Genomic DNA, 56,569 nt, shown 5'->3' on the forward strand with positions numbered 1-56,569 from the left:
GCGAGCAGGCTCGCTCCCACATTTGGAATGCATTTCCCTGTGGGAGCGAGCCTGCTCGCGAATGGGGCGATGCGGTCCCGGATCAGACTGAGAAGGTCTTGCCTGTATGGTTATTCAGCGAAATAACCTTGGTCTTGCCAATCCGGTGACGGTAAATCTCGCGCAGGTATTTGATCGACTTCTTCACACAATCACGCGACAGGCGAATGTCATTGATCGAGACAAATTTCTCTTTGTCGTTGATCAGTTCGCGGTACTTCTTCTCGTACATCGGCTTGATCGCGTACCAGTTGGTGTCGAGGATCTTCGCCGGGTTCTCGAACTCGTTGAGCAGGTCGTCGATGCGGTCTTCGTCGAATTCTTCATTGATGATGAAGTCGAGGATCGAGTTGTCCAGGGTCTCGTCGAAACGGTACGGGTTCTTCGCGAAGCAGCGCTTGATAAACGCCACGATCAGGGTCAGGAAGTCATCCGACAGGCACGGACTCTTGGCGATCAGTGTGGTCAGCGAGAGGTTGGCCGAGGCGCCGATGACCAGCGCGTAACGTTTGAGCGTGGTATTGGGGAACAGGCTGTTGAGGTGAGTCTTCAACCGGTTCAGGTCCATGTACGACAGCTTGTAGTCTTTCGGCAACGAGACAATCGAGACCACCGACGAGCAGTTCTTGAAGAAGTGCAGGTCGTGCAACGCGGCGGCGTCGTAGCCGGAATTCTTGTATTGCTCAAGCGAGGCGCGATAACGCTTGGACTCGATCGGCAACAGGCTGATGCCTTCGATCGCCTGGGTGACTTTGTTGAAGTGCGGCAGGTCGATCGAGCGGAAGAACAGGTCGTCGATGTTCAGGCGCTGCGGCTCTTTGTCGAACACCTTGAATTTGTCGCTGCTCGGCGGCGGCGTTTCCGGCACCACCGATTCGGCGTAGGCGATTGCCACCGGGCCGGCCAGACTCATGAACAGGTCGTTGGCGTCGAGGCGAATGGTCTCGCCGATGTCGATGCCGGCGCGCCGGAAGTAGTTCTGGTCGTAGTCAGTGGTGACTGCCTGCGCCGTCAGAATGTTGAAGATCTGCTGCGAGATGTACTGGTTGGCGTGCTTCTCCATCGCATTGACATCAATGTTCTGGATGTTGCCGTCATCGCTCTCTTCGGCGTAACGCATGATGTCGTTGGAGATCAGCATCATCGCGTTCCAGGGGCGGATACGCCCCATGACGCTGGCTTCGCTGCTGTCTTCGTTGGCGAAGTTGTAGGAGAAGTCCCACTCCTCCGACAGATACTTGCACAGCAGGCGTCCGGCGTTGATGTGCAGCGCCTCGGACATTTCGCTGCGGTGGTCGGAAATGTTCGGCAGCACGCAAATGCCGCTGGTGAAGATCGGCTCGAACACGAACGAATGACCGCTCTTGCCGTCATGCTCGTCCATTGGCTTGGTGTCGAACGTCTTGTTCATGTACGAGTGCTGCTGGGCCAGACCGAATTCCGAGGCCATGCCGGAACCGGTACCGCCGCCGGCACTGAAGATCGAGAAGTACAGGCGCGACTGGTTGGCCTTGATGCCGCAGCTGTCGATCAGGTACGAGTGGATCATTTTCCAGTCAGGGCTGGAGAAGCGCTGGGTGTCCTTGTTAAGGATGATCTTCGCCAGGTATTGGCCAAGGATCGGCGCGTTACCGGCGCCACCGGCGTGGACTTCGGATAAGTCCATGATCTTCATTTTGCTGTAGTCGCGCAGGAAGCCGCTTTTCTCACCCTTGCGCGAGAAACGGATGCGTCCGGCGATGTCTTTGTCGAGGTCGCCGAGCATCACCAGCGGTTCGACCAGAAACACCGGTTTGGTCGATTTGTTCGGGCCGATCCGCAGGTTTTGCTTGATCCACTGGGCCGGGCTGTAACCCTTGTCCGCCAGACGACGATCCGCCGCGCGGTCTTCGTTGTTGAATTCGTTGAGGTAGAACTTGCGCGCGTTGTACACCAGCTCCGCGACATCGAGGGCGATGTTGGAGCCGCAGCGACCGAGGCCGATCAGGCACACCGAGGGGAATTCCTGGTCGTTGTGCTGTTCGTTGTCGCCTTCCAGGTGCGGCGGGCGCGGGAACACCAGATCACGCAGGCCGTCGAGGTTGTCGAGGATGCGGTCGGTATTGGTTTCGGTGAAGTACAGGTATTGCTGAGTCGACAGCGGGCGCGACGGGACCAATGGCTTCGACGATGAAGGGCTGTTGGCAGCGGGGCTTAACGTCAGATCGGATACCGCAGTGGCGGGATTGTTTTTAGAAGTCATTGTGCGCCATATACCTGGACTGGGTTGGCTCGCCGGCCAGTTGCCGGCGAACCTCACGGAATAAGATCTCGCGTCTTTTATGTGCGCGAATTGAGCCCGAGCGTCAGGGACTTGGCCTGACTGTCGCTGGGGGGAATCCTTTCCTGATCGTTGTTGAATCGGCCATTATTCGGCGATCTTTAATCGAAAAGAGGCAAAATGATGTCAACGCTACCTTCGTTGGGGTTCGCCGGAATCGGTCTGATGGGCTTGCCCATGTGCCGGCGTCTGTTGGCCGCCGGTTATCCGCTGACCGTGTGGAATCGCAACCCGGCCAAGTGCGCGCCACTGGTCGAGGCCGGTGCCCGGCAAGTCGCAAGCCCTGCTGAACTGTGCGAACACGCCGACGTGGTGATGTTGTGTCTGGCCGATACGGCGGTGGTGCGCGAAGTCGTGTTTGGCGCGGCCGGCGTCTCCGAAGGCGCGCAAAAAGGCCAGTTGCTGGTGGATTTTTCCAGCCTTGAACCGACCGCCACCCGCGAAATGGCCGCCGAATTGGCGGCGAAAACCGGCATGTCCTGGCTCGACTCGCCGGTGTCCGGCGGTGTGGTCGGCGCCGAGGCAGGCAGCCTGGCGATCATGGTCGGTGGCGAAGCGGCGGATCTTCAACGCGTGCGCCCGGTGCTGCTCAACCTCGGTCAGCGCGTCACGCACATGGGCGGCGTCGGTGCCGGGCAGGTGACCAAGGCCTGCAACCAGATGATCGTTGCCTGCAATGCACTGGTGATTGCCGAAGTGGTGGCGCTGGCCGAGCAGGCGGGTGTCGATGCGAGCCTGATTGCCGAGGCACTGGCCGGTGGTTTTGCCGATTCGAAACCGTTGCAGATCCTCGCCCCGCAAATGGCCGAAAGCCGTTTCGAACCGATCAAATGGCATGTGCGCACACTGCTCAAGGATCTCGACACCGCCGTCAAATTCTCCCGCGAACAGGGCTCGGCGACGCCGATCAGCGGATTGGCCGCACAACTGATGCGCCTGCATGGGGCGCAAGGTTATTTGGCGCAGGATCCAGCGACACTGGTGCAAATGTACCGCGCGCCAGAATCAGCGGATTGACCGCGTGTGAATGCTTGCGCTGGTTGATTTCTTCCAGCACCGGACGCAACTCATCCAGTGGCACCGGGCGGCTGAGCAGATAGCCCTGAATAAAGTCGCAGCCCGAGCGTTCAAGGAATTCGTACTGCTCCAGGCTTTCGACGCCTTCGGTGACCACCTGAAGATGCAGGGTGTGCGCCATGACGATGATCGCCTGGACGATCTCCATGTCCGCCGTGGCCTTGGGGATGTCGAGGATGAACGAGCGGTCGATTTTCAACGTGTTGAGCGGCAGACGTTTGAGGTACGCGAGCGACGAATAGCCGGTGCCGAAGTCGTCGATCGACAGCGACACACCGAGCGCACGGATCTGCCGCAGCAGCACCAGGGTGTTGGCGATATTGCCCATCAATGCGTTTTCGGTGACCTCCAGTTCCAGCCGTTCCGGCGCGACACCTGCGCTGCGCAACGCATTTTCGATTTCAGTGGCCAGTTCTTCCCGGGCGAGGTTGAGCGGTGAGCAGTTCCAGGCGATTTTCAGTTCTTCGCAGCCATGGCGCGACAGTTCACCCAGATCCTTGCACGCGCGGCGCAGCACCCAGTTGTCCAGTTCGGCGATCAAGCCGTTGTTTTCGGCAATCGAGATAAAACGATCCGGGGTCAGCAAGCCATGCAGCGGATGCTGCCAGCGAATCAGCGCTTCAAGCTTGGTGACGCGGCCGGTTTTCAGTTCGAAGATCGGTTGGTAATACAGCATCAAACCGTTTTCTTCGCGCAGGGCATGGCGCAGTTCTTCTTCCAGTTGCAGTTCGAAGCTGGCGCGGGTCTTGAGGTTGGAACTGAAGAAATGCAGGCCATTGCGTCCTGCGCCCTTGGATTGATACAACGCCAGATCGGCGTGCTTGAGCAGTTCCTCGCAAGTGGTGCCATCCTCCGGAAACAGACTGATGCCGATGCTGGTGGTCATCACCATGCGGCGTCCGGCCAGCTCGATCGGCTCCTTCATTTTGAGCATGATGCGCTGGGCCATATTGCGGGCCTCTTCGCGGTCACGCAGGCTGATGAGGATGCAGAACTCGTCGCCGCCGAAACGCGCGACCACGTCTTCATGGCTGCGCACCGATCCTTTGATGTGATTGGCGATGACCTTGAGCAACTCGTCACCGGCGTCATGGCCAAGGCTGTCGTTGATTCGTTTGAAGTGATCAATGTCGAGAAACATCACCGCCAGCTTGCCGCCTTCGCTGGTTTTCTGACTGAGCTTCTCGGCGAATATCTGGTTGAAACCGCGACGGTTGATCAGGTTGGTCAGCGCGTCATAGTTGGCCACTTGCTGCAGTGACATCCGGGCTTGATCGAGTTGGCTGAGCAGCGCGTTGACCCGCCGCAAATCGTGTTCCTTGTTCTGCAGTTTCTTGTCAGCCAGCGCGGCGCTGATCGCGCTGCCAAGGATCAGCAAAGTGATCAGCGCGACCGTGAGCCCCAATTGCAGATGGCTGGTTTCGGCTGCTATCGACGGCAAGCTGTTTGCCGGCAAGACCAGATTCAGCGCCGCCATGCCGGTGAAATGCATACTGAAAATACCGGCGCCGAGAATCAGTGCGGCGCTGTATTTGAGCATCTGATGAAACAGGCCACTGCCTTCACGCAAATAGCCGGCCACCCACAACGCGGCGAAACTGGCACCGATGGCGATGGCGATCGACAGGACGAACAGCGTCGGTTGGTAATAAGCGGTAGCGCTCGATTCCATCGCCGCCATGCCGACGTAATGCATGCCGGCAATGCCCAGACCGATGACGATGGCGGTTTTCAGGTATTGCACAAAACTGGGCTGCGCTTCACTCAGCGTGTGCATGGCCAGCCACGAGGCGAGCAGGGCGATCAGCAGGGAAAACAGGGTGACGGGCAGGTTGTACTGGATTTCAATCGGTGCCTGGAACGCCAGCATGCCGATGAAGTGCATGGCCCAGATGCCGCCGGCCAGGCACGTCGCACCGATCCAGCGCCAAAGCCTTTGCGAGCGCGGGTCTTCGGCGTGGCCAACCCGCTCGGCCATATCGAGGGTGGCAAAACTGGCAGCGCAGGCAACCAGATAGGCCACCAGCACCAGCAAGGGATTATGTGTGCAATCTAAAATGACCTGCCCGCTCTCCGGCAGCTCGGTAACAAACTGCAAACCAAGCCACTCCATAGCATGCCCCATTTCTGAAGTCGTCCTAACTGCGCGGTCAACGCAGGCGAATGACTGGAGTATAGAGGCGGTTTTTGCTGTGGAAGGGGTAGTGGCACATTGGCGCTAATGATTTCGGCATTAGCGTCATAGCGATTGGCGCTAAACGCTTACGCGATCTGTTCGAAAGGGATCTGCGCCCAGTCCGGTTGCAGGGGCGGCAAGCCGAAACGCGCACGGGCCTTGTCACAATCGACATTCTGTTCGCCGTTTTCCCATGACGACTCGAATTCGCGGCACGGGCTGGAGCGCAATTCATAAATCGAGCACTTCACCTCGCTGCCGACTTCGCCGACCAACGCCGTGCAACGCGGGGATTTGCAGTCGGTGCCGTTCATCGCCACCCGGCTCGGACTGATCTGTGTAACCAGTTCATCGGGCACCGTGCCACCGGAGGAAGCGCACTCACCCCAAAAGAAAGACACGCGAAAATGGGAACAGCAGGCACCGCAATTCAGACACGGACTGACTTCGGACATGGGCGAGGGTATCAAAGGGATTGATCGGGAGATCCGGGCGGATCCGGCGGCCATTCTAGGCTTTGCCGCAGACTTGGGAAGGGGGGCGCGAAACTATTTTTTTGTGGCAAGGTTTTGCCGCAAAAGCCCCGGTTCCCGGGGGATTGCAGACTTATCAAAGGCTTACGTTTCGTTACAGTGCCATGGCCCGATATCAGGCAGACGAATGATCACAGACAGCCTTGGCGCGGCTCACTAGATTGCAGGTTCCGGGCTCGGATGCGTCGGCAGTGAAGCCCTATAACAATAAAGAGACGGACCCATGCAGAACTCGACCCAAGCGGCGAATGCCTGGCGCATTCTGTTCCTGCTGTTCCTCGCCAACCTGTTCAACTTCTTCGACCGCACCATCCCGGCGATCATCATCGAGCCGATCCGCATGGAATGGCACCTCAGCGACTTCCAGTTGGGGATCGTCGGTACCGCATTCACCATTGTTTACGCCATTGCCGGCCTGCCCCTGGGGCGGATGGCCGACACCGGTTCGCGCAGCAAACTGATGGGCTGGGGCCTGGCGACGTGGAGTGCGCTGACGGCGGTCAACGGCCTGGTCGGCAGTTTCTGGAGTTTCCTGATCGTGCGCATGGGCATCGGCATCGGCGAGGCGAGTTATGCACCGGCGGCCAATTCGCTGATTGGCGATCTGTTTCCGGCCCATCGTCGGGCGCGGGCCATGGGTATTTTCATGCTGGGCTTGCCGCTGGGGCTGTTGCTGGCGTTCTTCACCATCGGCGCGATGGTCAAGGCGTTCGATAGCTGGCGCGCGCCATTCTTTATCGCCGCCGTGCCGGGGCTGATCCTGGCGATCTTCATGTTCTTCATCAAGGAGCCAAAGCGCGGCGCGGCGGAAACCGTGCAAGTGTCTCAAGAGAAAGTCGACAGACCGATCCGCCGGATTCTGGCGGTGCCGACCTTTCTCTGGCTGGTGATGGCCGGGTTGTGCTTCAACTTCGCGACGTATGCCTGTAACTCGTTTCTGGTGCCGATGCTGCAGCGCTATTTCCTGATGCCGTTGCAGGAAGCGGCGGTGGCGACCGGGATGATTGTCGGCGTGACCGGGCTGGTCGGTTTGACCCTGGGCGGCTGGATTGCCGACAAGATTCACCAGCGAGTGGCCAATGGGCGGCTGCTGTTTGCCGCGTTCAGTCTGATTATTTCAACGTTGTGCACAGCGTGGGCGCTGCATGCCGGGCGTATCGAGATTGGTGTGTTTGTCGCGCTGTTCAGTGTCGGTTGGCTGTTTGCCTACAACTTCTACACTTGCGTTTACACGGCGATTCAGGACGTGGTCGAACCGCGCTTACGGGCGACGGCGATGGCGTTGTTTTTTGCCGGGTTGTATTTGCTCGGCGGTGGGTTGGGGCCGGTGGTGGTAGGTGGGCTGTCGGATCATTTCGCCCATACCGCGATGTTGTCGGCGGGCGCTGAGCAGATGACCGAGGCGTTCAAGGCGGTCGGGTTGCATGACGCGATGTACCTGATTCCGGTGGCGTTGTTCCTGACGATGGTGTTTCTGTTTCTCGCGGCGCGGTGTTTTGTGCGGGATGCGCAGCGGATGAAGGAGGGGTTGGTGGCGGTGGTTGAACCAGAGGTTGCAGTAGCGACTGCTTAAGATCAAAAGATCGCAGCCTTCGGCAGCTCCTACATGGGAATGCGGTTCCCTGAGGAGCTGCCGAAGGCTGCGATCTTTGCTTGATCGTTCCCACGCTCTGCGTGGGAATGCAGCCCGGGACGCTCCGCGTCCCTTTTCGGAACTGGAACGCGGAGCGTCCCTTGAGGCATTCCCACGCGGAGCGTCGGAACGATCGGCCCGCATCGCTGCGGGCCTTCTTGTTTTCAGTGGTGGAGCAGGGCGGTTTAGCCCGCTACCAATACCCGAATCGCTTCCAGTCGCAACGCTGCTTTATCCAGCATCGCCAGACCCTGCTCACGCTGTTCACGCAGTGCCACCAGTTCGCTGTCACGCACGGTCGGGTTGACCGCTTGCAACGCGGTCAGGCGCGCCAGTTCTTCGTCGGTGTCGGCCGCCAGACGGCGACGGGCCTCGGCCACGCGCTCGGCGTGACGCGGGGCGATCTTGTCTTCACCGGCGTTGATCCGTGGCGTCAGTTGATCGCGCTGGGCCTGGATGAACTTGTTGGCGCTGGCACGTGGCACGCTTTCCAGCTGATCGTTCAGGGTTTCGAACGAGACGCGAGCCGACAGGTCGTTGCCGTTGGCATCAAGCAGGCAGCGCAGGGCGGCCGGCGGCAGGTAACGGCCCAGTTGCAGCGAACGCGGGGCAACCACTTCGCTGACGTAGAGCAGTTCGAGCAGCACGGTGCCAGGCTTCAACGCTTTGTTCTTGATCAGCGCGACGGCAGTGTTGCCCATCGAACCGGACAGCACCAGATCCATGCCGCCCTGCACCATCGGGTGTTCCCAGGTGATGAACTGCATGTCTTCGCGCGACAGTGCCTGGTTGCGGTCGTAGGTGATGGTCACACCTTCGTCGTCGCCCAACGGGAAGCTGGCGTCGAGCATTTTCTCGCTCGGCTTGAGGATCAGGGCGTTTTCCGAATGGTCTTCGCTGTCGATGCCGAACGCGTCGAACAGGGTTTCCATGTAGATCGGCAGGGCGAACTGATCGTCTTGCTCAAGGATGTCTTCGACCAGCGCTTCACCTTCGCCAGCACCGCCGGAGTTGAGTTCCAGCAGACGGTCGCGACCGGTGTGCAGCTCGGCTTCCAGGCGCTCGCGCTCGGTGCGCGCTTCGTCGATCAGCGCTTGCCACTCGCTGTCGTCGGCTTCTTCGAGCAGCGGCAGCAGGCGCGGACCGAACTGATGCTGCAAGGCGTTGCCGGTCGGGCAAGTGTTGAGGAACGCATTCAGCGCTTCGTGGTACCACTGGAACAGGCGCTCTTGCGGGCTGGTTTCCAGGTACGGCACGTGCAGCTCGATGATGTGTTTCTGGCCGATCCGGTCGAGACGACCGATCCGCTGCTCGAGCAGGTCCGGGTGCGACGGCAGATCGAACAACACCAGGTGGTGAGCGAACTGGAAGTTGCGACCTTCACTGCCGATTTCCGAGCAGATCAGCACTTGCGCGCCGAACTCTTCATCGGCGAAGTAAGCGGCGGCGCGGTCACGCTCAAGGATGTTCATGCCTTCATGGAACACCGTGGCCGGGATGCCGGAGCGCACGCGCAGGGCGTCTTCCAGGTCCATCGCGGTTTCGGCGTGGGCGCAGATCACCAGCACTTTGGTGCGCTTGAGCATTTTCAGCTGATCGATCAGCCACTCGACACGCGGGTCGAATTTCCACCAGCGCTCTTCTTCGCTGGCGTCCGGTTGCGCCTGGAAGCTGACTTCCGGATACAGCTCGGCGTGCTCGCCCAGCGGCAGTTCCAGATATTCGTCCGGGCATGGCAGCGGGTACGGGTGCAGTTTGCGCTCCGGGAAACCCTGTACGGCGGCGCGGGTGTTACGGAACAGCACGCGGCCTGTGCCGTGGCGATCGAGCAGTTCGCGCACGAGGCGGGCGCTGGCTTCAGTGTCGCCATCGTTGACCGCGGTCAGCAGCGCTTCGCCTTCGTTGCCGAGGAAGCCGTGAATGGTTTTGTGCGCTTCGGCCGAGAGACGGCCCTTGTCGAGCAGTTCCTGAACGGCTTCGGCCACCGGACGATAGTTGTCGCTCTCGGCGCGGAAGGCGGCCAGGTCATGGAAACGGTTCGGGTCGAGCAGGCGCAGACGGGCGAAGTGGCTGTCCTGACCCAGTTGTTCCGGGGTGGCGGTGAGCAGCAGCACGCCCGGAATGACTTCGGCGAGTTGTTCGACCAGCGAGTATTCCGCGCTGGCTTTTTCTTCGTGCCAAACCAAGTGGTGCGCTTCGTCGACCACCAGCAGATCCCAACCGGCAGCAAACAGCGCGTCCTGCGCCTTCTCGTCGTCGACCAGCCATTCCAAGGCTACCAGGGCAAGCTGGGTGTCTTCGAACGGGTTGGTGGCATCGCTTTCGATGAAGCGTTCTTCGTCGAACAGCGCGACCTGCAGGTTGAAGCGGCGGCGCATCTCCACCAGCCACTGGTGCTGGAGGTTTTCCGGGACGAGGATCAGCACGCGGTTGGCGCGGCCCGAGAGCAGTTGGCGATGAATCACCAGACCGGCTTCGATGGTTTTACCCAGACCCACTTCGTCCGCCAGCAGAACGCGCGGCGCGATGCGGTCGGCGACTTCACGGGCAATGTGCAATTGGTGCGCGATGGGCTGCGCGCGAACGCCGCCCAGGCCCCAGAGCGACGATTGCAACTGGCGGCTGGTGTGTTCGAGGGTGTTGTAGCGCAGCGAGAACCACGCCAGCGGGTCGATCTGGCCGGCGAACAGACGGTCGCTGGCCAGACGGAACTGGATGAAGTTCGACAGCTGGGTTTCCGGCAGGGTAACGGCTTCGTTCTGCCCATTGAGACCGTGATAGACCATCAGTCCGTCGACGTCGTCGACTTGCTGCACGGTCATCTTCCAGCCCTCGAAGTGGGTGATGCTGTCACCCGGCGAGAATCGCACGCGAGTGAGGGGCGCATTCCGTAGCGCGTACTGGCGGGTTTCGCCAGTGGCCGGGTAAAGCACGGTCAACAAGCGGCCGTCCTGTGCCAGAACGGTGCCTAAACCAAGCTCTGCTTCGCTGTCACTGATCCAGCGTTGCCCCGGTTGATACTGCTGCGCCATGCTGCCTGACTCCCACCTTGAAAAAGCGGGCTATCTTAACGGAATGCGACCCTCAGGCCAAAGGATTACTGGGGTAGGAGCTGCCGAAGGCGGCGATCTTTTGATCTTGGGAAACACTTGGAATCCGTGTTGTCCCATTAAAAGATCGCAGCCTGCGGCAGCTCCTACAGGTGCCAAGTGCGTCACAGATTTGCGACGGATGGCTCAAGGCGCCTTTGCCGCAGCCGATAGCCTGCTGACAGGAGACCCTTTATATGTTGCCACCGATGCTCCCCCTGAGCGCTGTGCCGATCACTTCCCAGCAGGATCCGATCCGCCAGCGGCCGGACATTCCTCCGGTGGTGCCGGTGCAGGAAAGCTCCAACGAAAGCACGATCGATCTGCAAAAGCGTGATCCGGAAGAGGATCGCCTGCTGGCGCGCGAAGAACAGCGCCGCCAGCAGGAGCGTGATCGCCGCCGCCGCGAGGCTGACGAAGACCCGGAAGAACACCTGGCCGTGCCCGGCACCGAGCTGAACGCCGACAACACCGTGCCGGTGGTGCCGCTGATGGAAGATCAGCCGCGTCAGGGTTTGTGGGTCGATATCGAGATCTGAGGCTGGGCGGCCAGTTCGCTCAGCGCTGCCAGTAATACGTCGATTTCTGCCGCAGTGTTCAGGTAGCTCAGAGATATCCGCGCAATGTTCTCAAGCCCTCGCGCCTGCATGTCCAGCGGGGTGTAGGCCACACCATTGGCGCCAATGTTGATCCCTCGCATGGCCAGCGCCTGTTTCAACGCCACGCAGTCCCAGCCCTCAAGCGTAAAGGCGATCAGTCCGGATTGCTGATGCTCGCGGCCGAGATCCTGCAATGACAATCCGCGAATATCCTGCAAGCGTTGGCGCAGCGCGCGGCTCATCTGCTCGATTCGCCGGTGCATGGCCTGCGCACCGATGCGGTTGTGCTCTTCCAGCGCATTGGCCAGTCCGGCCAGTAGCGCCAATGACACTTCACTGGTTTCGAAGCGCCGGGCATCCTCGCGCAAGGTAAACCGCTGGCCGTCCCACGGCGCCGAAAGCACGTCGCGCTGCAATGGCAGCAAACGCTGCATGAAGCCCGGCCGCACATAGAGCAAAGCGGTGCCGCGCGGGCCTCGAAGGTATTTGCGTCCCGCGCCTTTGAGCACATCGCAATGCAAGGTCTGGACATCGCAAGGCAACTGCCCCAAGGCCTGACCGGCATCGACGAAGTAGGGGATGCCGTGTCGTTGCGCGACCTGACCAATCTGCGCGGCGGGATTGATCAGGCCGCCGTTGGCGGGCAACCAGGTCAACGCGATCAGCCGCACGTTACGGTCAATCATCTGCGCCAGTGCCTGCGGATCGACCGCACCGTGGGCATCACAGGGAATGACGTCCAGACGTGCCCCGGCCTTCACCGCTTCAGCGATGCACGCCAGATTGCCGGCCCACTCATGGCGCCCGACCAGAATCCGCTCACCCGCTTGCCACGGCCCCAGCGCATTGAATGCCTGACTCCATGCTGCCGAGCCGCTGCTGGCGAAGGCGATGCTCTCGGGTTCGGCATTGAGCATTTGCGCGGCTGCGTTGCGCGCCCGTTGCTGAATCTGCAGATCGGCGGCCTCCATCGGCCCGCCCAGTGCTTCGCGTTGCAACTGCTCGATTATCGCATCGAGGGTGGCCTGACTGGGCAGTGAAGAGCCCGCGTGGTTGAAGTGAATGATCCGCGCGCAGCCGGGTGTGGCGGCCCGTTGGCGTTCGACGTCCTCGCTGTTCACGGCTTGAGCTCGAAAATCGCGTCGAGTTCTACCGCGACGCCACTGGGCAGGCTGGCGACGCCGACGGCGGTGCGGACATGACGGCCCTTGTCGCCCAACGCGTTGACCAGCAGGTTGGAAGCGCCATTGGCGACCGCACCCTGGCGCTGGAATTGGGGAGTGGCAGCGATGAAGACTCCGAGGCGGATAATTCTTACCAGTTTCGCCAGGTCATCGCCCAGGGCATCGCTCAGTTGCGCAAGCAAACCCAGTGCGGCGAGTTCTGCAGCGTTGATCCCCTCTGCTTCGCTGATGGCTTCACCGAGCCGCCCGATGAATGCAGGTTTGCCATCGAGCAACGGAATCTGTCCTGAGATGAACAACTGATTCTGACTGACAACGTGGTTGATGTAGTTGGCGATGGGCTGGCTCGGTGTTGGCAGGCGCAGGCCAAGTTGTTCGATCCGCTCGCGCAGAGATTCGCTCATGTTGAGACCTCCTGAATGAAGGGCCTCAGCATGTTGAAACGCGGGGAGGGCGACAAACGGATAGATTTAATCCGATGAATCGAAATGGCTCATGCGTCGGCGGCTTCATCCAGCCATTGGCTGAAACACGCGGCCGGCGCGGACAAGAGACGATCCGGCGTCACCAGCCAATAGCCGATTTCACCCCGTAAAGGCGCGGTATCAAAGGCCGGCACCAAAGAGCCTTCCTCGAGGCGGCGAGCGATCAGGCATTGCCGGCCCATGGCGATGCCCTGACCGGCGACGGCTGATTCGACCACGATGTTGTAGTCATGCAGCATGACGCTCGGTACGTGAGTCAGGTCGATGCCGCTGTGTTGGCTCCAGTCAGTCCATTCGAACGGTTGCAGCGATTTGGCCATCAACAGGGGACCGTTTTGCACACCCATTCGCTTGAAGTCCGGGCTGCACACCGGTGTCAGCGTTTCGGTCATGAAGCGTCGGGCCTGCACGTCCGGCCAATGGCCCTTGCCGTAACGAATGGCCAGATCGACTTCGCCACCCTTGACGTCGGCCAACTGCACGGCGGGGATCAGTTCGACATGGATGTCGGGGTGTTGTGCGCGGAAATCGCTGAGTCGTGATGCCAGCCACAAGGTGGCAAACGACGCCAGCAGGCCGATTCGCAAGGTCGTGCGTTGATTGCCGCGCAACTCGCGGCTGGCGGCGGCGATGGCGGCCAGTGCCGGTTCGATCTGGCGATAGTAGGCCTCGCCGGCGGGCGTCAGGTCGATCGCTCGGGTGCGCCGGACAAACAACCGCTGCTCCAGAAACGCTTCGAGCTTTTGCACCTGATGGCTGATCGCACTTTGCGTCACCGACAACTCATCGGCAGCCTTGATGAAACTCAAGTGGCGGGCCACGGCTTCAAAGACGCGCAAGGCCATTAACGGTGGCAGATCCTGGTGCAAGGGCACGGCAAACATCCTCGGGTTTGGCGCAAAGCGCAGATTCTGCGGGCAAAACTGTTGTTCGGTACATCAATTGTTGCCTGTCGTCGCTGGCAATGACTGGTCAGTGCCAGCGTCAGGCGGCATTATTGGCGCAGTCCTGCCGGTGATGTGGCAGTTGTGATTCTTTCAAGTGATGTACTGACGCCATGAGCCAAGATGACAAACTGATTGACCTCGGCACTGAACGCGCCAAGCGCGTGCATGACCTCAACGAGAAGCGGCTGAACGAAGTGCGCCAGGCGTTCGAGCAGGCCATGCCGTTGGGAAAGACCAAGAAAAAGTCGAAAAACAAGCCGAAAAAGCGTTGATCTTCCCCCTGCATCTTTTGATGCAGGTCATTTAATTTCCCTCCTTTGTCTCCCTTCGTTGCTGGTATTGATCCCGGTCAATTTGTGCGCCTGTGTGTTTGGTAACTTAGTTCCATCGCAGCAGAGCAGGGGCCAGGAGGCCAGTCATGTTTTTCGATAACGTGGTGTTTGCCGGGGTCCTGACTGTGGGGCTGATGGTTCTGTTTTTTGCAGGGTTTGGATTTTTTATCTGGAAGGATGCGAATAAGCGCAAGAAGTGATTCTTCTGGATTGATGGGCACGCAAGGCATTTTGGGGCGACTTCGGTTGCCCCTTTTTTTTTGTGTCTTGGCGGCCTTTGGGCCGACCATGCTTTGGGTGTGCTTTGTGAATATCCGTTGCTGCGGTAACGGCGGCTTAGGGTTCCGCCCTTACGGCGGGTCACCTTTTCCAAACGCCGAAAAGGTAACCCAAAAGGCTTGCTCCTACGTGCGGCCCGCTCGCTGGGGCTCGGGGTTCCTTCGCTGCGGGATCGATCCGGGCGCAGCGCCTACGGTTTGCTTCGCTGCACCTCCTCTCGCTGTGTTTGGCTGCGCCAAACGGTCGCTGCGCTCCCACGCCCGGATCAATCCCTCCACTCAGCCTTCCGACGTCGCCCTACAGATCAAAAGCTGCAGCCGAGCTAACGCTCATCCTGTTGAGTGGTGAAGAGCGGGGCGTGGTCGGCTTTGGATTTGTGTTGGATTCGCCCCTCATCGGAACGCCGCCCGCCCAGCCCTCTCCCGAGGGAGAGGGAGCCGATTTGTGGGCTTTTCAAGATCTGAGTTCAACGCGGTATTGCACGTCGGCGTACCTTCCCCAAACACCTCGGTCAAGTCCCCTCTCCCTCCGGGAGAGGGCTAGGGTGAGGGGCTCTTGATCTGGCTTTTGATCTTGCTTTGGCTATTGATTTTTTGCCCCTTCGGCAGGCCGAGCGGAGGTGTTCATCCGGGGTTAGGCGCGCAGCGCCGTGCGGCGTAGCCGCATTCATCGAGAGGAGGTGCAGCGAAGCAAACCGTAGGCGATGCCCCCGGATGGACACCGTAGCGAGGGAACACTGAGCCTCAGCGAAGTGCCGTACGCCGGGGCAAAGCCTTTTGGGTTACCTTTTCGGCGTTTGGAAAAGGTGACTCGCTGTAAGAGCGAAACCGCCTGCGGCAACACCCGCAGCAACGGATATGCCCCCAATCCCCAAACACAAAAAAAGGCGCGATCCTCTCGAATCGCGCCTTTCTCATGTACCGCTATCTATCAGCTACCCAGCGCCTTCGACGCCAGCCAGAACAAACCAGCCGACAGCGCAACCGTCGCCGGCAAGGTCAATACCCAAGCCAACAGAATGGTCCGAACCGTGCCACCCTGCAGTCCGCTCTTGTTGGCCACCATCGTACCAGCCACACCCGAAGACAAAACGTGAGTGGTCGACACCGGCAGGCTGAAAATGTTGGCCATGCCGATCAAACTGGCGGTGGTGATCTGCGCGGACATGCCCTGGGAATAGGTCATGCCTTGCTTGCCGATCTTCTCGCCAATGGTCAATACAACGCGTTTCCAGCCAACCATGGTGCCCAGGCCCAAGGCCAGTGCAACCGCCAGAATCACCCAGAACGGGGCGTATTCGGTGGTGGTGGTCAGGTCTTTGCGCAGCTTGTCGAGGTCAGCCTTTTCACGGGCTTCCAGGCCAGGCAGTTTGCCAACCTTCTTCGCGGTGTCGTCCAGGCAGAGCAGGTAACGACGCACTTCGATGCGGCTATCGGACGACAGCGAGTGGTAGTCCGCTACGCCTTTAAGCGTGTGCAACAGGGCGCTGATGGTCGGTTCGGTCTGCTGCGGGTTGCAGCGGAATTTTTCCGGCAGGTCGCCTTCCACGCTCTTGCCCAGGGCCAGGAATTCACCCAGCGAATCGGCGTTGCGCTGGTAGAACTGGCTCAGGTGCAGGGTCGCGTCGCGGGTGCGTTCGATCTGATAAGTGGTGCTGTTCAGGTCGAGAACGAACTGCGCAGGCACGATACCGATCAACACCAGCATGATCAGGCCGATGCCTTTCTGGCCATCGTTGGAGCCGTGCACGAAGCTCACGGCCATGGCCGAGATCACCAGGACCAGACGGTTCCAGAACGGTGGATGCTTCTTGTCGTCGATCTTGCGGCGCTGCTCCGGTGTCTTGTGCATCTTCGACAGCGGACGCCACCATTTCAGGCCGATCAGGATCAGCGCGGCGATCAGGAAGCCGGCCATTGGCGAGAACACCAGCGAGGCGCCGATGTCGATCGCTTTCTGCCAGTTCACGCCGTCGGCCAACGGAATGTCGTTGATCAGAGCGTTGGCCAGGCCGACACCGAGGATCGAGCCGATCAGGGTGTGCGAGCTGGAAGCCGGGATACCGAAGTACCAGGTGCCCAGGTTCCAGGCGATTGCCGCGGCGAGCAACGAGAACACCATCGCCAGGCCATGGCCGGTGTTCACATTGATCAGCAGTTCAACCGGGAGCAAATGGACAATGGCATACGCCACGCCAACGCCGCCCAGCAGCACGCCGAGGAAATTGAACACACCGGAAAAGAACACCGCCAGGTGGGGCGGCATGGCTTTGGTGTAGATAACAGTGGCTACCGCGTTAGCGGTGTCATGAAATCCATTGATGAACTCGAAGGCGAGGACAAACGTCAGGGCGAGCAAGAGGCTCACAAGCACCCAAGCATCCAGTCCGCTGAATAAATCGATCATGAAGGTTTTCTGACCCGGTCGTAAGGGGGCGCGATTATGCCAGAAAAGACTGGAAATCGATCCCCTACCTGCTCATCGGTTACACACTTCTTCGAATTAATTTGTTGCAGCGCATGAAAACCCAGCGCAGCGCAGGGTTTTTCAAGTCATTGATTTACTTGGTAAAAGGTTCATTTCGCAGGCGATTTCATCGTCGCGGAGAGGGCTCGAACGCTTGTCTGAAATATCTGTGAAACCTGTAGGACGCCCGTCCTCAGTCTGCCAGACCGGATGATGGCCGCTGCCCGCGGGTAGCGGGCGCGCAAGGCATCGTCGTTCCACCGCGCTTGTAACCGGTGTGGACGTAAAACCTTCAACGATCCAAAAACCGTGGCTCAAGGCTCTTCGGCTTTGAGTTCCTTTTCGATCTTTTCGATTTCTTGCTTGAAGACCTGATCCTGAACGGTCGGGCGTTTACGCCACGCTTTGCGTTCCGGTTCGGGCTGAGCGGCGTAGGTGGTGACTTCCCCGCCGTAAACTTCCTTGTAACGTTGTTCCTGGCGCTCAAGTTCCGCGCGCAGTTCGTCTTTCGTCACAGTGCTACCTGTATGAGTTGAGTTAAGTGTCTGGTGAAACGCACTGCAACGAATCGATTGAACGAAGCCACCGAGCATCCAGCACCCGGACAGGCATTGGTGTAATCGGTGGGGCGATCAAGACTTCCGTGTTACAGGCGGCTACGGCACCAGATAAAAACTGACGCAGCATCAGTTTCCTGTTTCGGCGAGCGCAGGCATTGCATGAGTGATGCGCGTCAGGCGCTGGCCGGGCTGTTGGCGATGGACATCGCCGCAGCGGGTGACGACCTCGACGTGCAAAAACGAGGTGCCACTGAGGTGCATTATAGCGGTCGATTCAGGAATGACTATCTTTGCCAAGTTAAAAACGGTTCTGGATGTGTGATTGTTTTATGACTCGCAACTTTTGTCGCTAGTTGAAGTGCGTGGTGGCCGTTATTGGCCGAGCGATCGGTTTCTGGCGCCATTTAGTCGAACAACTAAGGCGGTGATTCGGATAACCAGAGAAGTTGAGTAAACCCAGTAAAGGGCTTGAGACGAGAGCAACAGTTGGTTGCGATTATCGGTCGGCGGTTCGATAATCGCCCAATCTTGCAGGTCCGACGCTTGTGCATTTGTCGGCGAGCCGCTTGTATAGCCCATTGATCCGTGCCGGATAAAAGGACAAGAAATGAACGATCAAATGCGCAACTCTTTCACCTCCGTGGCGCCGCCGATCGTCGCCTCGCCGGCCAAACGCATCCAGGCGCTGACCGGTGATCCGGACTTCATGACCTCGCTGGCCCGTGGTCTGGCGGTGGTGCAGGCGTTTCAGGAGCGCAAGCGTCATCTGACCATCGCGCAGATCAGCCACCGTACGGAAATTCCTCGCGCCGCCGTGCGCCGTTGTCTGCATACCTTGATCAAACTCGGCTACGCCACCACCGACGGGCGCACCTATTCGTTGCTGCCCAAAGTGCTGACCCTCGGTCACGCGTATCTGTCGTCGACGCCGTTGGCGGTGTCCGCCCAGCCCTACCTCGACCGCATGAGCGAGCAGCTGCACGAAGCCTGCAACATGGCCACGCTCGAAGGCGATGACATTCTCTACATCGCGCGCTCGGCGACCACCCAGCGGCTGATATCGGTGGACTTGTCGGTGGGCGGTCGGTTGCCGGCGTACTGCACATCGATGGGCCGGATTCTGCTGGCAGCACTCGACGATACGTCATTGCGTGAATACCTCGACCACGCCGAACTGGTCGCCAAGACCAGCCGCACGATCCATACACCTGATGCGTTGCTCGAATGCCTGCAGGAAGTGCGGCAGCAGGGCTGGTGCATTGTCGATCAGGAATTGGAACAGGGCCTGCGTTCGATTGCCGTGCCGGTCTACGACGCTTCCGGCCAGGTTGTCGCGGCGCTCAACGTCAGCACCCACGCCGGTCGCGTCAGCCGTACCGAGCTTGAGCAACGCTTCCTGCCGGGGCTGCTCAGCGCCAGCCGCGACCTCAGTGCGCAATTGTTCGCCTGATGAAGCTGTTCGATAAACGCACAGTGTTGCGTTTATCGAATTGACGCTAAAACCCCCGGATCATTAATGTCGCGGCAGCGTCATCCGGCGCTGATGTGAATGAGCCCGCCGGACTGCCGACTCCCATAATAAAGACAAGAGGCAACTCACCATGCGCATGCTCCCCGACTGTCTCCGCCCAATACCCTGTTGCCGGGTTCACCGCAACGCCTGATCCAGACCTTCTATTCTTGTGACCGAGCCGCTCTCTGGCCGGCCGCCGTTCGACTGCGTTTTTTGCGTGGAATAAAAATAATGAACCAGCCTCAGTCCGCTGTGGGTAACTGCCTCGACGTGCAGACCTTCATCAATGCCCAACCGATCTCGCGCTATCAGTGGCGCGTGGTGATTCTGTGTTTCCTGATTGTCTTCCTCGATGGCCTCGACACCGCCGCGATGGGTTTTATTGCCCCGGCGTTGTCGCAGGACTGGGGCATCGACCGCGCCAGCCTTGGCCCGGTGATGAGCGCGGCGTTGATCGGCATGGTCTTCGGTGCACTCGGTTCCGGCCCGTTGGCTGACCGCTTCGGGCGAAAAGTCGTACTGGTGGGCGCTGTGGTTCTGTTCGGTGCCTTCAGCCTGGCGTCGGCGTACAGCAGCAACGTTGAGCAATTGCTGGTGCTGCGTTTCCTGACGGGCCTGGGTCTTGGCGCCGGGATGCCGAACGCCACCACGTTGCTCTCGGAATACACCCCGGAGCGCAAGAAATCGCTGCTGGTGACCAGCATGTTCTGCGGTTTCAACCTCGGTATGGCCGGTGGCGGCTTTATTTCCGCCAAGCTGATTCCGGCATTCGGCTGGCACAGCCTGCTGCTGATCGGCGGGATCTTGCCCCTGATCCTCGCTGTGGTGCTGCTGTTCTGGCTGCCGGAATCGGCGCGTTACCTTGTAGTCCGTAACCGTGGCACCGACAAAATCCGCAAGACTCTGGCGCCGATTGATCCGGTCACTGTGGCTCAGGCTTCCATCTTCAGCGTGCCGGAACAAAAAACCGTCAAGGCGCGCAATGTGTTCGCGGTGATCTTCTCCGGCACTTACAGCACCGGCACCTTGCTGCTGTGGCTGACCTACTTCATGGGCCTGGTGATCGTTTACCTGCTGACCAGTTGGCTGCCGACGCTGATGCGAGACAGCGGCGCGAGCATGGAACAGGCCGCGTTCATCGGTGCGTTGTTCCAGTTTGGCGGTGTATTGAGCGCGGTCGCTGTGGGATGGGCGATGGACCGCTTCAATCCGCACAAGGTCATCGGCACGTTCTATCTGCTGGCCGGGGTGTTTGCCTACGCGGTGGGGCAGAGCCTGGGCAACATCACCTTGCTGGCGACCCTGGTATTGGTGGCCGGGATGTGTGTGAACGGTGCGCAATCGGCGATGCCGTCACTGGCGGCGCGGTTTTATCCGACCCAAGGGCGGGCGACCGGGGTGTCGTGGATGCTGGGGATTGGCCGCTTTGGCGCGATTCTCGGGGCGTGGATGGGCGCGACGTTACTGGGGCTGGGCTGGAATTTCGAACAGGTGTTGACGGCGTTGGTGATTCCGGCGGCGTTGGCCACTACGGCGGTGGTGATCAAAGGCATGGTCAGTCATGCGGATGCGACCTGAATTTCAGCGCCTGATCGTTCCCACGCTCTGCGTGGGAATGCCTCAATAGACGCTCTGCGTCTGCTTTTGGACGCGGAGCGTCCCGGGCTGCATTCCCACGCGGAGCGTGGGAACGATCAAAATACGAAACGATAGGTTGATAACAATCTGTTCGATAAACGAACACTCAGTCGATTATCGGATTGTTTGGTGATTTTCCCAGGCTTAATCTTCAGTGACTCCGGCGCTGAACCTCGCGCCTTTTTATTACTGGCGATTCATTACAAAAACAGGAGCCCGCTCCATGGCTGAGATCCTTTCGCTGCACGACGCGGTGAAGCAATTCGTCAACGACGGCGACACCGTCGCACTTGAAGGCTTCACTCACCTGATCCCTACGGCTGCGGGTCATGAAATCATTCGTCAGGGCAAGAAAGATCTGACGCTGGTGCGGATGACGCCTGACCTGATCTACGATCAACTGATCGGCGCCGGTTGCGCACGCAAACTGATTTTCTCTTGGGGCGGCAACCCTGGCGTGGGTTCGCTGCACCGTCTGCGTGATGCGGTCGAGAAGCAATGGCCACAGCCGCTGGAAATCGAAGAGCACAGCCACGCCGACCTGGCCAATGCCTACGTTGCCGGCGCTTCTGGCCTACCGTTCGCAGTGCTGCGAGCCTACGCCGGTTCCGACCTGCCGAAGGTCAACCCGCTGATCAAAACCGTGACCTGCCCGTTCACCGGTGAAGTGCTGGCGGCGGTGCCGTCGGTGCGTCCGGACGTGACCGTGATCCACGCCCAGAAAGCCGATCGCCAGGGCAACGTGCTGCTGTGGGGCATTCTTGGTGTGCAGAAAGAGGCCGCACTGGCCGCCAAGCGCTGCATCGTCACTGTTGAAGAAATCGTCGATGACCTCAACGCGCCGATGAATTCTTGCGTATTGCCCACCTGGGCCTTGAGCGCGGTCTGCCATGTTCCCGGCGGCGCACATCCTTCCTACGCCCACGGTTACAACGAGCGCGACAATCGTTTCTATCAGGCGTGGGATCCGATCGCCCGTGACCGTGAGACGTTTACCGCGTGGATCAACGAATACATCCATGGCTGCGCTGACTTCAGCGCGTTCCAGGCCAAGTTGGCCGCAGCTTCGGAGGCCAAGTAATGACTTACACCACCAATGAAATGATGACCGTCGCCGCAGCCCGTCGCCTGAAGAACGGCTCGGTGTGCTTCGTCGGCATCGGCCTGCCGTCGAAAGCCGCCAACCTGGCACGCCTGACCTCGTCGCCCGATGTGGTACTGATCTACGAGTCCGGTCCGATTGGCGCCAAACCAAGCGTATTGCCGCTGTCGATCGGTGATGGCGAGTTGGCGGAAACCGCCGACACCGTCGTACCGACCGGTGAGATTTTTCGCTACTGGTTGCAGGGTGGGCGCATCGACGTCGGTTTTCTTGGAGCCGCGCAGGTCGACCGTTTCGGCAACATCAACACTACCGTGGTCGGAGATTACTTCTCGCCGAAAGTGCGCCTGCCGGGTGCCGGTGGCGCGCCGGAAATTGCCGGTTCGGCAAAAAGTGTGTTGATCATCCTTAAACAGTCGGCACGCTCGTTTGTCGACAAGCTCGATTTCATCACCTCGGTCGGTCACGGCGAGGGCGGCGATTCGCGTAAACGTCTGGGCCTGCCGGGCGCCGGGCCGGTCGGCATCATCACCGACCTGTGCATCATGGAGCCGGAGGAGGGCACCCACGAGTTCGTGGTCACCGCATTGCATCCGGGCGTGACCCGCGAGCAAGTGGTCGCGGCGACCGGTTGGGCGATTCGTTTTGCTGACAACGTCGACACCACCGCTGAACCGACCGACGTCGAACTGACGGCGCTGCGCGATCTCGAAGCGCGTACCGCCGCCGCCCACGGTCAGGCACCGGGAGAAGCATGATGCGCGATGTTTATATCTGCGACGCGATTCGCACCCCGATCGGCCGTTTCGGCGGCGGTTTGTCTGCCGTTCGCGCCGACGACTTGGCCGCGGTGCCGATCAAGGCCCTGATGGAGCGCAATCCATCGGTGGACTGGAGCGCCATCGACGAAGTATTTCTCGGCTGCGCCAATCAGGCCGGTGAAGACAACCGTAACGTCGCGCGCATGGCGCTGCTGCTGGCCGGCCTGCCGGACAGCGTGCCGGGTGTGACCCTCAATCGTCTTTGCGCTTCGGGCATGGACGCGATCGGCACGGCATTCCGCGCGATTGCCAGCGGCGAGATGGAGCTGGCGATTGCCGGTGGCGTCGAGTCGATGTCCCGTGCGCCGTTCGTGATGGGCAAGGCTGACGCAGCGTTTTCGCGCAACATGAAACTGGAAGACACCACCATCGGCTGGCGTTTCATCAACCCGTTGATGAAGGCGCAGTATGGCGTCGACGCGATGCCGCAGACCGCCGACAACGTCGCCGACGACTATAAAGTGTCGCGCGCCGATCAAGACGCTTTCGCCCTGCGCAGTCAGCAACGTACCGCCGCCGCGCAGGCTGCCGGCTACTTCGCTGAAGAAATCGTCGAAGTGCGGATTGCCCACAAGAAGGGCGAAACCGTGGTCAGCCAGGATGAACACCCGCGCGCCGACACCACCCTCGAAGCGCTGACCAAGCTGAAACCGGTCAACGGCCCAGACAAAACCGTCACCGCCGGCAATGCCTCCGGCGTCAACGACGGTGCCGCCGCACTGATTCTCGCGTCCGCCGAAGCGGTGAAAAAACATGGCCTGACCGCCCGCGCCAAAGTGCTCGGCATGGCCAGCGCCGGTGTGGCGCCGCGAGTGATGGGCATCGGCCCGGTGCCGGCGGTGCGTAAATTGATCGAGCGCCTGGGCGTTGCGGTCAGCGATTTTGATGTGATCGAACTCAACGAAGCATTTGCCAGCCAAGGTTTGGCGGTGCTGCGTGAACTGGGTCTGGCCGATGACGCCGCGCAGGTCAACCCGAACGGCGGCGCCATTGCCTTGGGCCACCCGTTGGGCATGAGCGGTGCACGTCTGGTGCTGACCGCGCTGCATCAGTTGGAAAAGACTGGCGGCAAGAAAGGTCTGGCGACCATGTGCGTCGGTGTCGGCCAAGGTCTGGCCTTGGCCATCGAACGCGTCTGACGCAAGCCGTGACGAAAAAGAACAGAGGAAAGCGAAATGTCTGACAAGCCTGGTTACCGTCGTCCGCAGGAAGGCACTCAGCCTGAGTACCTGCACCCGACGTATCAATCCACCAACCTGCGCTCGCCGTCGAAGCCATTGGTGTTTCTGCCGCACTCGCTGTCGGAAATTACCGGACCGACCATTGGCGCTGAACGCGTGGGCGACACCGATAACGATCTGACCGCCCAGCACGAAGGCGAGCCGCACGGCGAGCGCATCATCATTCACGGCCGTGTGCTCGACGAAAACGGTCTGCCGGTGCCGGGCATTCTGGTGGAGATCTGGCAGGCCAACGCCGCCGGCCGCTACAACCACAAGCGCGACCTGCACGACGCGCCGCTGGACCCGAACTTCTCCGGCACCGGCCGCACCGTGACCGACGCCGACGGCTGGTATCAGTTCCAGACCATCAAACCCGGCGCGTATCCGTGGGGCAACCACCACAATGCCTGGCGCCCGGCGCACATCCATTTTTCGCTGTTCGGGCCGAGCATCCTTACCCGTTTGGTCACGCAAATGTATTTCCCGGGCGATCCGCTGCTGGCGTATGACCCGATCTACAACTGCGTGCCGGACACCTCGGCCAAGGAACGCCTGATCGCCCGTTTCGATCTGGAAAAAACCATTCCGTCCTACGCCCTCGGTTACCGCTGGGACATCGTGCTGCGCGGGCGTGAAGCCACGCCGATGGAGAAATAAGATGACGCTGACTGCGACCACGTCCCACACCGTCGGGCCGTATTACCACATCGGCCTGACCTGGCTGAACCGCGAAGACCTCGCCAATGAGCAAACCCTTGGCGAGCGCGTGGCGATCACCGGGCAGGTGGTGGATGGCAACGGCGATGTCGTCAACGACGCCATGCTCGAAGTCTGGCAGGCCAACGCCGCCGGCAAATACGACCACCCGGAAGACGAGCAGGCCAAACCGCTCGACCCGAACTTTGAAGGCTTCGGCCGCGTGCCGGTGGATGCTGAAGGGCGGTTTCGGTTTACCACGATCAAACCGGGTACGGTTGAGGGCCTGAAAGGCTCGACCCAGGCGCCGCATCTGGTGGTGTTGGTGTTTGCCCGTGGCTTGGTCAAGCACTTGCTGACGCGGATTTACTTTGAAGGCGAGCCGGCGAATGTTGATGATCCGTTGCTGGAGTGTGTGCCGGCAGAGCGTCGCAGCACGTTGCTGGCCAAGCAGGACGCCTCCGGTGTTTACCAGTGGAATGTGATTCTGCAGGGCACTGATGCCGAGACCGTGTTCTTCGATTATTAAAGAGCACCACCAATCCCCTGTGGGAGCGAGCCTGCTCGCGAAGAGGGAGTGTCAGACGACATTTATGTTGGCTGACCCACCGCATTCGCGAGCAGGCTCGCTCCCACAGGGGAGAACTGTGTTGCAGATGGAACTGTGGAACGGGACTGTTGCAAAGTATGTCTAGACTCTCACTGTCCCTATCGAGTGAAAAACAATGACAACCACCACCTCCCATTACACCGGTGAAGAGCGCAGCAAGCGCATCTTTGCCATTGTCGGCGCCTCGTCCGGCAACCTCGTCGAATGGTTCGACTTCTACGTCTACGCCTTTTGCGCGATCTATTTTGCCCCGGCGTTTTTTCCTTCCGACAACCCGACGGTGCAACTGGTCAACACCGCTGGCGTGTTCGCTGCCGGTTTCCTGATGCGCCCGATTGGTGGCTGGATTTTTGGCCGGGTCGCCGACAAGCACGGGCGCAAGAACTCGATGCTCATCTCGATTCTGATGATGTGCTTCGGCTCGTTGCTGATCGCCTGCTTGCCAACCTATAAGGACATCGGCGTCTGGGCACCGATCCTGCTGTTGTTCGCACGCTTGCTGCAAGGCCTGTCGGTCGGTGGCGAGTACGGCACCACCGCGACCTACATGAGCGAAGTCGCCCTCAAGGGCCAGCGCGGATTTTTCGCCTCGTTCCAGTACGTGACGTTGATTGGCGGCCAACTGCTGGCCGTGTCGCTGGTGGTCGTGCTGCAGCAATTTCTCACTGAAGACGATCTGCGCGCCTACGGCTGGCGGATTCCGTTTGTGGTCGGTGCGGTGGCGGCGTTGATTTCGCTGTTCCTGCGTCGTTCGCTGAAAGAAACCACCAACGAGGAAACCCGCGCGCACAAAGACGCCGGCAGCATCGCCGCGCTGTTCCGCGACCACAAAGCCGCGTTCATCACCGTGCTCGGGTACACCGCCGGTGGTTCGCTGATTTTCTACACCTTCACCACCTACATGCAGAAGTATCTGGTGAACACCGCCGGCATGCACGCCAAGACCGCCAGCTACATCATGACCGGCGCGCTGTTCCTTTATATGTGCATGCAGCCGCTGTTCGGCATGCTCGCCGACAAGATTGGCCGCCGTAATTCAATGCTCTGGTTCGGCGCGCTCGGTACGCTGTTCACCGTGCCAATTCTGTTGAGCCTGAAAAGCGTCAGCAGCCCGTTCCTCGCGTTTGTGCTGATCACCGTGGCACTGGCGATCGTCAGTTTTTACACCTCGATCAGTGGCCTGGTAAAAGCCGAAATGTTCCCGCCGGAAGTTCGCGCCCTCGGCGTCGGCCTGGCTTACGCGGTGGCGAATGCGATCTTCGGCGGTTCGGCGGAATTCGTCGCCCTGAGCCTGAAGAACATCGGTATGGAAAACGCCTTCTACTGGTACGTGACGGTGATGATGGCGATCGCGTTCCTGTTCAGCCTGCGCCTGCCGAAACAGGCGGCGTATTTGCACCACGATCTCTAACCCCAAGCGCGCGGGCCTTGATGGCCCGCGCCGGCAAGGACTGTTTATGACTCAGCGACCGGGCAATCAATTGTTCGATGCCTATTTCACTGCCGGCGATATGCGCGAAGTGTTCTGTGATCAGGGCCGCGTGCAGGCCATGCTCGACTTCGAAGCGGCGCTGGCCCGGGCCGAGGCGCGGGTTGGATTGATTCCGGCGTCTGCCGTGGCACCGATTGCGGCGGCGTGCGATGCCGGACTGTATGACTTCGCGGCGCTGGGCGAGGCGATTGCCACGGCCGGCAATTCGGCGATTCCGCTGGTCAAGGCGTTGGGCAAGCAGATTGCTGCCAACGATGCCGAAGCCGAGCGTTATGTGCATTTGGGGGCGACCAGTCAGGACGTGATGGATTCCGGGCTGGTGCTGCAATTGCGTCAGGCGCTGGAACTGATTGAAAGCGATCTGGCACACCTGGCCGATTCCCTCTCCATCCAGGCGCAACGTCATGCAGCGACGCCGCTGGCCGGACGCACCTGGCTGCAACACGCGACGCCGGTCACCCTCGGCATGAAAATCGCCGGATGGCTGGGCGCTGTGACGCGCAGCCGTCAACGCTTGCGCGAACTCAAGCCGCGTCTGCTGGTGCTGCAATTTGGCGGTGCGTCCGGGACGCTCGCAGCCTTGGGCGAACAAGCCTTGCCGATCGCCGAAGCCCTCGCCGAAGAGCTGCAACTGACCTTGCCCGAACAGCCGTGGCACACCCAGCGTGATCGCGTGGTCGAGTTCGGCGCGGTGCTCGGTCTGATCGCCGGCAGCCTCGGCAAATTCGGCCGCGACATCAGCCTGTTGATGCAGACCGAAGCGGCCGAGGTGTTCGAGCCGTCGGCGCCGGGCAAGGGCGGTTCGTCGACCATGCCGCACAAGCGCAATCCGGTTGGCGCGGCGGTATTGATTGGCGCGGCGACGCGGGTGCCGGGGCTGGTCTCGACACTGTTCAGCGCGATGCCGCAAGAGCATGAACGCAGCCTCGGTTTGTGGCATGCCGAATGGGAAACCTTGCCGGAGATTTGCTGCCTGGTTTCCGGTTCGTTGCAACAGGCACGCTTACTGGCCGACGGCTTGCAAGTCGATGCCGAGCGCATGGCGCGCAACCTCGAACTGACCCAAGGGCTGGTGCTGGCCGAAGCGGTGAGCATCGTTCTTGCGCAACGGGTTGGCCGTGACAGCGCGCATCATCTGCTTGAGCAATGCTGCAAACGCGCGGTGGCCGAGCAGCGCCATTTGCGCGCCGTGCTCGGTGACGAACCCAAGGTCACCGCCGAGTTGAGCAGCGCTGAACTCGATCATCTTTTGAACCCCGCCCATTACCTCGGTCAGGCGCAAGTCTGGGTCGAGCGCGCGGTGGCCGAACACAACGCATTGTCTGTCTGAAAGGAGAGGGCTGTGGCTTTCGTTCAACTCGCCGATGGCGAACTGCACTATGAAATAGAGGGCCCGGTCGATGCGCCGGTGCTGGTACTGTCCAACTCGCTGGGCACTGACCTGCACATGTGGGACGCACAGATGCCGGCGTTTACCGAGCACTTTCGCGTGCTGCGTTTCGACACCCGTGGCCATGGCCAATCGCTGGTAACGCCGGGGCCTTACAGCATCGAGCAACTGGGTTATGACGTGCTTGGTTTGCTGGATGCATTGCACATTGAGCGCGCGCATTTCTGCGGGTTGTCGATGGGGGGCTTGATCGGTCAGTGGCTGGGCATCAATGCAGGTCATCGTCTGGACAAGCTGATCGTGTGCAACACCGCGGCAAAAATCGGCGATCCGTCGGTGTGGAATCCACGTATCGAAACCGTGTTGCGTGACGGCGCGGCGGCGATGGTTGCCCTGCGTGATGCATCGATTGCCCGCTGGTTTACCCCGGACTTCTCGGCAGCACACCCGGCGGCGGCCAAGCAGATTACTGACATGCTCGCGGCCACGTCGCCTGAAGGTTACGCGGCCAACTGCGCGGCGGTGCGTGATGCCGATTTCCGTGAGCAACTGGCGTCGATCAATGTGCCGTTGCTGGTGATCGCCGGCACTGAAGATGCGGTGACGCCGCCGTCCGGTGGGCATTTCATACAGGAACACGTGCGCGGTGCCCAGTACGCCGAGTTCTATGCGGCGCACCTGTCCAATGTGCAGGCTGGCGCGGATTTCAGTGATCGTGTTCTGGCGTTTCTGAACGCCTGATAAGGGGATTTTCGTGGACGAGAAACAACGTTACGACGACGGCATGCAAGTGCGCCGCGCGGTGCTCGGTGATGCGCATGTCGATCGCAGCCTGACCACGCTGACCGAGTTCAACTCGGAGTTTCAGGAGATGATCACCCGGCATGCCTGGGGCGATATCTGGACGCGTCCGGGCTTGCCTCGGCACACGCGCAGTTTGATCACCATCGCCATGCTGATTGGCATGAACCGTGAGGGTGAGCTGAAACTGCACCTGCGCGCGGCGGCCAATAACGGCGTGAGCCGGGGCGAGATCAAGGAAGTGATCATGCAGAGCGCGATTTATTGCGGGATCCCGGCGGCGAATGCTACGTTTCATCTGGCCGAATCGGTGTGGGATGAGCTTGGGGTTGAATCCCGAGAATAGTCGTTGGCCGGGCTGACGCCATCGCGAGCAGGCTCACTCCTACATTTGGAATGCGTTCCCCTGTAGGAGTGAGCCTGCTCGCGATAGCGGTAGCGGCCGTACCAATCACACCGTGGCGACAATAAATATCCGCTTGAACGCAAACAACGTATGCCCATCCCCCTCTTGCGGATAATGCTCATGCACCCGCATCAGGTAGTGATAGATAAACCGCGTCTGTTCCTCTGAACTCAGTGCCTGCATCACCGGCCGCAGCGCCGAGACCTTCACCCAGTCATACACTGGCGACTTGCCGTCAACCACCTGCAACTGCTCGGTCTCCCAGATATCCAGCGCCGAGGTCATCGGCGCGAGCAACCGGTAGTAATCCTCCAGTGACAACAACGGCCGCGCTGCCATGCGCTGGCGCAGTTCAGGTGTGCCCATTGGCGTGCCGCCGGGGCCGCCGTCTTCGAGGGTGTCGAGCATCAGCCGATACCACAGCGCATCCCGCCAGTCCGGCATGTGCGCCGCCAGACAACCACCGGGATTGAGATAGCCCAGCAGCTGCGGCAGCAACGTTTCATGGCCTTCGATAAAGTGCAGCACGGCGGCCGCGAGCAGCAGGTCCGCCGGCTGCTCCGGTTGCCAATCGAGTAGATCGCAGTGTTTCCACGAGGCCCTGAACGGCAGGCAGCGCGCTTCAGTGAGCATTTTCGCGGAGCTGTCGACGCCCTGCAACTGCGCGCGCGGCCAGCGTTTGGCCAACAACTGCGTGGCAATGCCGGTGCCGCAGCCGAGGTCGTAAATGCGTTGCGGGTTTTGCAGTTCGACGCGGTCGAGCAGTTCATTGACCGGTCGTTGCCTGAGACGAAAGAACTGCTGGTACGCCTTGGCGTCCCAGTCGGGTGTTGCGAGACGAGGGATCATTGAGGTGGTCCTCTGGTGATCGTTGGTGTCTTCCGATGACAACCTGGCTCCCAGCTTGAGGACCGACTACGACGACGGAAGCGGAAAGGTGTAGCACCTGAGTCCTTCAGGTTTGGTTACTTTACCTGCCGGCCGGCAAAGTGCCACTTGTCCTGACGGATGGCGAGAATTCCAATGTAGGAGCTGCCGCAGGCTGCGATCTGTTGATCTTAAAAACAAGATCAAGAGATCGCAGCCTGCGGCAGCTCCTACAGGGTTCGGTCGGTGTTTAGAGGAGGCTGATCGGGTAGCTGACGATCAAGCGGTTCTCATCGAACTCGTTATTGCTGAAATCCCGGCGCATGGTCGAGTTGCGCCATCTGACGTTCAGATCCTTCAGCGCGCCGCTCTGCACGGTGTAGCCCAGTTCCGATTCGCGGCCCCATTCCTTGCCGTCGGTGATGGTGCCGGTGTGCACGTTGTCGCCGCTGATGTAGCGGTTCATCAACGTCAGGCCGGGCACGCCCATGGCAGCGAAGTTGTAGTCGTGGCGCAGTTGCCAGGAGCGTTCCTGCGCATTGTCGTAACTGGCGTTGTAACTGTCGTTGGCCAGGGTGCCGCCGCTGGTGCCGTTGACGCGCATCCAGGCGCTGTCGCCGGTGAGTTTCTGCAGGCCGACGTAGAAGGTGTTGCCGCCGTATTTCGCCGAGAACATGCCCGACCAGGTCTTGTTGTCGAGGTCGCCCGCGCGAGCGCTGCCGTCGTCCTTGCCGTAGAAAAAGCCGAGGTTGGCGCCCAGCGTCCAGTCGCCGAGCGGCTGGCTGTGGATCAGATTGACGTATTGCTGGCTGTAGATGTCCTTGAGTTCGGCGTTCCACAGGGCAATCTGTGTGCGTTTTTCGTTGAAAACGTATTCACCGCCCTGGAAGTTGAAGCGATCAGAGGTGAACGCCGCTTTGCCGGTCATCGACATGTCGCTCATGCTGCTGTCGTCGCGCGGGCTGTTGGCGCGGAACTGGCCGCCGTAGAGGGTCAGACCGTCGATTTCCTTCGAGGTGATCTGGCCGCCGCGGAAGGTTTGCGGCAGTGAGCGGCCGTCGTCCGAACGCAGGATCGGCAGCACAGGCATCCACTCGCCGACTTTCACTTCGGTCTGCGAAAGTTTGGCTTTGAAGGCGACGTTGGTCCGGCCGAAGTTGTCGGCCGGGCGACCGTCGTGATCCAGCGGCAACAACTGCGTGCCCCCCGTGCCTTTGCCGCCATCGAGCTTCACCGAATACAGGCCGAGCACGTCCAGGCCGAAACCGACGGTGCCCTGGGTGAAGCCGGATTTGGCGTCGAGGATGAAGTTCTGCGTCCACTCTTCAGCCTTGCCCTGAGCCTTGGTCGGGTTGGTGAAGTTGCGGTTGATGTAGAAGTTGCGCAGGTTCAGGTTGACCTTGGCCCCTTCGATAAAACCGGCCTCTTCAGCCACAGCGGGCAGGGCTGCGCCGGCCAGGGCCAGGGCGATCAGACCGGGAAATGCGTAGGGCGCAGGGGAGGTTGTCATGGGCTCGGGTCTCTCTTGTTTTTTTAAGGCGAACGGGGGCGCTGCCACCGGTTTTCGGGGTGCAGACGTGAAAAGTGTTCAGGGGTGAAACGACAGCGATCAGCCGGACGGGACAGGGCGCGGGAGCATGGTATCGAACCTGTTGTTATTGGTTTTGTGGATCGAATGGTGCGGGGGGCGGATGTTTTGATTCAATTGGTAAAAGCGGGTTTTGGGCGATTATCGAACAGCATTGAAGATCAAAAGATCGCAGCCTTCGGCAGCTCCTACAGGGGAACGCATTTCAAAAGTTAGGAGCTGCCGAAGGCTGCGATCTTTTGATTCTCAGACAACAAAAAGCCCACCAATCGGTGGGCTCTTTGTGTTCACCGGATGATCAGAACAACTTCATCTTCGGTGCTTCTTCTTTCAGCGGTTCGTTCTGCGCGGTTTGCGCATTCCAGCCACCGCCCAAGGCCTTGTACAGGTTGACCGCACTGTTCAGCTGCGCGAGGCGGTCGGTGATCAGCGCTTGTTGCGCGCTGAACAGCTGACGCTGGGCATCGAGGAAGGTCAGGTTGCTGTCGACACCGATGCGGTAGCGACGCTCGGCCAGGCGGTAGTAATCCTGGTTCGCCTGAACGAAGTCACGCTGCGCCTGCAACTGCTCGGTGTAGGTCTGGCGCGCCGCCAAGCCGTCGGCGACTTCCTGGAAAGCCGTCTGGATGGACTTCTCGTAGTTCGCCACGCCAATGTCCTTCTGGATCTTGGCGTAGTCGAGGCTGGCGCGCAGGCTGCCGGCGTTGAAGATCGGCAGGTTGATCTGCGGCTGGAACAGCCACGTCCCCGAACCACCCTTGAACAGGCCGGACAGGTCCGGGCTCAGGCTGCCCGCGTTGGCGGTCAGGCTGATGCTCGGGAAGAACGCGGCACGGGCCGCGCCAATGTTGGCGTTGGCCGCTTTCAGGTTGTACTCGGCCTGAAGGATGTCCGGACGACGTTGCAGCAGGTCCGAAGGCAGACCGGCCGGCACGTCGCTGAGCAGATCATCCGACAGCGGTTTGGCCGCTTGCAGATTGGCCGGGATACCGGTGCCGAGCAGCAGGGTCAGGCTGTTTTCGTCCTGCGCCACCTGGCGGGTGTACTTGGCCAGTTGTGCACGGGCGTTTTCCACCGAGGTACGCGACTGCGCCAGGTCCAGTGCCGAAGCGACACCGACTTCGTTGCTGCGGCTGGTCAGCTTGTAGCTTTCTTCGAAGGCACCGAGGGTGTCCTGGGTCAGCTTGAGCAGTTCCTTGTCCGCCTGCCAGGTGAGGTAGGCGTTGGCAACGCTGGCAACCAGACTGATCTGCGTGCTGCGACGTGCTTCTTCAGTCGCGAAGTACTGTTGCAGCGCTTGTTCGCTCAGGCTGCGCACTCGACCGAACAGGTCGAGTTCGTAGGCACTGATGCCGACAGTGGCGGAGTAGGAGCTGGTGATGCCCGCTTCACCGGTCTGCGAGGCACGGGCCGGAACCCGCTGACGGCTGCCGCTGGCATTGGCCGAAACCGCTGGGAACAGATCGGCACGCTGGATGCGGTATTGAGCCGCGTAAGCGTCGATGTTCAGCGCCGCGACACGCAGGTCGCGGTTATTTTCCAGCGAGACCTGGATCAGTTGCTGCAGGGCCGGGTCATGGAAAAACTGCTTCCAGCCCTGCTCGGCAGCCGCCTGCGCCGGAGCCCGGGCCGGCGAGTACGCCGGCCCTTGCGGGTATTGGCCTGCGACCGGAGCCTCAGGCTGCTGATAGTCGGGTATCAGCGAGCAACCGCTCAGCACGAAGGCGGCGACTGCGATGGAGAGTAGCGACTTGCTCATTGGCCAGCCTCTTTAGGAGTTTCAGTCGTTTCATTCTCGTCAGCGATTTTACGCTGGCCCAGGGACGAAACCGTAACGAAGAACAGTGGGACCCAGAAGATCGCCAGGATCGTGGCCGTGAGCATACCGCCAATCACGCCCGTACCGATCGCATGCTGACTGCCTGAACCGGCGCCGGTGGAGATCGCCAACGGTACAACACCGAGGACGAAGGCCAGCGAGGTCATGATGATCGGTCGCAGACGCATGCGGCAGGCTTCAATCGCCGCGTCACGCAGGCTGCGTCCCTGTTCATGCAGTTCCTTGGCGAACTCGACGATCAGAATGGCGTTTTTAGCCGCCAGACCGATGGTCGTCAACAGCCCCACCTGGAAGTACACGTCGTTGGACAGACCGCGCAGGCTGGTGGCCAGCAGCGCACCGATGATCCCCAGTGGCACCACGAGCATAACCGCGATCGGAATCGACCAGCTCTCGTACAACGCCGCCAGACACAGGAACACCATCAGCAGCGACAGGGCGTACAGCGCAGGCGCTTGCGAGCCCGACAGACGTTCCTCGTAGGACAGACCGGTCCAGGAGATACCGACACCGGCCGGCAGCTTCTTGGCAATCGCTTCGACTTCGGCCATCGCTTCACCGGTGGAGTAACCCGGCGCAGGAGCACCCAGCACTTCGACCGCTTCCACGCCGTTGTAACGCGCCAGTTTCGGCGAACCGTAGACCCACTCGCCCTTGGCGAATGCCGAGAATGGAACCATGGTGCCGGCGGCGTTCCGTACGTACCACTTCTTCAGGTCTTCCGGACTCATGCGCGAATCCGGCTGGCCTTGCACGTACACTTTCTTCACGCGACCACGGTCGATGAAGTCGTTGACGTAGCTACTGCCCAAGGCAATCGACAGGGTGTTGTTGATGTCACTGATGGTAATGCCCAGGGCACTGGCCTTCTCGTCATCGATTTCCAGCTGGAACTGCGGCTCGTCGTTCAGGCCGTTCGGACGCACTTGCGTCAGGACTTTGCTCTGCGCCGCCATGCCGAGGAACTGGTTGCGCGCTTCCATCAGTTTTTCGTGGCCGATACCGGCACGGTCCTGCAGGAATACGTCGAAACCAGTGGCGTTACCCAGCTCCAGTACCGCTGGCGGGGCAAAGGCAAACACCATCGCATCGCGGAAGCTGAAGAAGTGCTGCTGGGCACGGGCAGCGAGGCTGAACACGCTGTTGTCGGCGTTACGTTCACCCCACGGCTTGAGCATGATGAACGCCATACCCGAACTCTGACCACGACCGGCGAAGTTGAAGCCGGTGATGGTGAATACCGAAGCCACCGCGTCTGCCTCGCCGCCGTCCTTGTTCGGACGTAACAGGTATTCACGCATTTCATCCACGACCACCTGAGTACGCTGGGCACTCGAGCCGGCCGGAGTCTGTACCTGAGCGAACAGAACGCCCTGGTCCTCTTCCGGCAGGAACGCGGTCGGAATGCGGGTGAACAGCCAGATCATGCCGACGACGATCAGCAGGTAGGCCAGCAGGTACGGCGCTTTGCGCGACAGCATGTTGCCGACACCGCGCTCGTAGCTCTGCACGCCGCGGTCGAAGTTGCGGTTGAACCAGCCGAAGAAGCCTTTTTTCGGCGTGCCATGCTCGCCTTTAGGAATCGGCTTGAGCATGGTGGCGCACAGCGCCGGGGTGAAGATCAGGGCAACCAGTACCGACAGGGCCATCGCCGAGACGATGGTGATCGAGAACTGCTTGTAGATCACCCCGGTGGAGCCGCTGAAGAAGGCCATTGGCAGCAATACCGCCGAGAGCACGAGGGCGATACCGACCAGTGCACCCTGGATCTGGCCCATGGACTTCTTGGTCGCCTCTTTCGGTGACAAGCCTTCTTCGCTCATCACCCGCTCGACGTTTTCCACCACGACGATGGCGTCGTCCACCAGCAAACCGATGGCCAGCACCATGCCGAACATGGTCAATGTGTTGATGCTGAACCCGGCGGCGGCGAGGATGCCGAACGTACCGAGCAGTACAACCGGCACGGTCATCGTGGTGATGACGGTGGCGCGGAAGTTTTGCAGGAACAGGAACATCACCAGGAACACCAGCGCGATCGCTTCGACCAGGGTGTGAACCACACCTTTGATCGACTCGGTCACCACGGGGGTGGTGTCGTACGGGAACACCACTTCCATGCCTTGCGGGAAGAACGGCTTGAGGTCATCAATCGTCTTGCGCAGGGCCTTGGCGGTGTCGAGGGCGTTGGCGCCGTTGGCCAGTTTCACCGCCAGACCGGAAGCCGGGCTGCCGTTGAACTGGGCGCTGATCGCGTAGTTCTCGCCACCCAGGCCAACGTCGGCGACGTCCTTGAGGCGGACCTGCGAGCCGTCCTTGTTAACCTTGAGCAGAATCTCTTTGAACTGCTCGGCAGTCTGCAGACGGGTCTTGCCGATGATGGTCGCGTTGAGTTGCTGGCCCTGCACGGCAGGCAAGCCACCGAGCTGACCGGACGAGACCTGAACGTTCTGCGCGGCGATGGCGGTTTTCACGTCAACCGGCGTCAGGTTGAAGTTGTTCAACTTGGCCGGGTCGAGCCAGATGCGCATCGCGTACTGGGCACCGAAGACCTGGAAGTCACCGACACCGGCGGTGCGCGAGATCGGGTCTTGCATGTTCGACACGATGTAGTTGGACAGGTCGTCCTTGCTCATGCTGCCGTCACGCGAGACCACGCCGATCACCAGCAGGAAGTTTTTCACTGCCTTGGTCACACGGATACCTTGTTGCTGCACTTCCTGCGGCAACAGCGGGGTGGCCAGGTTCAGCTTGTTCTGAACCTGTACCTGCGCGGTGTCGGAGTTGGTGCCTTGCTCGAAGGTCGCGGTGATGGTCATGCTGCCGTCGGAGTTACTTTCCGAGGACACATAACGCAGGTTGTCGATACCGTTGAGTTGCTGCTCGATCACCTGGACCACGGTGTCCTGCACGGTTTGCGCCGAAGCACCCGGGTAGGTCACGGAGATTGCAATGGCCGGTGGCGCAATGCTCGGGTACTGGTTGATCGGCAATTTCAGGATCGAAAGTGCCCCGACCAGCATGATCACCAGGGCGATTACCCAGGCGAAAATCGGACGGTCGATGAAGAATTTTGACATGGGTTACTCCCCTTTGCCGCCGGCGGCTTTGTCAGCTGCCTGTGCGGGGGCCGGGTTCTTTGCGTGAACGTTCGTCGCTTCAGTAGCTTTGACTTCAACACCCGGTTTGACGTACTGCAGACCTTCGGTGATCAGGCGATCGCCAGCCTTCAGGCCATCTTCGATCAGCCACTGGCTGCCCACGGTGCGGCTGGCCTTGAGCTGACGCAGTTCAACCTTGTTGTCCGCACCCACGACCAGCGCGGTCGGCGTGCCTTTGAGGTCACGGGTCACGCCTTGCTGTGGCGCGAGGATCGCGGCGCTGTTCACACCGGCCTGCAACTGTGCGTGGACGAACATGCCTGGCAACAGGGTGTGATCCGGGTTTGGGAACACGGCGCGCAGGGTGACCGAACCGGTGGTCTGATCGACCGACACTTCGGAGAATTCCAGCTTACCGTCGAGCTTGTACTGGCTGCCGTCTTCAAGGGTCAGCTTGACTGCGGCGGCGTTGTCGCCGGCCTTTTGCAGACGACCGCTTTCCAGCTCGCGGCGCAGCTCCAGCAATTCAACCGAAGACTGGGTCACGTCGACGTAGATCGGATCCAGCTGCTGGATCACGGCCATGGCATCGGTCTGGCCATTGCTGACCAGCGCACCTTCGGTCACCGAGGAGCGGCCGATACGCCCGGAGATCGGCGCGTAGACCTTGGTGTAGCGCACGTTGATCTGTGCAGACTGCAACGACGCTTCCGATTGCAGGCGGTTCGACAGCGCTGTGTCGTATTCCTGACGGCTCACGGCCTGCTCATCTACGAGCTGCTTGTAGCGGTCGGAGATCGACTTGGTCGAACGCAGGTTGGCTTCGGCGCTTTTCAGGGTCGCTTCATAGACCGCCGGATCAATCTGATACAGCTGCTGGCCGGCTTTGACATCGCCGCCTTCCTTGAACAGACGCTTGAGAATGATGCCGTTGACCTGCGGTCGAACTTCAGCGATGCGGAACGCACTGGTGCGGCCCGGCAGTTCGGACGTGAGGGTAAACGCTTGTGGTTGCAGGGTAACGACGCCGACCTGAGGCGGTGGAGCGGCCGGTGCCGCCTCTTCCTTTTTACATCCGCTGAGCAGCGATGCCAGGGCGACGGCAGTGACCAGAGCGGTAACAGCTGGCTTGAATTGCATGAAAATCCTCGGGTCAGGCGCGCGAAAAGCGCACAAGAAGTGTGGAAGGGTAAAAAAAGGTTACCGGGTGGATAAGTAGCTTGCTAAGTAATATACTTACGTTCATGGTTGTTTGTAAATACCTTTGCCTCGTACCCAAGCCCAAAAGGCGTCGCAAGGTTTGAAATTGTAGGCCGGGGGAGTCGATCCGCGAGAGATCGCCCCCTCTTTATTCAGCGGATATTCAGCCATCCCTGAAACATCCTGTTTGAGGTTTTACTGTCATGGTCCGTCGTACCAAAGAGGAAGCTCAAGAAACCCGTAGCCAGATTCTGGAAGCGGCGGAGAAAGCCTTTTATGAAAGGGGCGTCGCCCGCACGACGCTGGCCGACATCGCGACAATGGCCGGGGTCACGCGCGGCGCCATCTACTGGCATTTCAGTAATAAGGCGGATCTGGTCCAGGCCATGCTTGACAGCCTGCATGAGCCGCTGGATGAGTTGGCCAAGGCCAGCGAGAGCGAAGACGAACTCGATCCACTGGGCTGCATGCGCAAATTGCTGATTCATTTGTTTCATCAAGTTGCGCTGGACCCGAAAACCCGGCGTATCAACGAAATTCTGTTTCATAAGTGCGAGTTCACCGATGAAATGTGCGATTTGCGCCAGCAGCGCCGGGTGGCCAGCCTCGATTGCAATGAGCGCATCGGGCTGACCCTGCGTAATGCAGTGAATCGCGGCCAGTTGCCAGAAGATCTCGACACTGCCCGCGCGGCCATCAGCATTCACGCTTACATCGATGGCCTTCTGTATGGATGGCTTCTGGCGCCGGACAGCTTTGAGCTGCATGCCGAAGCCGAGCGCTGGGTCGATACCGGGTTGGATATGCTGCGCCTGAGCCCCAGCCTGCGCAAATGAACAATGTGTAATTAGCAGAGCTTATGTCAATTGGCCTGCTTTTATATACGTTCGCGGCGGGGAGTTTATACGTAGCGAGCTACGCATTTTGTAGGGAATTTGTGTCGTCTGTGTGAATGAGTGTGAGCCGCCTGCTTGGCACTCAGCCAACAAAAAGCCCCCGACTCTCACAAGTCGGGGGCTTTTGCATTTCTGCGTGATGCCTTACAGCGTCGGGTAGTCAATGTAGCCGACCGGGCCCTTGGCGTAGAACAACTCCGGGCGCGCTTCATTCAACGGCGCATCCGCCTTCAGGCGCGCCGGCAGATCCGGGTTGGCAATGAACGGCACGCCAAACGCCACGGCATCAGCCTTGCCGCTGGCCAGCCACGCGTTGGCGCTGTCCTTGGTGAAACGTTCGTTGGCGATATACGGGCCGCCGAAAGCTTCTTTCAATTGCGGGCCGAGGCTATCGGCACCTTCTTTCTCACGGGAGCAGATGAACGCGATGCCGCGCTTACCCAGTTCACGTGCGACGTAGGTGAAGGTTTCCGCCAGGTTATCGTCGCCCATGTCATGGGAGTCAGCGCGCGGTGCCAGGTGCACACCAACGCGACCCGCGCCCCAGACTTCGATTGCCGCATCAGTCACTTCCAGCAGCAGGCGCGCACGGTTTTCCAGGGAGCCGCCGTAGTTGTCGGTGCGCTGGTTGGTGCTGCTTTGCAGGAACTGGTCGAGCAGGTAACCGTTGGCGCCGTGGATTTCCACGCCGTCGAAACCGGCGGCTTTGGCGTTCTCGGCACCGGTGCGGTAGGCGTCGACGATGTCGGCGATTTCAGCGGTTTCCAGTGCACGCGGGGTTGGGTAGTCGGCCAATGGGCGCACCAGGCTGACGTGGCCTTTTGGCTGGATCGCGCTTGGTGCCACCGGCGCTTCGCCGTTGAGGTACGACGGGTGGGAAACCCGGCCGACGTGCCACAGTTGCAGGAAGATCTTGCCGCCGGCAGCGTGAATGGCTTTGGTCACGTTGGCCCAGCCGCGCACTTGATCGTTGGACCAGATGCCCGGGGTGTCCGGGTAGCCAACGCCCATCGGCGTCACCGACGTGGCTTCGCTGAGGATCAGGCCAGCGGAGGCGCGTTGCACGTAGTATTCGGCCATCAGCGCGTTCGGTACGCGGCCTTCGTCGGCGCGGCAGCGGGTCAGCGGCGCCATGATGATGCGGTTGGCCAGCTCGATGTCGCCCAGTTTGATCGGATCAAAAATAGTTGCCATGTCTACAACCCTCGTAAGTGGAAAGTAATCAGTTGGTTGCCGGGGCCAGATCGGCATTGCCGCTCTGACGGAAAGTAATCAGGGTCACCAGCAGGGCGAGCACTGCCAGCGCGGCGGCTGCCAGCGGTACGCTGGTCAGGCCGTAGCCGTGGGCAATGACGCTGCCGCCAACCCAGGCGCCAAGGGCGTTGCCGACGTTGAAGGCGCCGATGTTCAGGGTCGACACCAGGTTCGGTGCGGCTTTGCCGAAGGTCACCACGTTGACTTGCAGCGCCGGTACGGCGGCGAAACACGCGGTGGCCCAGAGGAACAGGGTGATTTCGGTCGGGATCAGCGCGACGCTGGTCCAGGTCAGCACAGTGGAGACCACGGCCATGGCGATGAACACGCCGATCAGCGTGGCGGCCATGCCTTTGTCGGCGAGTTTGCCGCCGATGATGTTGCCGACAGTCAGGCCCAGGCCGATCAGCATCAGCGTCCAGGTCACGCCACGCGGCGACACACCGGTGACTTCGCCGAGCAGCGGGGCGACGTAGGTGAACAGGGTGAATACGGAAGCGGCGAACAATGCGGTCATGCTCAGCGACAGCCAGATCCCCGCACCTTTGAGGGCGGCGAGTTCGGCGCGCATGTCGAGCTTCTCTTCGTCACGCTTGGCCGGCAGGAAGCGAATCAGGCCGATCAGCGCTATCACACCGATGACGGTCACCGCCCAGAAGGTCGAGCGCCAGCCGTATTGCTGACCCAGCGCAGTGCCCAGCGGTACGCCGAGGACGTTGGCCAGAGTCAGGCCGGTGAACATCAATGCCACCGCCGAAGCGCGTTTGTTGGCTGGCACCAGATTGGCCGCCACTACCGAACCGATACCGAAGAACGCACCATGGCACAGCGCAGTGATCACCCGGGCAAACATCAGCACGTTGTAGTCACTGGCAATGGCGCAGAGCAGGTTGCCGACAATAAAGATGCCCATCAACGCCACCAGTGCTGCCTTGCGCGGCAGTTTGGCCGTGGCCATGGCCATGAACGGCGCACCGATGGCCACGCCCAGGGCGTAACCGGTCACCAGCCAGCCGGCGCCGGGGATCGACACACCGAGGTCGGCCGCCACATCGGGCAGCAGGCCCATGATGACGAATTCGGTGGTGCCGATGGCAAAGGCGCTCAAGGCGAGGATGAGAAGCGAAAGGGGCATGCTTGTTTCCTTGTCGGCTGGCTGACGTTAAGGGTCAGAGCTCTTTACTGAGGGTGCTGAGAAACGCCTGGATCACGTCCTCGTTACGTTTGAAAAAGTGCCATTGACCGGCCTTCTGGCTGCTGATCAGCCCGGCGCGTTGCAGCGTCGCGAGGTGTGCAGAAACGGTCGACTGCGACAAACCGCAGCGCTGATCGATCTGCCCGGCGCAAATGCCGTACTCGTGGTTGTGCAACTGTTCCGGAAATTCGCCTTTCGGGTCTTTCAGCCAGTTGAGGATGTCTCGCCGTACTGGGTGCGCCAGGGCTTTTATTATTTCGTCGAGGTCGAGGTTCATGGCAGATGCTCACAATGTGTACAACGCTATATCGCGATGAGGCGAACTTTAAATCGTTGGATCGCGATATACCAATATGATTTTGATCTGACGTCAGCATAAATTGGTATATCGCGTTATAACGATACGTGGGTGTATGGCTTATGGGGCGCAGTGCTAAGCTGCGCCCATGAACTATCTCGCACATTTACACCTCGGTGGCCAGCGCTCCGGCCAACTGCTCGGCAGTCTGTATGGCGATTTCGTCAAAGGTCGGCTGCAAGGGCAGTTTGCCCCGGAGGTTGAGGCGGCCATTCAGCTGCATCGGCGGATTGACGTGTTCACTGATCGCCATCCGCTGGTGGACATCGCCTTGGGGCGGTTTACCGAGACACGGCGGCGTTATGCCGGGATCGTGCTCGATGTGTTTTTCGATCATTGCCTGGCGCGGGACTGGACGCTGTATGCCGATCAGCCGCTAGAGGTTTTCACGGCTGATGTGTACCGGGTGCTGACTCATGAACGGCAATTGCCCGAGCGACTGGCGAAGATCGCCCCGCACATGGTCGCCAATGACTGGTTGGGTTCGTATCAGGAGTTTGAAGTGCTGGAGCAGGTGTTGCGCGGGATTTCGCGGCGACTGAGTCGGCCGGAGGAACTGGCGGGGGCCATGCAGGAATTGCGGCGGTTGTATGAGCCGCTTAGCGAAGACTTCAGATTGTTTTATCCGCAGTTGCAGGACTTCGCGGCGTTGTCTGGGTGAGCAAGATCAAAAGATCGCAGCCTTCGGCAGCTCCTACAGGGATCGGTGTAGGAGCTGCCGAAGGCTGCGATCTTTGGCTTTTCAAGCGGCGATCAGTTCGCCGGCACGACGCGGTTCGACCGGTTTCGCCACTTCACCAAACAACGCCTTCTGCACCGCCTGCTGCGCCTCGAACGCCAGTGCCGCACGCTCACGACCCTGACAGGCAATCGGCTTGAGCAGGTGCACTTCGACATCGCCGCAATCATTGCTGAACAGGCGCATCAGGTGCGAGAGCAAATCGTCGTCACCAATGAACGGCGCCAGCGAGTCGATTTCGCCGTCACGCAGATAACGAATCGCGACCGGTTGTAGCATCACCTCCGAATCAATCGCCGCCGCCAGCAAGCGACCATGAAAGGTGCGCAGCGAACGGCCATCGGTGGTGGTGCCTTCCGGAAACATCAGCAACGCATGATCGGTCTGCAAGTGACGGGTCATCTGCTTGCGGATCAACTGGCTGTCGCCCGAACCGCGACGGATGAACAGGCTGCCAGCCTTCGCCGCCAGCCAACCGGCCACCGGCCAGGTGCGCACTTCAGCCTTGGACAGAAACGACAGCGGCGTGAGCATCCCCAGCAGCGGAATATCGGTCCACGACACATGATTGCTGACCCACAGCATCGGCTGTTTCGGCAACTCACCGTGCACGGTCACGCGAAAGGGCAGGGCATTGCTCAGGCGTGCCATAAAGAAACGCGACCAGCGCTGGCGCCGCTCCATCGAATGTGCCAAACCAATTCGTTCGAATACGCCGAACACGCTGGCCATGGTCAAACCCAGCGAGACCACCAGCAGCACCCGCGCGATCCGCGCGTACACCCGCAGCCGGCGCATCATACGGCCGCCTTGAAGTGCTTGGCGTAGCGCGGGCAGAGTTCGTCGCGCTTGAGCAGGATAAACACGTCGGCGACCTGGAAGTCCTCGTCCCAGCACGGCTCGCCGCAGATCTTCGCGCCCAGACGCATATACGCCTTGAGCAACGGCGGCATTTCCGCGATCACGTTCGATGGAATATCCAGCGTCGGCAGCGGATTTTTCGGCTCGGCGCGCAGGTGTTCGGTGCACAGATAACGTTCGCGCAGACGCTGCATGATCGCGTGGGCCTGAATGCCGCCGTCCTGCATCGGGATGCTCGCGCAACCCATCAGATAGCTGTAGCCGCCCTGATTCAGCACTTCGGCCAACTCGCCCCACAACACCGCGATGGTGCCGCCGTTGCGGTACGCCGGGTCGACGCAGGTGCGGCCGATTTCGAGGATCGGGCCTTGCAGATGAGCGAGGCCGTGCAGGCTGAATTCTTCTTCGCTGTAGAACTTGCCGAGGCTGCTGGCAGCGGTGTGATCGAGCAAACGGGTGGTCGCCACCAGACGCCCGGTGTTCAAGTCACGCACGCCGATGTGGCTGCAGTGAACATCATAATCATCCATGTCCAGACCCAGTTCAGCGCCTTTCAGTTTGGCGTTGAACTCGCCACTGAAGACGCTGAAGCGCAAGGCCTGGGCTTGCTGCAAGGCCTCGGCGCCGATCAGGCGTTCGGCTTGCAGGCGGCGTTCATTGCCGGTGTCGCTGATGCGGGCGATCTGAGTCATGTGAATCTCCGTACGGGCCTTTAACCCGTCGTGGGTTGCAGCCGATCGACTTTCTTTATGCAGCCGTGTTGTGCAAAGTCAGGCTATGTAGCCCCGGTGTCATCGCCATGAACGTTTGGTGATGCTTGTATGACAGCCCACAAGGAGCCTCTTATGCCCTGGCCAGATCTGCTGCACAGCCGTGAACGATTGCCCGCCGTTGCTGACCTGGCCGAGGGTTTTGCGACGTTGTTGCAGCAGTTGGGCAGCGTCACACCGTTCGAATTGGCGGTCGCGGGCGGGCGGCGAATGGCGACGCCGGGGCTGGCGTTTCTGGTCGGTTACCAGGCGGCATTGCGCATGTTGTGGCCGAGTGCACCGCTGAGCCTCGGTGCGTTGTGTGCGACCGAACAGCGCAGTTTGCGCCCGGCGGACATGCAGACACGGCTGAGCGATTTGCGCCTGAGCGGACGCAAGGATTTCGTCACGGCCGGCGATGCGGCGGACTGGCTGCTGATCGCTGCGCGCAGTGAAGAAGCCGGTGAAACGCCGCGTTTGAGTCTGGCGGTGGTGTATCCCGGCGAACCCGGCGTGATCGTGGAGAAGCTGCCGGCGCTGCCGTTGATGCCGGACATCAGTCATGGTCGGCTGCAGCTTGATAACGCGTTGTGCGAGTTGTTGGCCGGCGATGGTTGGGATGCTTACGTCAAACCGTTTCGCACCTTGGAAGATGTCTACGTGCTGAGCGCGATGACCGCGTGGCTGTATGGCGTCGGGCAGGACAGCGATTGGCCGCAGGCGCTGCAACTTCGGTTACTGGCGTTGTTGGCCGGGTGCGCGGAGGCCAGCCGACAACCGCCGAACAATCCGGCCGGACATGTGTTGCTGGGTGGGTTGTTTGCGCAGTTTGAGGCGTTGGAGGGGGAGGTGAGTCAGGCGTTGCGTGAAGGGAATCCTGAGTGGGCAGCGATGTGGCAGCGCGATCAGGGGGTGATGCAGTTGGCCTCCGGCGCTCGGGCCAAGCGGTTAGCCAAGGCTTTGGCTGTGGCATGAGGGCCTCATCGCGAGCAGGCTCACTCCTACAGGGGATCGCATTTCAACTGACGAAACTCGATCAACTGTAGGAGTGAGCCTGCTCGCGATAGCAATCTAAATAACACCGCATACTTGTCATTAACCCAGACTAGTCTCAGCAGGTTCATTCCCAGAGCCCTCACCATGCGCAAAGGCCTGTCGCTGTTTCTGCTGCTGATCTGCTTCACCGTTCAGGCCGAACCATGGCCCGGCGAACAATGGCCAATCGGCACGACGATCACCGATACACGAGCGCTGGATAATTACGTCTTCCCACCACGCGATGACAATACCCGCCAGGGCATCCGCACCGACGCGCTGCTGATCATCCGCGACGGCCAGATCATCTACGAACGCTACGCCGGCCCAACCACCGAACACACCCCGCACCTGACGTGGTCGATCAGCAAAAGCCTGATGGCCACCGTCCTCGGCGTGGCATACGGCGAAGGTCTGTTCAAACTCGAAGACCCTGCCGTGCGGTTTTACCCGCCGCTGGAAAAGCACCCGGCCATCAAAATCGCCGATCTGCTGCACTGGGCCTCCGGCATCGATTGGCAGGAAGACTACGAATACGCGCCGTTGAAATCTTCGGTGGTGGCAATGCTCTATACCCGCGGTCACAAGGACATGGCGGCGTTCACGGCCGATCACGACGCCTACGCCGCACCGGGGCAGGCGTTCCGCTATTCCAGCGGTGACAGCAACCTGCTTGCGGCGGCGTTGAAAACCATTGTCGGTCCGCAGCGTTATGCGGATTACCCGTGGACGGCGTTGTTCGAACCGTTGGGCATCCGCCACGCCGTGTGGGAAACCGATGGCACTGGCACCTTCGTCGCGTCGTCTTACGCTTACCTGACGGCGCGGGATCTGGCGCGGGTCGGTCTGCTGATGGCCCGCGACGGTCGCTGGGAGGCGCGGCAAGTGCTGCCCAAGGACTGGATCGCGTTCAACCTCAAACCCTTCGCTGGCTACAAAGCCCATCAGGACGAAGCCGTGCCCGGTGGCCACTGGTGGCTCAACCGCCCGGCCGCTGGCGCTGCTGCGCCGTGGCCCGACGCACCGCCCGATACTTTCGCCGCGCTCGGTCATTGGGGGCAGGCCTTGTATGTGATTCCCAGCGAGAAGTTGGTGATCGTGCGCTACGCCGATGACCGCGACGGCAGCTATCGCCATAACGAACTGCTCAAGCATGTGCTGAAGGCGGTGCAGCCATGAAGCGCTTCTTGTTGTTACTGCTGGTCGTGCTGCTCGGCTGGGTCGGCTACGAGCGCGAAAATCTGTGGGCCTTCCCGGACATCATCAGCGCCTACACTGCCAAGGAATATTGTTCGTGCCGCTATGTGATGAACAACGACGCGGAATATTGCCGTGGCTACGTGAAGCAGTGGCTGCCTACCAGCCAGTTCACCGATGACAGCGCCAGCAAAACCATCGCCGTCAGCGGCATGGGCCGCAGCAATCGCGCCCAGTGGCAAAGCGAACGCCAAGGCTGTCGTTTACAGCCTTAAAAGATCGCAGCCTTCGGCAACTCCTACAGGATCGGGTCCACCCTGTAGGAGCTGCCGAAGGCTGCGATCTTTTGATCTTGATGTTGCAATAACTTTGGGGGCGGTTAAGGTTCGTGCAGGTTTATCGGCCCCACGAGTGTTCAATGTTCAACCGCTCCCTCTGTGCAACCCTGTCCAGCCTGCTGCTCGCCGCCGTCGCGCTGCCGGCACAGGCCAATTGGTACCTGGATGGCGAGTCGTCGCGGCTGTCGTTCGTCAGCACGAAAAACGCCCACATTTCCGAAGTGCAGCGCTTTCTGGTGCTGCATGGCAAGGTCGACCCCAATGGGCGCGCCGAAGTCGAAGTCGAAATGGACTCAATCAACAGCGGCATCCCGCTGCGCGATGAGCGCATGCGCAAGGAGCTGTTCCAGATCGAGCAATTCCCCGAAGCGACCATCACCACCCAGATCGACCTGCGCCCGATCAACGATCTGGCTCCCGGTGCGCAACTGGAATTGCGCTTGCCGCTGACCGTCAATCTGCACGGCAAGCAGCACGAATATCCCGCCGAGCTGCTGGCGACGCGTCTCGATGACCGGCGCTTTCAAGTGGTCACCCTTGAGCCGCTGGTGATCAATGCCGAGGATTTCGACCTCGTGCCGGGGCTGGAGAGCCTGCGCAAACTCGCCGACCTGTCGGCGATCAGTCTGTCGGTGCCGGTGGGTGCGGTGCTGATCTTCACGGCGCGCTGACATGCGCGGCGCAGTGTTCCCGTGGCGGGACGGCAACCGGTTCGAGTTGTTGATCGACGGCCCGCAATTCTTTCCGCGCATGCTTGAGCAGATTGCCGGCGCTCAGGAGCAAATCGAACTGGAGTTGTATCTGGTCGAGGCGGGCGCTTGTGCCGAAACCATCGTGCAAGCGCTGGTGCTGGCCGCCGAACGTGGCGTGCGCGTGCGTTGCCTGTTCGATGATTACGGCAGCCTCGCTTTCACCCTCAATCTGCGCCAGCGTCTGACTCACGCCGGGGTCGAACTGCGTTTCTACAATCGGCTGAACTGGCGGCGCTGGGTCGGCAATTTCTATCGTGATCACCGTAAATTGCTCTTGGTCGATCAGCGTCTGGCGGTGGTGGGCGGCACTGGCGTCACTGACGAGTTCTGGACGCCGGGCCATGACACCAGCGAATGGCACGAAGTGATGGTCGAGATCAGCGGCCCGTTGGTGATCGACTGGCAATTGCTCTTTGATCGTCAGTGGATCGCCAACCGCTACCGCCGGGCCTGGCGCCCGGCCGCGCATTTCGGTCTGCCGCGCTTACCGCGCATGCCGGACAAGGGCGAGGGCATGGGCCGCGTGGCTTACGCCGATGCGCGCCAGCACCGCGACATTCTGCAGTCGCTGTTCCGTGCGCTGAACAGCGGGCAACAACGCATCTGGATGGCCACGCCGTATTTTCTGCCGACCTGGAAAATCCGCCGCTCCCTGCGCAAGGCTGCCGCGCGCGGTGTCGACGTACGCTTGCTGCTGACCGGGCCGCGCACCGATCACCCGTCAGTGCGTTACGCCGGGCACCGTTACTATCCGCGACTGCTCAAGGCCGGGGTGCAGATTTTTGAATATCAGCCGTGTTTTCTGCACCTGAAAATGGTGCTGGTGGACGATTGGGTGAGCATCGGTTCGTGCAACTTTGACCACTGGAACCTGCGCTTCAATCTGGAGGCGAATCTGGAGGCGCTGGACCCGTCGTTGACGGCAGCGGTAGAGGCGAGTTTTGTGAAGGACTTCGGGCTGAGTCAGCAAGTGAGTCTGGAAGAATGGCAACGCCGGCCGTTGTGGCGGCGGGTCAAACAGCGGATTTGGGGGTGGGTGGATCGGGTGGTGGTCAACATTCTCGACCGCCGCGGTTAACCGTTCTGGAGATGATCGTTCCCACGCGGAGCGTGGGAACGATCAGGGCCACGAAGGGGTTACAGCAACTCGAAGCTCTGCTGCGTCACGTCCTGCGAATCCAGGCCGATCTGCACGTTGAACTTGCCTGGCTCGGCCGCGTATTTGAGCTGGGCGTTGTAGAACTTCAGGTCATCCTCGCTGATGGTGAAGTGCACGACTTTCTGTTCGCCGGCCTTGAGCAGGATTTTCTGGAAGTTTTTCAGTTCCTTCACCGGGCGGATCATCGAGCCGGTGACGTCCTGAATGTACAACTGCACCACGGTTTCGCCGTCACGCTTGCCGGTGTTTTTCACCATGACACTGGCGTCGAGCTTGCCGGTGGCGTTCAGCGTGGTCGATGACAGCGCCATGTCGCTCAGGGCGAATTGGGTGTAGCTCAGGCCATAACCGAACGGGAACAGCGGGCCAGTCGTGTCATCGAAATACTGCGAGGTGTAGTTACCCGGTTTGCCTGGCGTGAACGGCCGGCCAATGCTCAGATGGTTGTAGTAGGTCGGGATCTGGCCGACGGAGCGCGGGAAGGTCACCGGCAGTTTGCCCGACGGGTTGTAGTCGCCGAACAGCACGTCGGCAATGGCGTTGCCGCCCTCGGTGCCGCTGAACCAGGTTTCCAGAATCGCGTCAGCCGACTGGTTCTCTTCGAGAATGGTCAGTGGGCGGCCGTTCATCAGTACCAGCACCAACGGTTTGCCGGTAGCTTTCAGCGCGCGGATCAGCTCACGCTGGGTTTGCGGGATGTTCAGGTCGGTGCGGCTGGAGGATTCGTGGGACATGCCACGGGATTCGCCCACAGCCGCGACGATCACGTCAGCGTCCTTGGCGGCTTTGACGGCTTCGTCGATCAGCACGTTGGCCGGGCGCGGGTCATCGACCACTTCCGGCGCATCGAAGTTGAGGAAGTTCAGGTAGTCGAGCACCTTCTTGTCGCTGGTGATGTTGGCGCCACGGGCGTAGATCAGGTTCGCCTTGTCGCCGATCACCGCGCTCATGCCGTCGAACAGGGTCACCGATTGCGCCGGCTTACCCGCTGCGGCCCAACTGCCCATCATGTCGATCGGTGCTTTGGCCAATGGGCCGACCAGTGCGACTTTCGCGTCTTTCTTCAACGGCAGGGTTTCGTTCTGGTTCTTCAGCAACACCAGACTGCGGCGTGCGACCTCACGGGCCTCGGCGCGGTGCAGGCGGCTTTCGGCGTAGGTGTCGGCGGGATCGTCCTCAGCCTTGCCGATGCGCAGGTACGGGTCCTTGAACAGGCCCATATCGTACTTGGCCGCGAGCACTTCACGCACGGCGTTGTCGATGTCTTTCTGGTCGATCTCGCCGGACTTCAGCAGCCCCGGCAGCTCTTTGCCGTAGAGGGTGTCGTTCATGCTCATGTCGATGCCGGCCTTGATCGCCAGCTTCGCCGCTTCACGACCATCGCGGGCGACGCCGTGCTTGATCAGTTCGACGATCGCGCCGTGGTCGCTGACCGCCAGGCCTTTGAAGCCCCAGTCCTTGCGCAGCAGATCGTTCATCAGCCAGGTGTTGGCGGTGGCCGGAATACCGTTGATCGAGTTCAACGCGACCATCACGCCGCCGGCGCCGGCATCAATCGCGGCGCGGTACGGTGGCAGGTAATCCTGGTACATCTTCACCGGACTCATGTCGACGGTGTTGTAGTCGCGACCGCCCTCGACCGCGCCATACAGGGCGAAGTGCTTGACGCTGGCCATGATGCTGTCGGCGGCGCTCGGGGTGGCGCCCTGATAGGCGCGCACCATGACGCCGGCGATGCGCGAGGTCAGGTAGGTGTCTTCACCGAAACCCTCGGAGCTGCGGCCCCAGCGCGGATCGCGGGAGATGTCGACCATCGGCGCGAAGGTGATGTCGAGGCTGTCGGCGGCGGCTTCTTTGGCAGCAACACGCCCGGACTGGCCGATGGCGTCCATGTCCCAGCTTGAAGCGAGGGCCAGCGGGATGGGGAAAATCGTACGGTGACCGTGGATCACGTCGTACGCGAAAAACATCGGAATCTTCAGGCGGCTGCGCATGGCAGCGTCCTGCATTGGCCGGTTTTCCGGGCGGGTGATCGAGTTGAACGTACCGCCGATATTGCCGGCAGCGATCTCTTTGCGGATCAGCTCGCGGGGCATTTCCGGGCCGATGCTGATCAGGCGCAACTGGCCGATCTTTTCATCGAGGGTCATCTGGTTCATCAGGTTGCTGATGAACGCATCCTTGTTTTCCAGGGGTACCGGGGTCGTGGCGGCCAATACTTGATGACTGGCCAGACTGACGAACAGACCCAGCAAACACAGCTTCTTCATGAATATTTTTCTCAAGGGCCCAAGCGGCAATGCAACGCCGGCCAGCCAAAATTTAGGGAGCGACTATTGTTGTTCGGGTACAGGCTCAAAGAAACAGAGCCAAAAACGGCAGCCGACACTTGGCAGCATGATCACGCAGGGCACTTTTTAGCCCATTGCCCCGTCGTAATCCAGCGACGCGGCCGATTATGCCCCAAGAGCCCGCTGAGAATGTTTCGCGCTCGGTTTTTATAATGATATGTGCCAAGGAGCATCACTGCGATGAATGCAAGTCCAACCTATCGCTCACGTCTGCAGGTCGCCACATTGCTGGTGCTGGCCACGCTGCTGACCGCGTGCGGCATCAACAATATCCCGACCCTCGACGAACAGGCCAAAGCCGCGTGGGGCCAGGTGCAGAACCAGTACCAGCGCCGCGCCGACCTGATCCCCAATCTGGTGGAAACGGTCAAGGGATACGCCAAGCACGAAGAGGAAACCCTGACGGCAGTGATTGAGGCCCGGGCGAAAGCGACGTCGATTCAGGTCGATGCCAGTACCCTCGACAATCCCGAAAAACTCAAACAGTTCCAGCAGGCGCAGGATCAACTGACCGGCGCATTGAGCCGTTTGATGGTGGTGTCCGAGCGTTATCCGGATCTGAAAGCCAACCAGAACTTCCTCGCCCTGCAATCGCAGCTTGAAGGCACGGAAAACCGCATCGCCGTGGCACGCCGCGATTTCATTCTGGCGGTGCAGAAGTACAACACCGAGATCCGCACCTTCCCCGGCCGTCTCTGGCACAGCGTGATGTACAGCGATCTGCCGATCCGCGAAACCTTCGAAGCCACCACTCCGGATGCCGATAAGGCACCCCAGGTTAAATTCTGAAAACACACCTGTAGGAGCTGCCGCAGGCTGCGATCTTTTGACGTTGGTCTTAAAAGCAAGATCAAACGATCGCAGCCTGCGGCAGCTCCTACAGGGGGGGATATCCATGCGTGCGTTGAAAATGGGCCTGGTGCTGATGCTGTGGCTGTTCGCCCTCAGCGCCCGGGCCGAGTTGACGTTCCCGGCGCTGAGCGGGCGGGTGGTGGACGAAGCGCAGATGCTCGAGCCGTCGGTGCGCGCGCAACTGAGCCAGCAGTTGCAGGCCCACGAGCAGGCCACCGGCGAGCAATTGGTCGTGGTTACCGTGCCGGATTTGCAAGGCACAACCATTGAGGACTTCGGCGTTCAGCTCGGTCGACATTGGGCTATCGGGCAAAAGGACAAGAACAACGGTGCGCTGCTGATCGTTGCCCGTGACGAGCGCAAACTGCGTATCGAAGTCGGTTATGGCCTCGAAGACCGGCTGACCGACGCGCAGACTTCAGTGATCATCCATCAAGTCATTACGCCCGCCTTCAAGGCCGGTAATTTCAGCAAAGGCATCAGCGACGGCGTCGCGGCCATGCTGGTGGTGCTGGGCGGCAATCCGCTGGATGAGCCGTCGACGGTGTATGAATCGAGCGGTGATCCGTCCGATGATTTCATCTCGCGGCATCCGGCATTGTTCGTGTTTTTAGTGATGTTGTTCATCCTGACGGTGTTTGTCTGCCAGATGCTCGGTATCCTGCCTGCCGGCCGGGGTGGCTCCGGAGGCGGGGGCGGCTTCGGCGGGGGTGGCGGTTTTGGTGGCGGCGGTGGAGGCGGAGGCTTCAGCGGCGGCGGGGGCAGTTTCGGCGGCGGTGGTTCGTCCGGCGGCTGGTGATATCAGAAGAATAATGAGCAGGCACTTTTCAACATGGCACTACTGAGCGAACACGAACAACGCAAAGTCGCCGAGGCGATTGCCCGGGTCGAGCGCGACACCGACGCCGAACTGGTGACGGTGCTCGCTGCGCGCGCCGATGACTATGCGTACATCCCGCTGCTATGGGCGAGCCTCTTGGCTTTGGTGGTGCCCGGCGTCGTGCACTACCTGACCGGGTGGCTGACCATGCACAGCCTGCTGTTGGTGCAGTGGATCAGTTTTGTCGTGCTGTGCCTGCTGTTTCGATTGCCCAAAGTCACCTCCCTCCTGATCCCGCGCCATGTGCGGCACTGGCGCGCCTCGAACTTGGCGCGGCGGCAATTTCTCGAACAGAACCTGCATCACACGGTGGGCAGTACCGGCATGCTGATTTTTGTCTGCGAGGCGGAGCGCTATGTGGAGATTCTGGTGGATGAAGGGATCTCCAAACGGCTGGATAACAAGAGTTGGGATGCGATTGTCGCGGCGTTTACCGAGCAGGTACGGCAGGGGCGCACGCTTGAGGGGTTTGTCACCTGTATCGAGGCGTGTGGGGAATTGCTGAAAGTGCATGTGCCGGTGACGCAGGTGAGGAATGAGTTGCCGAATCGGTTGATTGTACTGGGGTGAGACCTGGATTATTCGTCGACTCTTAGAACTAGCCCCTCACCCCAGCCCTCTCCCGAGGGAGAGGGAGCCGACCGAGGCGTCTTGCGCTCGACATCGACCTGAAACACCGAGTCGATTATGGATTAACAGCTGATCGCTTGATTTGATGCTTCTAATACCTGAGTTCAACTCGGTACTTCAGGTCGGCGTAACTCTGGAAAACAACGCGATCGGCCCCCTCTCCCTCCGGGAGAGGGCTGGGGTGAGGGTGCTTCCAGGAACCGTTCGGTAAATAAGAGCGTGTCCCCAACCCCCATCCCCCCTAAAATACCCGCCATTCCCGATTTCGCCCGTCCGAGGCCGCTTTTCCATGTCCGTTACTGCCCCGTCCATCAAACCCGCGCCCGATCACCACGCCCAGTTCATCGAGCTGCTGCAAGCCAGCCTCGAACAGAACGGCTTCATCAAACTGGTGCTGGCCAAGTACGTCGGTGAGGAAGCGGATCTGCAGCGGGTCATCATCAAACCGGTGACGGTCAAGGCGCAGCCGAATCTGTCGTTCGTCTATCGCTACAAAACCCGCGACATCACCAAAAACATGCCCTTGGTCGACGCTGTGGCGGCGATTGCCGAGCTGTTGCCGACCTCGTTCAAAAATGCGCATTTACTCGCGGTAACTGACGAAGCTCAGCTCGAATACAGCAAAAAGGGCAAGAGTTCGTTGTTCAAGAGCAAGCCTCAGCAACTACGCGAAGCACCGTCCGCTGAGCACAACCGCGAGAAAAATCGTTTCCTCGAATTGAGCCGGCCGTTCCTCAAGGACTTGGGCGTGACCAATGCCCAGAACGAGCTGATTCCGGCGATGTCGCGCAAATGGAAGCAGATCAACAAGTTCATCGAAGTGTTCAGCCATGCCCTGACCTCTTCGCCGCTGGCGCTGGACAAACCGGTGCGCGTGGCGGATTTCGGTTCGGGCAAGGGTTACCTGACCTTTGCGATTCACGATTATCTGCGCAACACGCTCAAGGCTGAAGGCGAAGTCACCGGCGTCGAGCTGCGCGAAGAGATGGTCAACCTGTGCAACGCCGCTGCGGCGAAACTCGATCATCCGGGGCTGCTGTTCAAGTGCGGTGACGTGCGCAGCGTGGCGCCGAGCGAGCTGGATGTGATGATCGCCCTGCATGCCTGCGACATCGCCACTGACTACGCGATTCACACCGGCATCCGCTCAGGCGCTTCGATCATCATGTGCTCGCCGTGCTGCCACAAACAGATCCGCCTGCAGATTCAGAGCCCGGCGTTGCTCAAACCGATGCTGCAATACGGTTTGCACCTCGGCCAGCAGGCGGAAATGGTCACCGACAGTCTGCGCGCATTGTTCCTTGAGGCCTGCGGTTACGAGACCAAGGTGTTTGAGTTCATCTCGCTGGATCACACCAACAAGAACAAAATGATTCTGGCGGTGAAACGCGCCGAGCCGGTGGATTCGACACAGTTGTTGGTGAAGATCGAAGAGTTGAAAGCGTTCTACCACATCAGCGAACACTGCCTGGAAACCCTGCTGCGCGCCGACGGCTACCTCGCCTGACGAAACACAATCCTGTAGGAGCTGCGGCACGCTGCGATCTTTTGATCCTGTTTTTCAAGATTAAAAGATCGCAGCCTTCGGCAGCTCCTACAGAATCATGTATTCAGGCGGTGGCTGGTTGGGCGGGGCGTACGGCAGTCTTGCGGCCGAGCATGACGGTGGCAATCACGCCGCAGGCAAACACCCAGGTAATCGGCTCGACATGTTCACCAAAGAACAGTGCCGAAAACGCGATGGTGAAGAAGATCTGCAGCAACTGAATCTGACTGACCCGGGCGATGCCACCCATGGCCAGCCCGGCGTACCAGGCGAAGAAGCCGAGAAACTGCGAGAACAACGCCACATAACCAAACGCCCACCAGGTCTTGGCCGACACCGCGCCCTGATGTTGCAGCGCCAGGTACAGCACCGGCCCGATCAACAGCGGCGTCGACAGCACCAGTGCCCAGCAGATCACCTGCCAGCCGCCCATCTCCTTGGCCAACCGGCCGCCTTCGGCATAGCCCAAGCCACCCACCGCAATCGCGCCGAGCATCAGCAAGTCTCCCGCCTGAATACTGCCGGCTCCGGTGTACAAGGCATAACCGAGCACCAACGCACTGCCCAGCGCGGCGCAGGCCCAGAAGGCTTTTGACGGGCGCTCATGGGATAACCACGCGGCATACAGCGCCACGCACAACGGTTGCAGGCCGTTGACCAGCGCACCGTGGGACGCTGGCAAGGTTTGCATGGCCCACGCCGACAATACCGGGAAACCCAGAATCACCCCGGCGATCACCAGGCTCAGGCCTTTGACTTGCTGCCAGGTCGGCCACTTCTCGCGGCGCCATAACAGAAGCACCGCCGCCGGAATTGCCGCGAACAGTGCGCGGCCCAGACCGTTGAGCAGCGGATGCAGTTCCTGCACCACGATGCGGGTGAAGGGCAGGGTGAGGCTGAAGATCACCACGCCGAGCAGGCCGAGGGCCATGCCGGTGTTTTCGCGCGAGGACATGATGGGGGACCAGAATTGAAGGTGACAGGGAATGACCTTCATAAAGCCATAAACCGGGCGGTTCGGGCTGTTACAGCTAGGCACAGACTTAGGCGTACAGTTGCGGGTAATCCCCGCAACGTAGGAGCTGCCGAAGGCTCGGGCCGCGATCGGACGATCTTTTGATTTTGTTTTTAACGGCAAGATCAAAAGATCGCAGCCTTCGGCAGCTCCTACAGTAGTAGCCCGTTGTTACCCGTCACTGTCGAATAGGTCTACCTTGAACACTCCCAGGTAATTTCCAGAGGAGTCCTCCCCATGGCCGCGAAAAAGATTCTGATGCTGGTCGGCGATTACGTCGAAGACTACGAAGTGATGGTGCCGTTCCAGGCCCTGCAAATGGTCGGTCACACCGTCCACGCGGTGTGCCCGGACAAGGTTGCCGGTAAAACCGTGCGCACGGCGATCCATGACTTCGAAGGCGACCAGACCTACAGCGAAAAGCCCGGTCACCTGTTCGCCCTCAACTTCGACTTCGCCAAGGTCAGCGAAGCCGATTACGACGCGCTGCTGATCCCCGGCGGTCGTGCGCCGGAATACCTGCGTCTCAACGAAAAAGTCCTCGATCTGGTGCGTGCCTTCGACAAGGCCGGCAAACCGATTGCCGCGGTCTGCCACGGCGCGCAACTGCTGGCGGCGGCGGGTGTGCTTGAAGGCCGCGAATGCAGCGCCTATCCGGCCTGCGCGCCGGAAGTGCGACTGGCGGGCGGTACGTACATCGATATCCCGGTGACGGACGGCCACGTTCAAGGCAATCTGGCCACCGCGCCGGCATG

The 56,569-nt window shown here is 60.4% G+C and carries 50 protein-coding genes (1 of these 50 cut by a window edge); 29 read left to right on the forward strand and 21 right to left on the reverse strand.

What is annotated here, in order from left to right:
• Positions 1–82 precede the first annotated feature (82 nt).
• Positions 83–2,281 carry a hypothetical protein gene (locus tag P3G59_RS06715; RefSeq protein WP_277760945.1) on the reverse strand — a complete coding sequence of 733 codons (2,199 nt, stop codon included), beginning with the start codon at positions 2,279–2,281 and terminating at the stop codon, positions 83–85.
• Positions 2,282–2,479: 198 nt separating this feature from the next.
• On the opposite strand from P3G59_RS06715, the gene P3G59_RS06720 reads away from it, so the two are divergent.
• Complete coding sequence (locus tag P3G59_RS06720; protein ID WP_277760946.1) at positions 2,480–3,376, forward strand: NAD(P)-dependent oxidoreductase; 897 nt, start codon at positions 2,480–2,482, stop codon at positions 3,374–3,376.
• Here the strand turns inward: P3G59_RS06720 and P3G59_RS06725 are convergent.
• Both P3G59_RS06725 and P3G59_RS06730 read right to left on the reverse strand, forming a co-directional pair.
• Positions 3,267–5,549, reverse strand: coding sequence for a bifunctional diguanylate cyclase/phosphodiesterase (locus tag P3G59_RS06725; protein ID WP_277760947.1), 2,283 nt, complete (start codon positions 5,547–5,549; stop codon positions 3,267–3,269). The two genes, P3G59_RS06720 and P3G59_RS06725, sit on opposite strands and share 110 nt — an antisense overlap.
• Before the next feature lie 149 nt (positions 5,550–5,698).
• Complete coding sequence (locus tag P3G59_RS06730) at positions 5,699–6,067, reverse strand: YkgJ family cysteine cluster protein (protein ID WP_034155003.1); 369 nt, start codon at positions 6,065–6,067, stop codon at positions 5,699–5,701.
• A 301-nt stretch (positions 6,068–6,368) separates the two neighbouring features.
• Between P3G59_RS06730 and P3G59_RS06735 the strand changes: the two genes are divergently transcribed.
• Entirely contained in the window at positions 6,369–7,718 is a 1,350-nt protein-coding gene (locus P3G59_RS06735; protein WP_277760948.1) for an MFS transporter, read from the forward strand.
• A gap of 245 nt (positions 7,719–7,963) precedes the next feature.
• Here the strand turns inward: P3G59_RS06735 and rapA are convergent, their stop codons facing one another.
• On the reverse strand, positions 7,964–10,810 hold the full coding sequence (gene rapA / locus P3G59_RS06740; protein WP_277760949.1) for an RNA polymerase-associated protein RapA: 2,847 nt from the start codon (positions 10,808–10,810) through the stop codon (positions 7,964–7,966).
• A gap of 254 nt (positions 10,811–11,064) precedes the next feature.
• Between rapA and P3G59_RS06745 the strand changes: the two genes are divergently transcribed.
• Entirely contained in the window at positions 11,065–11,406 is a 342-nt protein-coding gene (locus tag P3G59_RS06745) for a hypothetical protein (protein WP_003222394.1), read from the forward strand.
• Here P3G59_RS06745 and P3G59_RS06750 read toward each other — a convergent pair.
• From P3G59_RS06750 to P3G59_RS06760, 3 genes are all read right to left on the reverse strand, one after another.
• A complete protein-coding gene (locus tag P3G59_RS06750; protein WP_277760950.1) occupies positions 11,376–12,587 on the reverse strand; it encodes an aminotransferase class V-fold PLP-dependent enzyme in 1,212 nt (403 codons plus the stop codon). The two genes, P3G59_RS06745 and P3G59_RS06750, sit on opposite strands and share 31 nt — an antisense overlap.
• Positions 12,584–13,054: a RidA family protein gene (locus P3G59_RS06755; RefSeq protein WP_277760951.1), complete on the reverse strand. Its 471-nt coding sequence runs from the start codon at positions 13,052–13,054 to the stop codon at positions 12,584–12,586. Before P3G59_RS06755 ends, P3G59_RS06750 begins: the two co-directional genes overlap by 4 nt.
• A gap of 89 nt (positions 13,055–13,143) precedes the next feature.
• Positions 13,144–14,010: a LysR substrate-binding domain-containing protein gene (locus tag P3G59_RS06760; RefSeq protein ID WP_277760952.1), complete on the reverse strand. Its 867-nt coding sequence runs from the start codon at positions 14,008–14,010 to the stop codon at positions 13,144–13,146.
• Between the two features lie 182 nt (positions 14,011–14,192).
• Here P3G59_RS06760 and P3G59_RS06765 point away from each other — a divergent pair, with 182 nt between their 5' ends.
• Together P3G59_RS06765 and ccoM are read left to right on the forward strand one after the other, a co-directional pair.
• Complete coding sequence (locus P3G59_RS06765; RefSeq protein ID WP_277760953.1) at positions 14,193–14,354, forward strand: hypothetical protein; 162 nt, start codon at positions 14,193–14,195, stop codon at positions 14,352–14,354.
• Between the two features lie 146 nt (positions 14,355–14,500).
• Positions 14,501–14,614 (forward strand): cytochrome c oxidase subunit CcoM, encoded by a 114-nt coding sequence (ccoM, locus tag P3G59_RS06770; protein WP_003222396.1) that lies wholly within the window; start codon positions 14,501–14,503, stop codon positions 14,612–14,614.
• Between the two features lie 1,009 nt (positions 14,615–15,623).
• On the opposite strand, the gene P3G59_RS06775 is transcribed toward ccoM, so the two are convergent.
• Positions 15,624–17,099, reverse strand: a complete 1,476-nt coding sequence (locus P3G59_RS06775) for an inorganic phosphate transporter (protein ID WP_064119763.1) — start codon at positions 17,097–17,099, stop codon at positions 15,624–15,626.
• A 374-nt stretch (positions 17,100–17,473) separates the two neighbouring features.
• Entirely contained in the window at positions 17,474–17,674 is a 201-nt protein-coding gene (locus P3G59_RS06780) for a hypothetical protein (RefSeq protein WP_008080067.1), read from the reverse strand.
• A gap of 204 nt (positions 17,675–17,878) precedes the next feature.
• Here P3G59_RS06780 and P3G59_RS06785 point away from each other — a divergent pair, with 204 nt between their 5' ends.
• The 12 genes from P3G59_RS06785 to pcaC all read left to right on the forward strand — a co-directional run bounded on the left by P3G59_RS06785 (position 17,879) and on the right by pcaC (position 29,351).
• Positions 17,879–18,052 (forward strand): hypothetical protein, encoded by a 174-nt coding sequence (locus P3G59_RS06785; protein ID WP_277760955.1) that lies wholly within the window; start codon positions 17,879–17,881, stop codon positions 18,050–18,052.
• 274 nt (positions 18,053–18,326) lie between these two features.
• Positions 18,327–19,169, forward strand: coding sequence for a pca regulon transcriptional regulator PcaR (pcaR, locus tag P3G59_RS06790; RefSeq protein WP_007917109.1), 843 nt, complete (start codon positions 18,327–18,329; stop codon positions 19,167–19,169).
• 294 nt (positions 19,170–19,463) lie between these two features.
• Positions 19,464–20,810, forward strand: coding sequence for an MFS transporter (locus tag P3G59_RS06795; protein ID WP_277760956.1), 1,347 nt, complete (start codon positions 19,464–19,466; stop codon positions 20,808–20,810).
• A 283-nt stretch (positions 20,811–21,093) separates the two neighbouring features.
• A complete protein-coding gene (locus tag P3G59_RS06800; protein ID WP_277760957.1) occupies positions 21,094–21,951 on the forward strand; it encodes a CoA transferase subunit A in 858 nt (285 codons plus the stop codon).
• A complete protein-coding gene (locus P3G59_RS06805; protein WP_277760958.1) occupies positions 21,951–22,730 on the forward strand; it encodes a CoA-transferase subunit beta in 780 nt (259 codons plus the stop codon). The genes P3G59_RS06800 and P3G59_RS06805 overlap by 1 nt, the downstream gene beginning before the upstream one ends.
• A complete protein-coding gene (gene pcaF, locus P3G59_RS06810) occupies positions 22,727–23,932 on the forward strand; it encodes a 3-oxoadipyl-CoA thiolase (RefSeq protein WP_277760959.1) in 1,206 nt (401 codons plus the stop codon). The genes P3G59_RS06805 and pcaF overlap by 4 nt, the downstream gene beginning before the upstream one ends.
• Before the next feature lie 36 nt (positions 23,933–23,968).
• Complete coding sequence (pcaH, locus tag P3G59_RS06815; protein ID WP_277760960.1) at positions 23,969–24,673, forward strand: protocatechuate 3,4-dioxygenase subunit beta; 705 nt, start codon at positions 23,969–23,971, stop codon at positions 24,671–24,673.
• Position 24,674: 1 nt separating this feature from the next.
• Complete coding sequence (gene pcaG / locus P3G59_RS06820) at positions 24,675–25,241, forward strand: protocatechuate 3,4-dioxygenase subunit alpha (RefSeq protein ID WP_277760961.1); 567 nt, start codon at positions 24,675–24,677, stop codon at positions 25,239–25,241.
• A 196-nt stretch (positions 25,242–25,437) separates the two neighbouring features.
• Positions 25,438–26,733: an MFS family transporter gene (locus tag P3G59_RS06825; RefSeq protein WP_277760962.1), complete on the forward strand. Its 1,296-nt coding sequence runs from the start codon at positions 25,438–25,440 to the stop codon at positions 26,731–26,733.
• Between the two features lie 46 nt (positions 26,734–26,779).
• Positions 26,780–28,144, forward strand: a complete 1,365-nt coding sequence (locus P3G59_RS06830) for a 3-carboxy-cis,cis-muconate cycloisomerase (protein WP_277760963.1) — start codon at positions 26,780–26,782, stop codon at positions 28,142–28,144.
• 12 nt (positions 28,145–28,156) lie between these two features.
• The gene (gene pcaD / locus P3G59_RS06835) at positions 28,157–28,945 is read left to right on the forward strand and encodes a 3-oxoadipate enol-lactonase (RefSeq protein WP_277760964.1); all 789 of its coding nucleotides are present in this window, start codon (positions 28,157–28,159) and stop codon (positions 28,943–28,945) included.
• 13 nt (positions 28,946–28,958) lie between these two features.
• Complete coding sequence (gene pcaC / locus P3G59_RS06840; RefSeq protein ID WP_025110738.1) at positions 28,959–29,351, forward strand: 4-carboxymuconolactone decarboxylase; 393 nt, start codon at positions 28,959–28,961, stop codon at positions 29,349–29,351.
• A 105-nt stretch (positions 29,352–29,456) separates the two neighbouring features.
• On the opposite strand, the gene P3G59_RS06845 is transcribed toward pcaC, so the two are convergent.
• The 5 genes from P3G59_RS06845 to emhA all read right to left on the reverse strand — a co-directional run bounded on the left by P3G59_RS06845 (position 29,457) and on the right by emhA (position 37,947).
• A complete protein-coding gene (locus P3G59_RS06845; protein WP_277760965.1) occupies positions 29,457–30,260 on the reverse strand; it encodes a methyltransferase domain-containing protein in 804 nt (267 codons plus the stop codon).
• 268 nt (positions 30,261–30,528) lie between these two features.
• Positions 30,529–31,788 carry an OprD family porin gene (locus tag P3G59_RS06850; RefSeq protein WP_277760966.1) on the reverse strand — a complete coding sequence of 420 codons (1,260 nt, stop codon included), beginning with the start codon at positions 31,786–31,788 and terminating at the stop codon, positions 30,529–30,531.
• Positions 31,789–32,164: 376 nt separating this feature from the next.
• Positions 32,165–33,625 carry an efflux RND transporter outer membrane subunit EmhC gene (gene emhC, locus P3G59_RS06855; protein ID WP_277760967.1) on the reverse strand — a complete coding sequence of 487 codons (1,461 nt, stop codon included), beginning with the start codon at positions 33,623–33,625 and terminating at the stop codon, positions 32,165–32,167.
• Positions 33,622–36,786 (reverse strand): efflux RND transporter permease subunit EmhB, encoded by a 3,165-nt coding sequence (gene emhB, locus P3G59_RS06860; protein WP_277760968.1) that lies wholly within the window; start codon positions 36,784–36,786, stop codon positions 33,622–33,624. Before emhB ends, emhC begins: the two co-directional genes overlap by 4 nt.
• Positions 36,787–36,789: 3 nt before the next feature.
• Positions 36,790–37,947, reverse strand: a complete 1,158-nt coding sequence (emhA, locus tag P3G59_RS06865; RefSeq protein WP_277760969.1) for an efflux RND transporter periplasmic adaptor subunit EmhA — start codon at positions 37,945–37,947, stop codon at positions 36,790–36,792.
• Between the two features lie 263 nt (positions 37,948–38,210).
• Here emhA and emhR point away from each other — a divergent pair, with 263 nt between their 5' ends.
• On the forward strand, positions 38,211–38,843 hold the full coding sequence (emhR, locus tag P3G59_RS06870) for an efflux system transcriptional repressor EmhR (RefSeq protein ID WP_064393039.1): 633 nt from the start codon (positions 38,211–38,213) through the stop codon (positions 38,841–38,843).
• A 204-nt stretch (positions 38,844–39,047) separates the two neighbouring features.
• On the opposite strand, the gene P3G59_RS06875 is transcribed toward emhR, so the two are convergent.
• Genes P3G59_RS06875 through P3G59_RS06885 form a run of 3 tightly spaced genes read right to left on the reverse strand, consistent with a single transcriptional unit; the run spans position 39,048 to position 41,629 of the window.
• Complete coding sequence (locus P3G59_RS06875; protein WP_277760971.1) at positions 39,048–40,097, reverse strand: alkene reductase; 1,050 nt, start codon at positions 40,095–40,097, stop codon at positions 39,048–39,050.
• 28 nt (positions 40,098–40,125) lie between these two features.
• The gene (locus P3G59_RS06880; RefSeq protein WP_277760972.1) at positions 40,126–41,292 is read right to left on the reverse strand and encodes an MFS transporter; all 1,167 of its coding nucleotides are present in this window, start codon (positions 41,290–41,292) and stop codon (positions 40,126–40,128) included.
• Positions 41,293–41,326: 34 nt separating this feature from the next.
• Positions 41,327–41,629, reverse strand: coding sequence for a metalloregulator ArsR/SmtB family transcription factor (locus P3G59_RS06885; protein WP_016771327.1), 303 nt, complete (start codon positions 41,627–41,629; stop codon positions 41,327–41,329).
• Between the two features lie 169 nt (positions 41,630–41,798).
• Between P3G59_RS06885 and P3G59_RS06890 the strand changes: the two genes are divergently transcribed.
• The gene (locus tag P3G59_RS06890) at positions 41,799–42,371 is read left to right on the forward strand and encodes an ACP phosphodiesterase (RefSeq protein WP_277760973.1); all 573 of its coding nucleotides are present in this window, start codon (positions 41,799–41,801) and stop codon (positions 42,369–42,371) included.
• A gap of 81 nt (positions 42,372–42,452) precedes the next feature.
• Here P3G59_RS06890 and P3G59_RS06895 read toward each other — a convergent pair whose 3' ends face one another.
• Together P3G59_RS06895 and olsB are read right to left on the reverse strand one after the other, a co-directional pair.
• On the reverse strand, positions 42,453–43,247 hold the full coding sequence (locus tag P3G59_RS06895; RefSeq protein WP_277762119.1) for a lysophospholipid acyltransferase family protein: 795 nt from the start codon (positions 43,245–43,247) through the stop codon (positions 42,453–42,455).
• Positions 43,247–44,002, reverse strand: coding sequence for an L-ornithine N(alpha)-acyltransferase (gene olsB / locus P3G59_RS06900; protein ID WP_103307013.1), 756 nt, complete (start codon positions 44,000–44,002; stop codon positions 43,247–43,249). Before olsB ends, P3G59_RS06895 begins: the two co-directional genes overlap by 1 nt.
• A gap of 153 nt (positions 44,003–44,155) precedes the next feature.
• On the opposite strand from olsB, the gene P3G59_RS06905 reads away from it, so the two are divergent.
• From P3G59_RS06905 to P3G59_RS06925, 5 genes are all read left to right on the forward strand, one after another.
• Complete coding sequence (locus P3G59_RS06905) at positions 44,156–45,034, forward strand: acyl-CoA dehydrogenase family protein (protein ID WP_277760974.1); 879 nt, start codon at positions 44,156–44,158, stop codon at positions 45,032–45,034.
• A 165-nt stretch (positions 45,035–45,199) separates the two neighbouring features.
• A complete protein-coding gene (locus P3G59_RS06910) occupies positions 45,200–46,273 on the forward strand; it encodes a serine hydrolase (RefSeq protein WP_277760975.1) in 1,074 nt (357 codons plus the stop codon).
• Positions 46,270–46,566, forward strand: a complete 297-nt coding sequence (locus P3G59_RS06915; RefSeq protein ID WP_277760976.1) for an amidase — start codon at positions 46,270–46,272, stop codon at positions 46,564–46,566. The genes P3G59_RS06910 and P3G59_RS06915 overlap by 4 nt, the downstream gene beginning before the upstream one ends.
• A 143-nt stretch (positions 46,567–46,709) precedes the next feature.
• Positions 46,710–47,300, forward strand: coding sequence for a YceI family protein (locus P3G59_RS06920; protein WP_277760977.1), 591 nt, complete (start codon positions 46,710–46,712; stop codon positions 47,298–47,300).
• A gap of 1 nt (position 47,301) precedes the next feature.
• Complete coding sequence (locus tag P3G59_RS06925) at positions 47,302–48,459, forward strand: phosphatidylserine/phosphatidylglycerophosphate/cardiolipin synthase family protein (RefSeq protein ID WP_277760978.1); 1,158 nt, start codon at positions 47,302–47,304, stop codon at positions 48,457–48,459.
• Between the two features lie 59 nt (positions 48,460–48,518).
• On the opposite strand, the gene bglX is transcribed toward P3G59_RS06925, so the two are convergent.
• Entirely contained in the window at positions 48,519–50,810 is a 2,292-nt protein-coding gene (gene bglX / locus P3G59_RS06930) for a beta-glucosidase BglX (protein ID WP_277760979.1), read from the reverse strand.
• A gap of 261 nt (positions 50,811–51,071) precedes the next feature.
• Between bglX and P3G59_RS06935 the strand changes: the two genes are divergently transcribed.
• From P3G59_RS06935 to P3G59_RS06950, 4 genes are all read left to right on the forward strand, one after another.
• Positions 51,072–51,680, forward strand: coding sequence for a LemA family protein (locus tag P3G59_RS06935; RefSeq protein ID WP_277760980.1), 609 nt, complete (start codon positions 51,072–51,074; stop codon positions 51,678–51,680).
• A gap of 106 nt (positions 51,681–51,786) precedes the next feature.
• Positions 51,787–52,542: a YgcG family protein gene (locus P3G59_RS06940; protein WP_277760981.1), complete on the forward strand. Its 756-nt coding sequence runs from the start codon at positions 51,787–51,789 to the stop codon at positions 52,540–52,542.
• A 33-nt stretch (positions 52,543–52,575) separates the two neighbouring features.
• Positions 52,576–53,193, forward strand: a complete 618-nt coding sequence (locus P3G59_RS06945; RefSeq protein ID WP_277760982.1) for a hypothetical protein — start codon at positions 52,576–52,578, stop codon at positions 53,191–53,193.
• A 349-nt stretch (positions 53,194–53,542) separates the two neighbouring features.
• Entirely contained in the window at positions 53,543–54,760 is a 1,218-nt protein-coding gene (locus P3G59_RS06950; RefSeq protein ID WP_277760983.1) for an SAM-dependent methyltransferase, read from the forward strand.
• Positions 54,761–54,863: 103 nt separating this feature from the next.
• On the opposite strand, the gene P3G59_RS06955 is transcribed toward P3G59_RS06950, so the two are convergent.
• Positions 54,864–55,754, reverse strand: a complete 891-nt coding sequence (locus tag P3G59_RS06955; RefSeq protein WP_277760985.1) for a DMT family transporter — start codon at positions 55,752–55,754, stop codon at positions 54,864–54,866.
• 297 nt (positions 55,755–56,051) lie between these two features.
• On the opposite strand from P3G59_RS06955, the gene P3G59_RS06960 reads away from it, so the two are divergent.
• Positions 56,052–56,569, forward strand: the 5' portion of a protein-coding gene (locus P3G59_RS06960; RefSeq protein ID WP_093438544.1) for a DJ-1/PfpI family protein. Its footprint extends 64 nt past the window's final position; only the first 518 of its 582 coding nucleotides appear in the window; its start codon is at positions 56,052–56,054; its stop codon lies off the right edge, out of view.

The organism is Pseudomonas sp. A34-9 (genome assembly GCF_029543085.1).
Classification (GTDB): domain Bacteria; phylum Pseudomonadota; class Gammaproteobacteria; order Pseudomonadales; family Pseudomonadaceae; genus Aquipseudomonas.

Excerpts from the sequence above, each read along its gene's own strand:
- bglX (WP_277760979.1), bottom strand. The coding sequence starts at position 50,810 with ATGAAGAAGCTGTGTTTGCTGGGTCTGTTCGTCAGTCTGGCCAGTCAT.
- P3G59_RS06795 (WP_277760956.1), top strand. The coding sequence starts at position 19,464 with ATGAACCAGCCTCAGTCCGCTGTGGGTAACTGCCTCGACGTGCAGACC.
- P3G59_RS06880 (WP_277760972.1), bottom strand. The coding sequence starts at position 41,292 with ATGCCCCTTTCGCTTCTCATCCTCGCCTTGAGCGCCTTTGCCATCGGC.
- ccoM (WP_003222396.1), top strand. The coding sequence starts at position 14,501 with ATGTTTTTCGATAACGTGGTGTTTGCCGGGGTCCTGACTGTGGGGCTG.
- P3G59_RS06925 (WP_277760978.1), top strand. The coding sequence starts at position 47,302 with ATGCGCGGCGCAGTGTTCCCGTGGCGGGACGGCAACCGGTTCGAGTTG.
- P3G59_RS06895 (WP_277762119.1), bottom strand. The coding sequence starts at position 43,247 with ATGCGCCGGCTGCGGGTGTACGCGCGGATCGCGCGGGTGCTGCTGGTG.
- P3G59_RS06745 (WP_003222394.1), top strand. The coding sequence starts at position 11,065 with ATGTTGCCACCGATGCTCCCCCTGAGCGCTGTGCCGATCACTTCCCAG.
- P3G59_RS06785 (WP_277760955.1), top strand. The coding sequence starts at position 17,879 with ATGAGTGATGCGCGTCAGGCGCTGGCCGGGCTGTTGGCGATGGACATC.
- P3G59_RS06890 (WP_277760973.1), top strand. The coding sequence starts at position 41,799 with ATGAACTATCTCGCACATTTACACCTCGGTGGCCAGCGCTCCGGCCAA.
- pcaH (WP_277760960.1), top strand. The coding sequence starts at position 23,969 with ATGTCTGACAAGCCTGGTTACCGTCGTCCGCAGGAAGGCACTCAGCCT.
- emhA (WP_277760969.1), bottom strand. The coding sequence starts at position 37,947 with ATGCAATTCAAGCCAGCTGTTACCGCTCTGGTCACTGCCGTCGCCCTG.
- P3G59_RS06920 (WP_277760977.1), top strand. The coding sequence starts at position 46,710 with ATGTTCAACCGCTCCCTCTGTGCAACCCTGTCCAGCCTGCTGCTCGCC.
- rapA (WP_277760949.1), bottom strand. The coding sequence starts at position 10,810 with ATGGCGCAGCAGTATCAACCGGGGCAACGCTGGATCAGTGACAGCGAA.
- P3G59_RS06765 (WP_277760953.1), top strand. The coding sequence starts at position 14,193 with ATGAGCCAAGATGACAAACTGATTGACCTCGGCACTGAACGCGCCAAG.
- P3G59_RS06715 (WP_277760945.1), bottom strand. The coding sequence starts at position 2,281 with ATGACTTCTAAAAACAATCCCGCCACTGCGGTATCCGATCTGACGTTA.
- emhB (WP_277760968.1), bottom strand. The coding sequence starts at position 36,786 with ATGTCAAAATTCTTCATCGACCGTCCGATTTTCGCCTGGGTAATCGCC.
- emhC (WP_277760967.1), bottom strand. The coding sequence starts at position 33,625 with ATGAGCAAGTCGCTACTCTCCATCGCAGTCGCCGCCTTCGTGCTGAGC.
- emhR (WP_064393039.1), top strand. The coding sequence starts at position 38,211 with ATGGTCCGTCGTACCAAAGAGGAAGCTCAAGAAACCCGTAGCCAGATT.
- P3G59_RS06935 (WP_277760980.1), top strand. The coding sequence starts at position 51,072 with ATGAATGCAAGTCCAACCTATCGCTCACGTCTGCAGGTCGCCACATTG.
- P3G59_RS06720 (WP_277760946.1), top strand. The coding sequence starts at position 2,480 with ATGATGTCAACGCTACCTTCGTTGGGGTTCGCCGGAATCGGTCTGATG.
- P3G59_RS06950 (WP_277760983.1), top strand. The coding sequence starts at position 53,543 with ATGTCCGTTACTGCCCCGTCCATCAAACCCGCGCCCGATCACCACGCC.
- olsB (WP_103307013.1), bottom strand. The coding sequence starts at position 44,002 with ATGACTCAGATCGCCCGCATCAGCGACACCGGCAATGAACGCCGCCTG.
- P3G59_RS06885 (WP_016771327.1), bottom strand. The coding sequence starts at position 41,629 with ATGAACCTCGACCTCGACGAAATAATAAAAGCCCTGGCGCACCCAGTA.
- P3G59_RS06915 (WP_277760976.1), top strand. The coding sequence starts at position 46,270 with ATGAAGCGCTTCTTGTTGTTACTGCTGGTCGTGCTGCTCGGCTGGGTC.
- P3G59_RS06845 (WP_277760965.1), bottom strand. The coding sequence starts at position 30,260 with ATGATCCCTCGTCTCGCAACACCCGACTGGGACGCCAAGGCGTACCAG.
- pcaG (WP_277760961.1), top strand. The coding sequence starts at position 24,675 with ATGACGCTGACTGCGACCACGTCCCACACCGTCGGGCCGTATTACCAC.
- P3G59_RS06730 (WP_034155003.1), bottom strand. The coding sequence starts at position 6,067 with ATGTCCGAAGTCAGTCCGTGTCTGAATTGCGGTGCCTGCTGTTCCCAT.
- P3G59_RS06940 (WP_277760981.1), top strand. The coding sequence starts at position 51,787 with ATGCGTGCGTTGAAAATGGGCCTGGTGCTGATGCTGTGGCTGTTCGCC.
- P3G59_RS06805 (WP_277760958.1), top strand. The coding sequence starts at position 21,951 with ATGACTTACACCACCAATGAAATGATGACCGTCGCCGCAGCCCGTCGC.
- P3G59_RS06850 (WP_277760966.1), bottom strand. The coding sequence starts at position 31,788 with ATGACAACCTCCCCTGCGCCCTACGCATTTCCCGGTCTGATCGCCCTG.
- pcaR (WP_007917109.1), top strand. The coding sequence starts at position 18,327 with ATGAACGATCAAATGCGCAACTCTTTCACCTCCGTGGCGCCGCCGATC.
- P3G59_RS06775 (WP_064119763.1), bottom strand. The coding sequence starts at position 17,099 with ATGATCGATTTATTCAGCGGACTGGATGCTTGGGTGCTTGTGAGCCTC.
- P3G59_RS06945 (WP_277760982.1), top strand. The coding sequence starts at position 52,576 with ATGGCACTACTGAGCGAACACGAACAACGCAAAGTCGCCGAGGCGATT.
- P3G59_RS06735 (WP_277760948.1), top strand. The coding sequence starts at position 6,369 with ATGCAGAACTCGACCCAAGCGGCGAATGCCTGGCGCATTCTGTTCCTG.
- P3G59_RS06830 (WP_277760963.1), top strand. The coding sequence starts at position 26,780 with ATGACTCAGCGACCGGGCAATCAATTGTTCGATGCCTATTTCACTGCC.
- P3G59_RS06725 (WP_277760947.1), bottom strand. The coding sequence starts at position 5,549 with ATGGAGTGGCTTGGTTTGCAGTTTGTTACCGAGCTGCCGGAGAGCGGG.
- P3G59_RS06955 (WP_277760985.1), bottom strand. The coding sequence starts at position 55,754 with ATGTCCTCGCGCGAAAACACCGGCATGGCCCTCGGCCTGCTCGGCGTG.
- P3G59_RS06910 (WP_277760975.1), top strand. The coding sequence starts at position 45,200 with ATGCGCAAAGGCCTGTCGCTGTTTCTGCTGCTGATCTGCTTCACCGTT.
- pcaF (WP_277760959.1), top strand. The coding sequence starts at position 22,727 with ATGATGCGCGATGTTTATATCTGCGACGCGATTCGCACCCCGATCGGC.
- P3G59_RS06905 (WP_277760974.1), top strand. The coding sequence starts at position 44,156 with ATGCCCTGGCCAGATCTGCTGCACAGCCGTGAACGATTGCCCGCCGTT.
- P3G59_RS06875 (WP_277760971.1), bottom strand. The coding sequence starts at position 40,097 with ATGGCAACTATTTTTGATCCGATCAAACTGGGCGACATCGAGCTGGCC.
- P3G59_RS06755 (WP_277760951.1), bottom strand. The coding sequence starts at position 13,054 with ATGAGCGAATCTCTGCGCGAGCGGATCGAACAACTTGGCCTGCGCCTG.
- P3G59_RS06825 (WP_277760962.1), top strand. The coding sequence starts at position 25,438 with ATGACAACCACCACCTCCCATTACACCGGTGAAGAGCGCAGCAAGCGC.
- P3G59_RS06800 (WP_277760957.1), top strand. The coding sequence starts at position 21,094 with ATGGCTGAGATCCTTTCGCTGCACGACGCGGTGAAGCAATTCGTCAAC.